This window comes from Micromonospora sp. DT44, assembly GCF_049841635.1.
GTDB lineage: Bacteria > Actinomycetota > Actinomycetes > Mycobacteriales > Micromonosporaceae > Micromonospora.
Genome location: NZ_JBNCKS010000039.1, coordinates 1 through 56339, shown reverse-complemented (window position 1 = coordinate 56339; position 56339 = coordinate 1). Strand labels below are relative to the sequence as shown.

The 56339-nt window shown below is 70.2% G+C and carries 54 protein-coding genes, 1 other RNA gene and 4 pseudogenes (1 of these 59 running past the window's edge); 17 read left to right on the top strand and 42 right to left on the bottom strand.

Annotated features, from left to right (window positions below; genetic code table 11):
- Positions 1-832, bottom strand: the 5' portion of a protein-coding gene (locus tag ACLQ25_RS22135) for a histone (RefSeq protein WP_425732705.1). The gene continues 80 nt to the left of window position 1, outside the view; only the first 832 of its 912 coding nucleotides appear in the window; the start codon lies at positions 830-832; its stop codon lies beyond the left edge, outside the window.
- Between the two features lie 82 nt (positions 833-914).
- The gene (locus tag ACLQ25_RS22130; RefSeq protein ID WP_425732704.1) at positions 915-1118 is read right to left on the bottom strand and encodes a hypothetical protein; all 204 of its coding nucleotides are present in this window, start codon (positions 1116-1118) and stop codon (positions 915-917) included.
- A gap of 201 nt (positions 1119-1319) precedes the next feature.
- Here ACLQ25_RS22130 and ACLQ25_RS22125 point away from each other — a divergent pair, with 201 nt between their 5' ends.
- Together ACLQ25_RS22125 and ACLQ25_RS22120 are read left to right on the top strand one after the other, a co-directional pair.
- Positions 1320-2594, top strand: coding sequence for a M48 family metallopeptidase (locus ACLQ25_RS22125; RefSeq protein ID WP_425732703.1), 1275 nt, complete (start codon positions 1320-1322; stop codon positions 2592-2594).
- Between the two features lie 59 nt (positions 2595-2653).
- Positions 2654-3151 (top strand): NUDIX hydrolase, encoded by a 498-nt coding sequence (locus ACLQ25_RS22120; protein ID WP_425732702.1) that lies wholly within the window; start codon positions 2654-2656, stop codon positions 3149-3151.
- A gap of 19 nt (positions 3152-3170) precedes the next feature.
- On the opposite strand, the gene ACLQ25_RS22115 is transcribed toward ACLQ25_RS22120, so the two are convergent.
- The 6 genes from ACLQ25_RS22115 to ACLQ25_RS22090 form a co-directional block, all read right to left on the bottom strand.
- Positions 3171-4037: an AraC family transcriptional regulator gene (locus tag ACLQ25_RS22115; protein WP_425732701.1), complete on the bottom strand. Its 867-nt coding sequence runs from the start codon at positions 4035-4037 to the stop codon at positions 3171-3173.
- An 87-nt stretch (positions 4038-4124) separates the two neighbouring features.
- On the bottom strand, positions 4125-4703 hold the full coding sequence (locus ACLQ25_RS22110) for a GNAT family N-acetyltransferase (RefSeq protein WP_425732721.1): 579 nt from the start codon (positions 4701-4703) through the stop codon (positions 4125-4127).
- 43 nt (positions 4704-4746) lie between these two features.
- A complete protein-coding gene (locus ACLQ25_RS22105; protein WP_425732700.1) occupies positions 4747-5700 on the bottom strand; it encodes a redoxin family protein in 954 nt (317 codons plus the stop codon).
- Positions 5701-6927 (bottom strand): epoxide hydrolase family protein, encoded by a 1227-nt coding sequence (locus ACLQ25_RS22100; protein WP_425732699.1) that lies wholly within the window; start codon positions 6925-6927, stop codon positions 5701-5703.
- A gap of 178 nt (positions 6928-7105) precedes the next feature.
- The gene (locus tag ACLQ25_RS22095; RefSeq protein WP_425732698.1) at positions 7106-7777 is read right to left on the bottom strand and encodes a haloacid dehalogenase-like hydrolase; all 672 of its coding nucleotides are present in this window, start codon (positions 7775-7777) and stop codon (positions 7106-7108) included.
- A gap of 1 nt (position 7778) precedes the next feature.
- The gene (locus ACLQ25_RS22090; RefSeq protein WP_425732697.1) at positions 7779-8177 is read right to left on the bottom strand and encodes a hypothetical protein; all 399 of its coding nucleotides are present in this window, start codon (positions 8175-8177) and stop codon (positions 7779-7781) included.
- A 587-nt stretch (positions 8178-8764) separates the two neighbouring features.
- Between ACLQ25_RS22090 and ACLQ25_RS22085 the strand changes: the two genes are divergently transcribed.
- Positions 8765-9316: an expansin EXLX1 family cellulose-binding protein gene (locus ACLQ25_RS22085; RefSeq protein WP_425732696.1), complete on the top strand. Its 552-nt coding sequence runs from the start codon at positions 8765-8767 to the stop codon at positions 9314-9316.
- A 263-nt stretch (positions 9317-9579) separates the two neighbouring features.
- A complete protein-coding gene (locus ACLQ25_RS22080; RefSeq protein WP_425732695.1) occupies positions 9580-12375 on the top strand; it encodes a TIM-barrel domain-containing protein in 2796 nt (931 codons plus the stop codon).
- Between the two features lie 97 nt (positions 12376-12472).
- On the opposite strand, the gene ACLQ25_RS22075 is transcribed toward ACLQ25_RS22080, so the two are convergent.
- The 4 genes from ACLQ25_RS22075 to ACLQ25_RS22060 all read right to left on the bottom strand — a co-directional run bounded on the left by ACLQ25_RS22075 (position 12473) and on the right by ACLQ25_RS22060 (position 15022).
- Complete coding sequence (locus ACLQ25_RS22075) at positions 12473-12967, bottom strand: hypothetical protein (protein ID WP_425732694.1); 495 nt, start codon at positions 12965-12967, stop codon at positions 12473-12475.
- A gap of 72 nt (positions 12968-13039) precedes the next feature.
- Complete coding sequence (locus ACLQ25_RS22070) at positions 13040-14488, bottom strand: hypothetical protein (RefSeq protein WP_425732693.1); 1449 nt, start codon at positions 14486-14488, stop codon at positions 13040-13042.
- Entirely contained in the window at positions 14475-14750 is a 276-nt protein-coding gene (locus ACLQ25_RS22065) for a hypothetical protein (RefSeq protein ID WP_425732692.1), read from the bottom strand. Before ACLQ25_RS22065 ends, ACLQ25_RS22070 begins: the two co-directional genes overlap by 14 nt.
- Complete coding sequence (locus tag ACLQ25_RS22060) at positions 14747-15022, bottom strand: hypothetical protein (protein ID WP_425732691.1); 276 nt, start codon at positions 15020-15022, stop codon at positions 14747-14749. The genes ACLQ25_RS22065 and ACLQ25_RS22060 overlap by 4 nt, the downstream gene beginning before the upstream one ends.
- Positions 15023-15263: 241 nt before the next feature.
- On the opposite strand from ACLQ25_RS22060, the gene ACLQ25_RS22055 reads away from it, so the two are divergent.
- From ACLQ25_RS22055 to ACLQ25_RS22045, 3 genes and pseudogenes are all read left to right on the top strand, one after another.
- Entirely contained in the window at positions 15264-16070 is an 807-nt protein-coding gene (locus ACLQ25_RS22055) for a helix-turn-helix domain-containing protein (RefSeq protein WP_425732690.1), read from the top strand.
- A complete protein-coding gene (locus ACLQ25_RS22050) occupies positions 16057-16245 on the top strand; it encodes a DUF397 domain-containing protein (RefSeq protein WP_425732689.1) in 189 nt (62 codons plus the stop codon). The genes ACLQ25_RS22055 and ACLQ25_RS22050 overlap by 14 nt, the downstream gene beginning before the upstream one ends.
- A 114-nt stretch (positions 16246-16359) precedes the next feature.
- Positions 16360-16545: pseudogene (locus ACLQ25_RS22045) on the top strand (DUF397 domain-containing protein); the annotation flags it as partial.
- A gap of 288 nt (positions 16546-16833) precedes the next feature.
- Here ACLQ25_RS22045 and ACLQ25_RS22040 read toward each other — a convergent pair.
- The 6 genes from ACLQ25_RS22040 to ACLQ25_RS22015 form a co-directional block, all read right to left on the bottom strand.
- On the bottom strand, positions 16834-17208 hold the full coding sequence (locus tag ACLQ25_RS22040) for a hypothetical protein (protein ID WP_425732688.1): 375 nt from the start codon (positions 17206-17208) through the stop codon (positions 16834-16836).
- A 187-nt stretch (positions 17209-17395) separates the two neighbouring features.
- A complete protein-coding gene (locus tag ACLQ25_RS22035) occupies positions 17396-20632 on the bottom strand; it encodes an NACHT domain-containing protein (RefSeq protein ID WP_425732687.1) in 3237 nt (1078 codons plus the stop codon).
- A 362-nt stretch (positions 20633-20994) separates the two neighbouring features.
- Positions 20995-21210: a hypothetical protein gene (locus ACLQ25_RS22030; protein ID WP_425732686.1), complete on the bottom strand. Its 216-nt coding sequence runs from the start codon at positions 21208-21210 to the stop codon at positions 20995-20997.
- Between the two features lie 414 nt (positions 21211-21624).
- Positions 21625-22041, bottom strand: an RNA gene (gene rnpB / locus ACLQ25_RS22025) — RNase P RNA component class A.
- A gap of 134 nt (positions 22042-22175) precedes the next feature.
- Positions 22176-23132: a threonine/serine dehydratase gene (locus ACLQ25_RS22020; RefSeq protein WP_425732685.1), complete on the bottom strand. Its 957-nt coding sequence runs from the start codon at positions 23130-23132 to the stop codon at positions 22176-22178.
- 56 nt (positions 23133-23188) lie between these two features.
- Positions 23189-23722, bottom strand: coding sequence for a hypothetical protein (locus tag ACLQ25_RS22015; protein WP_425732684.1), 534 nt, complete (start codon positions 23720-23722; stop codon positions 23189-23191).
- Positions 23723-23873: 151 nt separating this feature from the next.
- Between ACLQ25_RS22015 and ACLQ25_RS22010 the strand changes: the two genes are divergently transcribed.
- Positions 23874-24635, top strand: a complete 762-nt coding sequence (locus tag ACLQ25_RS22010; protein ID WP_425732683.1) for a sulfite exporter TauE/SafE family protein — start codon at positions 23874-23876, stop codon at positions 24633-24635.
- Between the two features lie 131 nt (positions 24636-24766).
- Here ACLQ25_RS22010 and ACLQ25_RS22005 read toward each other — a convergent pair whose 3' ends face one another.
- Entirely contained in the window at positions 24767-25999 is a 1233-nt protein-coding gene (locus ACLQ25_RS22005) for an MFS transporter (protein ID WP_425732682.1), read from the bottom strand.
- A 54-nt stretch (positions 26000-26053) separates the two neighbouring features.
- Between ACLQ25_RS22005 and ACLQ25_RS22000 the strand changes: the two genes are divergently transcribed.
- On the top strand, positions 26054-26512 hold the full coding sequence (locus ACLQ25_RS22000) for a MarR family winged helix-turn-helix transcriptional regulator (RefSeq protein ID WP_425732681.1): 459 nt from the start codon (positions 26054-26056) through the stop codon (positions 26510-26512).
- A 476-nt stretch (positions 26513-26988) separates the two neighbouring features.
- Here ACLQ25_RS22000 and mctP read toward each other — a convergent pair whose 3' ends face one another.
- The 7 genes from mctP to ACLQ25_RS21965 all read right to left on the bottom strand — a co-directional run bounded on the left by mctP (position 26989) and on the right by ACLQ25_RS21965 (position 33758).
- Positions 26989-28638 (bottom strand): monocarboxylate uptake permease MctP, encoded by a 1650-nt coding sequence (gene mctP / locus ACLQ25_RS21995; protein ID WP_425732680.1) that lies wholly within the window; start codon positions 28636-28638, stop codon positions 26989-26991.
- Positions 28638-28880 carry a DUF3311 domain-containing protein gene (locus ACLQ25_RS21990; protein ID WP_425732679.1) on the bottom strand — a complete coding sequence of 81 codons (243 nt, stop codon included), beginning with the start codon at positions 28878-28880 and terminating at the stop codon, positions 28638-28640. Before ACLQ25_RS21990 ends, mctP begins: the two co-directional genes overlap by 1 nt.
- Before the next feature lie 139 nt (positions 28881-29019).
- On the bottom strand, positions 29020-30177 hold the full coding sequence (locus ACLQ25_RS21985) for a bifunctional RNase H/acid phosphatase (RefSeq protein WP_425732678.1): 1158 nt from the start codon (positions 30175-30177) through the stop codon (positions 29020-29022).
- Between the two features lie 3 nt (positions 30178-30180).
- The gene (locus tag ACLQ25_RS21980) at positions 30181-30918 is read right to left on the bottom strand and encodes a zinc ribbon domain-containing protein (RefSeq protein WP_425732677.1); all 738 of its coding nucleotides are present in this window, start codon (positions 30916-30918) and stop codon (positions 30181-30183) included.
- A complete protein-coding gene (locus tag ACLQ25_RS21975) occupies positions 30908-31744 on the bottom strand; it encodes a Nif3-like dinuclear metal center hexameric protein (RefSeq protein ID WP_425732720.1) in 837 nt (278 codons plus the stop codon). The genes ACLQ25_RS21980 and ACLQ25_RS21975 overlap by 11 nt, the downstream gene beginning before the upstream one ends.
- A gap of 195 nt (positions 31745-31939) precedes the next feature.
- Entirely contained in the window at positions 31940-32515 is a 576-nt protein-coding gene (locus ACLQ25_RS21970; RefSeq protein ID WP_425732676.1) for a flavoprotein, read from the bottom strand.
- Between the two features lie 13 nt (positions 32516-32528).
- On the bottom strand, positions 32529-33758 hold the full coding sequence (locus tag ACLQ25_RS21965; RefSeq protein ID WP_355051441.1) for a helix-turn-helix domain-containing protein: 1230 nt from the start codon (positions 33756-33758) through the stop codon (positions 32529-32531).
- Positions 33759-34003: 245 nt separating this feature from the next.
- On the opposite strand from ACLQ25_RS21965, the gene ACLQ25_RS21960 reads away from it, so the two are divergent.
- A complete protein-coding gene (locus tag ACLQ25_RS21960; protein WP_425732675.1) occupies positions 34004-34675 on the top strand; it encodes a bifunctional DNA primase/polymerase in 672 nt (223 codons plus the stop codon).
- Between the two features lie 389 nt (positions 34676-35064).
- Here the strand turns inward: ACLQ25_RS21960 and ACLQ25_RS21955 are convergent, their stop codons facing one another.
- From ACLQ25_RS21955 to ACLQ25_RS21935, 5 genes are all read right to left on the bottom strand, one after another.
- A complete protein-coding gene (locus ACLQ25_RS21955) occupies positions 35065-35787 on the bottom strand; it encodes an FAD:protein FMN transferase (protein ID WP_425732719.1) in 723 nt (240 codons plus the stop codon).
- Between the two features lie 49 nt (positions 35788-35836).
- Positions 35837-36436 carry an FMN-binding protein gene (locus ACLQ25_RS21950; protein WP_425732674.1) on the bottom strand — a complete coding sequence of 200 codons (600 nt, stop codon included), beginning with the start codon at positions 36434-36436 and terminating at the stop codon, positions 35837-35839.
- An 11-nt stretch (positions 36437-36447) separates the two neighbouring features.
- Positions 36448-37788: a ferredoxin reductase family protein gene (locus ACLQ25_RS21945; RefSeq protein WP_425732673.1), complete on the bottom strand. Its 1341-nt coding sequence runs from the start codon at positions 37786-37788 to the stop codon at positions 36448-36450.
- 74 nt (positions 37789-37862) lie between these two features.
- Positions 37863-39245, bottom strand: a complete 1383-nt coding sequence (locus tag ACLQ25_RS21940; RefSeq protein ID WP_357132616.1) for a DUF1501 domain-containing protein — start codon at positions 39243-39245, stop codon at positions 37863-37865.
- An 8-nt stretch (positions 39246-39253) separates the two neighbouring features.
- Positions 39254-41377, bottom strand: coding sequence for a DUF1800 domain-containing protein (locus ACLQ25_RS21935; RefSeq protein ID WP_425732672.1), 2124 nt, complete (start codon positions 41375-41377; stop codon positions 39254-39256).
- Between the two features lie 429 nt (positions 41378-41806).
- On the opposite strand from ACLQ25_RS21935, the gene ACLQ25_RS21930 reads away from it, so the two are divergent.
- Positions 41807-42064, top strand: a complete 258-nt coding sequence (locus ACLQ25_RS21930) for a DUF3040 domain-containing protein (protein WP_234586377.1) — start codon at positions 41807-41809, stop codon at positions 42062-42064.
- 4 nt (positions 42065-42068) lie between these two features.
- On the opposite strand, the gene ACLQ25_RS21925 is transcribed toward ACLQ25_RS21930, so the two are convergent.
- The 4 genes and pseudogenes from ACLQ25_RS21925 to ACLQ25_RS21910 all read right to left on the bottom strand — a co-directional run bounded on the left by ACLQ25_RS21925 (position 42069) and on the right by ACLQ25_RS21910 (position 46719).
- On the bottom strand, positions 42069-42956 hold the full coding sequence (locus ACLQ25_RS21925; RefSeq protein WP_425732671.1) for an SWIM zinc finger family protein: 888 nt from the start codon (positions 42954-42956) through the stop codon (positions 42069-42071).
- Positions 42953-45091: pseudogene (locus ACLQ25_RS21920) on the bottom strand (DEAD/DEAH box helicase); the annotation flags it as partial. The gene ACLQ25_RS21925 and the pseudogene ACLQ25_RS21920, both read right to left, overlap by 4 nt.
- 74 nt (positions 45092-45165) lie before the next feature.
- Positions 45166-46048 (bottom strand): annotated as a pseudogene (locus ACLQ25_RS21915) (ATP-dependent helicase); the annotation flags it as partial.
- A 149-nt stretch (positions 46049-46197) separates the two neighbouring features.
- Positions 46198-46719, bottom strand: coding sequence for a DinB family protein (locus ACLQ25_RS21910; protein ID WP_425732670.1), 522 nt, complete (start codon positions 46717-46719; stop codon positions 46198-46200).
- Positions 46720-46801: 82 nt separating this feature from the next.
- Between ACLQ25_RS21910 and ACLQ25_RS21905 the strand changes: the two genes are divergently transcribed.
- Positions 46802-47008, top strand: coding sequence for a hypothetical protein (locus ACLQ25_RS21905; protein ID WP_355051431.1), 207 nt, complete (start codon positions 46802-46804; stop codon positions 47006-47008).
- 7 nt (positions 47009-47015) lie between these two features.
- Here ACLQ25_RS21905 and ACLQ25_RS21900 read toward each other — a convergent pair whose 3' ends face one another.
- Entirely contained in the window at positions 47016-48158 is a 1143-nt protein-coding gene (locus ACLQ25_RS21900) for a polysaccharide pyruvyl transferase family protein (protein ID WP_357132596.1), read from the bottom strand.
- Between the two features lie 63 nt (positions 48159-48221).
- Positions 48222-48701, bottom strand: coding sequence for a GNAT family N-acetyltransferase (locus ACLQ25_RS21895; RefSeq protein WP_425732669.1), 480 nt, complete (start codon positions 48699-48701; stop codon positions 48222-48224).
- 120 nt (positions 48702-48821) lie between these two features.
- On the opposite strand from ACLQ25_RS21895, the gene ACLQ25_RS21890 reads away from it, so the two are divergent.
- The gene (locus ACLQ25_RS21890; RefSeq protein WP_425732668.1) at positions 48822-49757 is read left to right on the top strand and encodes a phosphotransferase; all 936 of its coding nucleotides are present in this window, start codon (positions 48822-48824) and stop codon (positions 49755-49757) included.
- A gap of 11 nt (positions 49758-49768) precedes the next feature.
- Here the strand turns inward: ACLQ25_RS21890 and ACLQ25_RS21885 are convergent, their stop codons facing one another.
- The 3 genes from ACLQ25_RS21885 to ACLQ25_RS21875 are packed head-to-tail and all read right to left on the bottom strand — an operon-like array spanning position 49769 to position 51569.
- Positions 49769-50398, bottom strand: a complete 630-nt coding sequence (locus ACLQ25_RS21885; protein ID WP_425732667.1) for an HAD-IA family hydrolase — start codon at positions 50396-50398, stop codon at positions 49769-49771.
- Positions 50399-50440: 42 nt separating this feature from the next.
- Positions 50441-50989, bottom strand: coding sequence for a hypothetical protein (locus ACLQ25_RS21880; protein ID WP_425732666.1), 549 nt, complete (start codon positions 50987-50989; stop codon positions 50441-50443).
- Positions 50990-51017: 28 nt separating this feature from the next.
- Positions 51018-51569 carry a DinB family protein gene (locus tag ACLQ25_RS21875; RefSeq protein ID WP_425732665.1) on the bottom strand — a complete coding sequence of 184 codons (552 nt, stop codon included), beginning with the start codon at positions 51567-51569 and terminating at the stop codon, positions 51018-51020.
- A gap of 441 nt (positions 51570-52010) precedes the next feature.
- Between ACLQ25_RS21875 and ACLQ25_RS21870 the strand changes: the two genes are divergently transcribed.
- From ACLQ25_RS21870 to ACLQ25_RS21860, 3 genes are all read left to right on the top strand, one after another.
- Positions 52011-52883 (top strand): class I SAM-dependent methyltransferase, encoded by an 873-nt coding sequence (locus tag ACLQ25_RS21870; protein WP_425732664.1) that lies wholly within the window; start codon positions 52011-52013, stop codon positions 52881-52883.
- A gap of 71 nt (positions 52884-52954) precedes the next feature.
- On the top strand, positions 52955-53257 hold the full coding sequence (locus ACLQ25_RS21865) for a hypothetical protein (protein ID WP_425732663.1): 303 nt from the start codon (positions 52955-52957) through the stop codon (positions 53255-53257).
- A gap of 48 nt (positions 53258-53305) precedes the next feature.
- Entirely contained in the window at positions 53306-54751 is a 1446-nt protein-coding gene (locus tag ACLQ25_RS21860; protein ID WP_425732662.1) for an RICIN domain-containing protein, read from the top strand.
- Between the two features lie 162 nt (positions 54752-54913).
- On the opposite strand, the gene ACLQ25_RS21855 is transcribed toward ACLQ25_RS21860, so the two are convergent.
- Positions 54914-55087: a hypothetical protein gene (locus ACLQ25_RS21855; protein WP_425732661.1), complete on the bottom strand. Its 174-nt coding sequence runs from the start codon at positions 55085-55087 to the stop codon at positions 54914-54916.
- On the bottom strand, positions 55084-55302 hold the full coding sequence (locus tag ACLQ25_RS21850; protein WP_425732660.1) for a hypothetical protein: 219 nt from the start codon (positions 55300-55302) through the stop codon (positions 55084-55086). The genes ACLQ25_RS21855 and ACLQ25_RS21850 overlap by 4 nt, the downstream gene beginning before the upstream one ends.
- A 580-nt stretch (positions 55303-55882) precedes the next feature.
- On the opposite strand from ACLQ25_RS21850, the pseudogene ACLQ25_RS21845 reads away from it, so the two are divergent.
- Positions 55883-56266: pseudogene (locus ACLQ25_RS21845) on the top strand (helix-turn-helix domain-containing protein); the annotation flags it as partial.
- Positions 56267-56339: the final 73 nt, after the last annotated feature.

Here is a 56339-nt window from a genome sequence, read left to right as displayed (position 1 = left end):
TGCGGGCGGTCACCTTGCGGGCCGGCGCCTTGGCGGCGGTGGTCTTCTTCGCCGGGGCCTTCTTCGCCGCCGCCTTACGGGCGGTCGTCGACGACGTGCCGGTCACCTTCGAGGCCGGGGCCTTCTTTGCCGCCGCCTTGCGGGCGCCCCCGGCCGGACGGGTCGCCGTCTTCTTCGCCGCCGTGGTCTTCTTCGCGGGAGCCTTCTTGGCGGGAGCCTTCTTCGCGGCCGTCTTTTTCACCGCCGACGCCTTGGTCGCGACCTTGCGGGCGGGCGCCTTCGTCACGGCCGTGGTCCTCTTCGCCGCCGAGGCGGTGGTCTTCTTCGCCGCGCTGGTCGTCTTCTTCGCCGCGCCGGTCGTCTTCTTCGCCGCGCCGGTCGTCTTCTTCGCCGCGCTGGCCGTCTTGGTCGCGGTGGCGCTCTTGCGCGCCGTGGATGCCGGGCTCCGCTTCGCGGCGGTGGTCGTCCCGCGGGCGGAAGCGGTCTTCGCGGGCGCCTTCTTCGCCGCCGCCGTGGTCCTGGCCGCCGTGGTCCTGGCCGTGGTCGCGGTCTTCTTCGCGGGCGCCTTCTTGGCCGCCGCCGTGGTCTTCGTCGTCTTCGTCGCCGTGGCCTTCTTGGCGGGGGCCTTCTTCGCCGCCGTGGTCGTCTTCGTCGCCGGGGCACGCCCCGCGCCGCCGGCCGCCTTGCGGGCCGGCGCCTTCGCCGCGCCCGTGGTGGACTTGCGCACGGGGGTGGTCCGGCTCGCCGACGTGCCACGCTCCGCCGCGGCGGTCTTCTTCGCGGTGGTCTTGCGGGCGGCCGGGCGGGTGGTGGCCTGCTGTGTAACGGCCATCGTGGTTCCCTCCTTGGGGACGTGCTCTCGCGTGCGTCCTCGCGGAGCACGAACTACCGCGACGCGGGCCGTCCCGCGCCGTCTACCTGTCCTCCCCGGCCCAACGCGCGTCCTCGGCCTCCCACGCCTCGTTCCGCTCCTGCACTCGCTGCAGGGCGTTCTCCGCGTCGGCCGCCGAGTCGTACGGGCCGAGAACGTGCTTCGCCGGACACACGTCGGCGTCCGTCTCGACCCGGTGGTGTCGGGTGCACCAGTAGAACTGCCCACTACGTCCGCTGTCGCTCATGGGAAACACTGTGCACCGCGAACCGGTCGCCCGCCACCGGATCACGCAAGTCGCCTAGCCCTCTCCACAGTAGAGACGCTTGCCGCACCGCGGGCGAAAACGCCGAAAGAAGTGCAGGTGGCGGGCACTGGGAGGCGCGGGAACACCGGTGGCCGAACGGTCGATTCCCCGGCACGACGGTCCGGGGCAGGATTCGTGGCCGTGATCAACACGGTGACGGGCACGGGGGCGTGCCCGCGATGCGGAACGACCACCGCTTCGCTGAGGGACGCGGCGCCGTGGTGCCCCGGCTGCGAGTGGAACCTGGACGCGTACGACCCCGGGCGGCGCGAGCGTGAGTTCGGCTGGACCTGGATCGACCGGTGGACCCACCGGTTGGCGTTCCGGGCGACCGGGCAGCAGTTCCGCCATTTGCTCGGCCGTCCGCTCGGCGATGGCGGGTCGAGTGCGGCACGGACGCTGACCGCGGTGGTGTCCCTGCTGCTGGTCGCGGCCGTGCTCGCCCTCGCGGTCGTCGGCGGTTGGCTGATCGTGGCGTTTCCCTTTCCCAACCTGGCGATCGTGCTGGGTGTGGCGATGGTCGCCCTGGCGGTCGCTCTCCGGCCCCGCTTCGGCCGGGTCGACCCGGATCTGGACGTGCTGTCCCGCGATCGGGCGCCGGAGCTGTTCGGGCTGATCGACGAGGTGGCCACGGCGATCGGCGCGCCGGTGCCGGACGTGGTCGGCGTCGACGGCGCCATCAACGCGTACGCGGGCGCGGTCGGGCTTCGACGCCGCCGGGTGTTGGCGCTCGGGCTGCCACTGTGGGGCTCGCTTCCCGCCGGCGAACGGGTGGCGCTGCTCGGGCACGAACTCGGCCACTTCGTCAACGGCGACCCGCGTCGGGGTCTGCTCACGCAACCCGCGTTCACCATGCTCGCGTCGGCGGCCGACCTGTTCCGGCCGGTACGGACCACCGTCGGGGCCGGGCTGGTGGAGATGGTGGGTGACGCGCTGGGCCGCGCGTTCCAGTGGGTCATGTCCCGGGTGTTGTTCGGCGCGCACCTCGTGCTGGTGAGCGTGGCGCTGCGGGACAGCCAGCGCGCCGAGTATCTCGCCGACGACCTCGCCGCCCGGGTCGCCGGCACGACGGCCGCCACCGACCTGCTCGACGCCCTGCTCGCCGCCGAGTCGGTGAAGTTGGCGGTACGCGTCCAGACCCGGGCGGGGCATGGCCCGGACCGTTGGCGGTCGGCGTTCGCCGAGGCCCGGGCGGCGAGCGGTGACCGGCTGCCGCTGCTGCGCCAACTGTCGGTCCGTGACGAGGCCTCGCTCTTCGCCGCCCACCCGCCGCTCGGGCTTCGTCGCCAACTGCTCGCCGGACGCCCGTGGCAGGACCCGTCGGTGGTGCTCACCCCCGCCCGGCTGGAGCGCATCGACGCCGAGCTGGCCGGGGAGTACGCGCGCTTTCGTCGTACCGTCGAATGGTCGGGCTGAGCACGACGCGACCTCGACGGGACGGCGGCGGCCGCCGAGACGCGGCCTATGATCGCCCGATGGCGGTACCGGACTACATCGTGCGGATGCGCAAGCACGTCGGCCACGACCTGCTGTGGCTGCCCAGCGTCAGCGCGGTCATCCGCAACGACGCCGGTGAGCTGCTGCCCGGTCAACGCTCGGACGACGGGCGGTGGTCGGTGATCAGCGGCTTCGTCGAGCCGGGCGAGCAGCCGGCCACCGCGCTGGTCCGCGAGGTGCGGGAGGAGACCGGCCTGGACGTGACGCCGCTGCGCCTGACCAGTGCCGTCTCCCACCCGCACACCTATCCCAACGGCGACCGCTGCGAGTACCTCAACCTGGGCTTCGTCTGCAAGGTGGTGTCCGGCACCGCACGGGTCAACGACGACGAGTCGCTGGATGTGCGGTGGTTTGCGCTGGACCGGCTGCCCGAGTTGGACCGGCACGCGCTGCTGGTCATCGCGTACGCGTTGCGCGACAACCCGTCCGCCGGGCACCTGCCCCCGGGCACCACCTGGGACGACGTACCGGACTGAACCTCAGGACGCGACGTCCTCAGACCGCGACCCGTTCGACGGGGATCCACAGCTCCGCGTCCGCCGTGGTCCCGTCCGCGGACACCCGCACCCGGGAGATCTCCGGTCCGGGCCGGCTGCGGTACGGGTTGGACGGGAACCACTGGGTGAACACGTCCCGCCACAGGAACTGCACCGCCTGCGGGAACTCGCCGGAGGTGGTGAACACCGCCCACGACCCGGCCGGTACGGGCAGCGCGTCCAGGTCGTCCGGTGGCGTGGCACCGGTGACGGCCCCGTGCCAGTAGTCCAGCTCGCTGCCCTCGGCCCGGGTGTCGGCCAGGTTGTCGCTGACGTTGACGATCCCGGCCGGCTCCTGGTCGGAGAGCGCCTCGATCCGGGCGGTCGTCTCCTTGTCGATGCTCCTGATGAACGCGACGATCGACGGGTTCATCCCCTCGTGCACCAGCGGAACCCGGGCCTTGCGCCCCACCAGCGCGAACGCGTCCTTGGTGACGATTCGGTACTCCATGCTGCCGCTCCCTTCCACGGTGAGTCGGAAGGACATCCGGGGCTGGGAACGCAACGCCGCCCCCGTACGCCGGGCTTCTCCGGGCCTCACGCCGTGCACGGCGTGGAACGCACGGGCGAACGCCTCGGCCGAGCCGTAGCCGTAGCGCACCGCGATGTCGAGCAGCGTCCGCTCCCCCGCCAGCACGTCCGCGCCGGCGACGGTGAGCCGACGGCGGCGGACGTACTCCGACAGCGGCATGCCGGCCAGCGCGGAGAACAGCCGCCGGAAGTGGTACTCCGACGTGAGCCCGATCCGCGCCAGGTCGGCCACCTCGATCTGCTGGTCGAGGCGCCGCTCGATGTGCGCCATGGCCTCGTTGAGCCGTTCCAGCACCCGGGCCTCCTTCCCTTACGAGCAGCAACGCTAGGTGGCGGGGCGGGCGGCCCACCCGACATCCGATGCCCGCGATGATCGGGTGCCTCAGCGGGGCGGTTGCCGCATGAACCAGGTGGGGACCGGTTCCGCCAGGGAGCCGATCACCTCCCAGCCGGCACGGCGGTACAGCTCGACGTTGCCCGGGTTGCTGGTCTCCAGGATCGCCGGCAGGCCGTCGGCGGCCGCGCGGGCCAGTCCGGCCCGCATGACCGCGCGGCCCCAGCCGCGTCCGGCGCTGTCCGGGTGGGTGCCCAGGACACCGAGATACCAGAAGGGGTACGTCGGAAGGGCCGCGTGTACGGCGTCGTCGTAGCCCTGGACACGGCCCAGCACGTCGGCGGGGTACGCGGGAGCGGCACCGCCCTCCGGCGACGGGTGCCCGGCGGCGTGCGGCTCGGCCGGTGGGTCCCACAGGGCGACCGAGGCGCCTCCACCGATCGTCCAGATCGACGAACGGTGCACCCGCTTGTCGAAGAGGTCCCCGAAGAAGGTCGCGGCGTGCCGCGGATAGGTCTCGTCGTCGGGGAACAGGTGCCGCAGGACGGGGTCCTTGACGAAGGCGGCGACCAGCGTGCCGACGACGGCGTCCCGATTGGCGGGGGTGGCGATGGTGATGTCAGGCATGGTCACAGCGGTCGACACTATCGCCGTTGGGGTGCCCCCTGACCTACCCGAACGTGAAGGCGTACGCCTCGGCGCCGGGCGCCTCGAACCTGATTTCCACGGTCCGCTCGCGGATCGCGCCGTCCTGCCGGACGAGCTGGTACAGACGCCCGTCCTGAAGGACGCCGTTGCCGCCAGCGTCGACGTCCACGCCGTGCGACGGGCCGGGAGGCATGCCGTCGAGGAGCACCCGGTACGGGATCGGCCCCTGCCCGCCGGGCGACAGCACGAGGTGCGCGTCGCGGGCGTGGAAGCGGAAGGCGACGCTCCCGCCGGCCTGTGCGAGCACCGCCTTCTCGGGGCCGATCGTCCACTCTCCGGCGAGGGCCCACTGGTTGAGGCCCAGGCGCTCCGGGAGGTCGTAGCCGCGGCGTTCGTCGAGGGCGGCGCCGTCCGGCGACGCGAAGTGCCCGCCGCGACCGAAGCCGAGGTACGTCTCGGGCGTGCGCAACTGATCCCAGTCGGCCGCCGCCTCGATGCCGACCCCCTCGACGGGTACGAGGGCCCGCTCGATACCGAGCAGCCGCTGGATGACCCGTTCGGACTGCTCGTAGCGGCCCTCACCGAAGTGCTCGTCGCTGATCACGCCGTCGGCGTCGATGAAGTAGAGCGCCGGCCAGTACTGGTTGGCGAACGCGCCCCAGATCGCGTAGTCGCTGTCGACCGCGACCGGGTAGTCGATGTCGCGGGCCGCGACGGCGGCGCGTACCCAGTCGATCTGGTGCTCGAAGCCGAACTCCGGCGTGTGCACCCCGACGACGACCAGCCCGTCGTCCCGGTACGCCCGCGACCAGGCCCGCACGTACGGCTCCTGGCGCAGCCAATTGATGCAGGTCAGGGTCCAGAAGTTCACGAGTACGACGCGTCCGCGCAGCTCGGCGGGGCCGAGCGGCTCAGAGTTGAGCCACTCGACCGCCCCGCCGAGCGGCGGCAGGTGCACCCGACCGAACGCGGCCATCTACCGCAGCGACCGGAAGGCCGTCCGCAGCTCCTCGGAGAAGATCTTCGGCTGCTCCCAGGCCGCGAAGTGCCCACCGACGTCGAGCTTGTTGAAGTAGATGAGGTTCGGGTACGCCTGCTCCGCCCAGCTCTGCGGGGCCTCGTACAGCTCGTCGGGGAAGACGCTCACGGCGACCGGGACGTTGACGCCCTTGGTGGCGAAGAACGAGAGCTTGTTCTCCGCGTAGAGGCGGGACGCGGAGATCGCCGTGTTCGTGAACCAGTAGAGCGAGATGTTGTCCAGGATGTCGTCGCGGGTCAGGCCCGCCTGCGCCCCGTCGAAGACCTTCGCGATCAGGGCGAGGCTCTTCGCGTCGTGGTCGAGCAGGAACGACGCCAGGCCGACCGGGGAGTCCGCCAGCGCGGTCAGCGTCTGCGGGCGGGTCGCCATCATCAGGGCGTACGCGACGTGCTTCCAGACGTAGTCCAGCTCGGTGGCCGCGCGCATCTCGTCGTCGGACAGGCCCGAGGGCAGCGACCCCATGGCGTTGTTCGCTCCGGTGGTGTCGCCCTGGAACAGCAGGTCGATCTCGGGCGGGACCGCGCCGGGCATGTTGGTGTGGATGCCGAGCAGCTCCGGCGGGGCCTGCACGCCCATCTGGTCCACGACGACCGCTCCCCAGTCGCCGCCCTGGGCGACGAACCGGTCGTACCCGAGGCGCTTCATCAGCTCGGTCCAGGCGGTCGCGATCTTCTGCGGGTTCCAACCCGTCGCGGTGGGCTTACCCGAGAAGCCGTGCCCGGGCAGGGACGGGATCACCAGGTGGAAGGCGTCCGACGCGCTCGCGCCGTGCGCCGTCGGGTCGGTCAGCGGCTCGATGATCTTCATCTGCTCGATCACCGACCCGGGCCACCCGTGCGTGACGATGAGCGGGAGCGCGTCCTCGTGCTTGGAGCGCACGTGGATGAAGTGGATGTCCACTCCGTCGATGGTGGTCATGAACTGCGGTAGGGCATTCAGCCGTGACTCGACCTTGCGCCAGTCGTACTCGTTTTCCCAGTAACGCGCGACGGCCTGGATGGTCGCGAGTGGCACACCCTGCGACTGGTCGTCGACGATTTCCTTTTCCGGCCACCGCGTGGCGGCGATCCGCCGTTTCAGGTCGTCGAGGTCCGCCTGGGGGATTTCCACCGTGAACGGCCGGATCTCCGCGGTGCCGGGCCGCGTCTTCGTCTTGACCGCCATGCCTTCTTCCTCTCTGTCACCAGTTCGCGCCTCGCGAGGGGAATCATGGGGTGAGGGCACTGCCCGGATGTGTGCGCCAATTCGAGAAAGGCACGCCGCCGCCCTATCTCGGAGCCTAGAACGCGGCACCTCGCGGTCGTGGCGATACGAGCAGTTACGCGGTCCGGCGCGGTTTTCGCTAGTAGCTGCCCGTCCAGGTCACGGTGGTCAGCCGGGCACCGAGCATTCGCCGTGCCCGGGCGACCTGACGGGCGTTCGCGTTGACCAGCACCGCCTGCTCCGCGGCGGCGAGAATGGGGAGATCCGACAGCGAGTCGCTGTAGGCCACCCGCCAGGGTGGCGTCACCCTGTGGGCGGCCAGTTGCGCAATCTTCGTCGGGCCGTAGTTGTGCACGATCAGCTTCGGACCACGGATCTGCGACGCCACCAGGTCGACCTCGGCGAGGCCGATGGCGTCGAGCAACGCGCGTGCCAGGGTGTGCTCGCACGCGGTCACCACGACGACACGGTCCCCCGCCGCCAGGTGGGCACGGATCATCCGCAGCCCCGGTGCGATGAGCCGACCTGGCTCGGCGGCGAGGTCGGCGCCGAAACGCCTCAGCTCGGCCTGCAACCGATCCGCGTTCCGGCCCCACAGGCCGATCCGACTCATCCACCGCGCCGCCCGCACGCGGTGGGCGGGAACGACGATCATGGGCGCGAGGAGGACGAGCAGTCCGACGGCCAGCGGCAGCCGGGCACCCACGAAGACGACGCGCCGCATGAAGAGCCCGAACGCGTCCCCGCGCAGCAGCACACCGTCGAGATCGAAGACGACGGTTGGGGCGGTCTCCTCGCGGTCCTGCCCCATCTCAGGTGGCGTTGGACGGTCGAGCTGGCCTGGGGGCGACGGCACTGGCGACCAGGAGCACGGCCGCCGGCAGGAACGCGGCGCCGATGCCCAGCCCGAGCAGCAGGCCCCACCCGCCGATGACCAGCGCGGCCACCAGGTCGACGACGCCGGCCAGCCGACTGAACCGCTGCCCGAGAACCGGCAGTACCGCGGCGACGACCGGAACGCCGAGCAGGTAGCTGGCCGCGGCGCCGGAATCGTCCACGGTGAAGGGCGTCAGCGCGGCCGCCACCAGCACGGTGATCGCCAGGGCCGACCACCGCAGGACCCGCCGGGCGTCGACCGGCTTGCGGACCACGACCAGGACACCGACGAGCAGTACGCCCACGACCGCGCCGACCGTCACCAGATCAATCATCTGTACCTCCCTCTACAACACGGTACGGACGCGGGGCAACGCGGTGAGCGATGATCCACTCGCCTTCCGCGAAACCGGCCTATCCCAGGCCCCCGGACACCGCCGTTTCCGCGAAGTCGAGTGGATCTAGCGCGCGCGACGGACCGCGCCCGTCGATCCGGCGCGTGACGGGATGCTTACGGGCTTTGCGCTGGCTGCAGATCATGCGGCTACATCAGGCGGTGTGACGGCACCAGGCACGGAACCCGCAAGCGAGAGCCCGGCCAGTGCACCTCGGTCGAGTCGGCGGGTCCGACGCTGGATGGCCGGCACCGGAATCGCCGCTCTGGCCGCCGTCCTCGGCGTCACCCTCGCCGTACGCGGCGGTGCCACCCCGGCCTGCGCCGCGCCGCCCAGCGGCAGCACCGTCCACAGGGGAGCGGCCAGCTTCTACGACGGGGGCCGCTCGGGCGGCACCTGCTCCTTCCCGGGCCCGCCGGCCGACCGGCTCTACGTGGCTGTCGGCTCGTCGCGGTACGCCAACGCGGCGGCCTGCGGCAGCTACCTGGGACGTCACCGGCCCCAGGGGCACGGTCCGGGTGCTGGTCATGGACCAGTGCGGCGGCTGCGGAAGCAGCAAGATCGACCTGTCCGAGGAAGCGTTCGCCCGGATCGCCGACCGCTCGCAGGGCATCGCCTCCGTGACGTACCGGGCGGTCGTCGATCCGCCGCTCGACGGCGGCCTCACCTTCCGGATCAAGGGCGGCGCGTCGCAGTGGTGGTTCGCGGTGCAGGTCGGCAACCACGGCAACCCGCTGCGCTCGGTCGAGGCCAAGGGCCCGAGCGGCGGCTTCCGCAAAGCGGCCCGCCAGGTCGACAACTACTGGTCCGTCGACGACGGGATCGGCACCGGCCCGTACACGATCCGGGTCACCGACGTGTACGGCCACCAGAGCACCGCCACCGGCATCGGCATGACACCGAGGAAGGTCCAGCGCAGCACGGCGTCCCTCGTCGCCGCCCCGCCTCCGCCACCGCCGAGCCCGTCGCCTTCGCCGTCGCTCTCACCCTCGCCGACGCCGCCAGCGGAATCGGCCGCTCCGGCGACGACGGTCGAGGCCCTGGCCGGCGCAGCTCCGCTGGCCGTCGCACGCTGCTGACGCCGCGCGGGGGCGCCTGCGGCGTGCGGGTCCGTACGGTGTGATCAGGTGCCCATCCCCGCGCGCGCCGGCGGCGGCAAACCGGTCCGGGGTGCCGACCCGACGTCAGCCGCAGCCGACGCGTGCGCACAGGTGCAGGCCGGCGCTCGCCCGGGGCCCGCGAAGGAGAGAAGACAGACTCTCCCAGCCCGTTGACAGACGTTTCAGGCTAGTGACAGCGTTGTCATCAACTTATTTCCTCCATATGAGACGAGGAGCGCATCTTGCTCTATCGGAACTCACCCCGCCGCCGGGCGACAGCAGCCGCCGCGGTCGGCATTCTCGTCACGGGCCTGGCGCTCGCCCCCTCCGCGCCCGCCCAGGCCAAACCTCACGGTGCGCAGGACGACGCCGTACGCTCGGGCAACGCCCGTTTCGAGGTGCTGTCCCCGACGCTGATCCGCACCGAGTACCAGAAGGACGGCCGCTTCACCGACGCCGCCACGTTCAACGCCATCGGGCGCGACGACTTCGCCCGTACGCGTTTCACCAAGCGCGTCGAGCACGGCTGGCTCACCATCGACACCGGCGCGATGACGCTGCGCTACCAGGTCGGCTCCGGCGCGTTCACCGCCGACAACCTCACCGTGCGGCTCAAGGCCGGCAAGCAGGTCGTGCAGGGCCAGCCCTGGGCCGGCCACACCGCCCCGGCCTGCGCGTTCGGCGCGCTCTGCGAGGCCGAGTCGTTGCAGCTCAACGGCCCCGGCGTGGCCACCGACCACCGGGGATTCACCGGACGCGGCTTCGCGGCCGGATTCTCCGCGTCCGGCGACTCGATCACGTTCGCGCTCGCCGCGCCCGAAGGCGGCACCAAGCAGCTCACCGCCCGCTATGCCAACAGCACCGGCGGCGACGGCCAGAACGTGGACCGCACCCTGACGGTCAAGGTCGACGGCGACGCCGGCCGCACGCTCACGCTGCCGCCCACCGCGAACTGGGACACCTGGGGCACGGCCACCGTGCCGGTCGACCTCACCGCGGGCCGACACGAGATCAGCATCGTGCGGGGTGCCAGCGACAGCGGCAACGTGAACGTCGACAGCCTCGCGGTGGTCAACCCGGGTGACTCGTTCCCCGCGCCGACCCCACCCCAGCCGCAGCCCCTGCGGTTCGGCACCCTGGGAGAGGCCGAGACCGGCGCGCTCGCCGGTGGCGCGCGGCCCGCGAACGACCACAACGGCGCTTCGGGTACGGGTTTCCTGGCCGGCCTGGAGAACACCAGCGCCGCCGTGGCGCTCACCGTGACGGACGTACCCGCCGAGGGTGACTACCAGGTGCAGATCCGCTACGCCAACGGCCAGGCCGGCGCTCAGCCGAGCCAGACGCGCACCATGTCGGTGACGGCGGGCTCGGCGGCACCGGTCACGGCGACCCTGCCGCCGACCAGCGGGTGGGACTACTGGAACACCGTCGCCGTCCCGGTCCACCTCGACCGTGGCACCACCACCGTGACGCTGGGCTGCCCCACCGACGCCAGCTGCAACGTCAACGTCGACACGGTCGCCGTTACGGGCAAGCCCTCTCCCCTGCTCGCCCCGCACGCGCCGCTCGGCGGCTACCGCCGGGGCTTGGACGGCGTCACCGGCTCCGCGCTCACCGCCCCGGGCCTGCTCTACCAGGACGGCTGGTACCTGCTCGACGACTCGGCCTCGGCCCTGCGCACCACCAAGCCCCGGCCCTCCCCCGAGCAGGACGGCTACGTCTTCGCGTACGGGCAGGACTTCACGCGTGGCCTCAAGGACCTGTCGACCCTGACCGGCCCCACGAAGCTGCTACCCCAGTGGGCGTACGGGGTGTGGTACTCCGAGTACTACGACCGCACCGCCACCGAATTCCAGAACCTGGTGGCCCGGGCGAAGGCTGAGGGCGTACCCCTGGATGTTCTTGTCCTCGACACCGACATCAAGGCGCCGGACAGGTGGAACGGCTGGAGTATCGACCCGACCCGCATCCCCGACCCGAAGGCGTTCTTCGAGTGGGCCAAGAAGCAGGGCCTGCACACCGGCATCAACATCCACCCGAGCATCCTCGGTTCGGACCCGAAGTTCGCCCAGGCGCAGGCCACCGCGAAGGGCAAGCTCCAGCGCGTGGGCTGCAACGGCGGACCCGACTGCTACACGTTCGACTTCGGGGACCCGGACCAGCTCAAGGCCTATATGCAGCTGCACGACGGGATGATCCCGAACGGCAGCAAGGGCCCCGACCTGTGGTGGCTGGACTGGTGCTGCGACAACACCAGGTCCTCGCTCGCTGGCGTAACCGGTGACGCGTGGATTAACCAGCAGTACGCCGACAAGACCGGCTTCGCCTTCTCCCGGGCGTACGGGTCGTTGCAGGCCGGCGGCTACGGCAGCCCCACCCCCGTGGCCACCGGACCGTGGGCCGACAAGCGCACCACGCTGCACTTCACCGGCGACACCACCAGCGACTGGTCGACGCTCCAGATGGAGGTCGGCTACACGCCGGGCGAGTCGGCCGCGACCGGGCTGGCCGCCGTCAGCCACGACATCGGCGGGCACACCGGCGGCCTCCAGGAGCCGGGCAGCGAACCGGGCAGCACCAAGCTCCCCGACGACCTGTACGCCCGGTGGGTGCAGTTCGGCACGTTCCAGCCCATCGACCGGCTGCACTCCAACCACAGCGACCGGCTGCCCTGGCAGTACGGCCCGGCAGCGAACGCGTCGGCCAAGAAGTTCCTCAACCTGCGCAAGGAACTACAGCCCTACACGTACGCCGCCGCCAAGGAGGCCACCCGCACGGGTACGCCCATCGTCCGCTCGATGTACCTGGCGTACCCGAACGAGCAGGCCGCGTACGCCACCGCCGGCTCGGAGTACCTCTACGGCCCGGACTACCTGGTGGCACCCGTGACGACGCCCGGCACCACCGCCACCACGTCGGTGTGGTTCCCGCCGGGCGACAACTGGACGGACATCTTCACCGGGAAGACGTACCGGGGCGGCACCACGCAGAACATCACCACCACGCTGGACACCATGCCGGTGTTCAAGAGGCACTGACGTTTCAGGGATCAAGACGCCGGCCGGGTGGGGTGACCCACCCGGCCGGTTCGTCAACTGGATCCAGCATCGACGTGACCGGCCGAAGCGCACACTCTCAAGCCGCCGGATCGGCGGCTGCCGTGCGGCGCAGGATGGTCCGTGCCAGCGCGGCGAGCTGGGTTCGCAGGTCGTCGTCAGCCCGTCCGCCCAGGTCGTCCTCAAGGCGGCTGGCCAGGGCGGTGACGGCCGGGAGCAGGTCGTTCAGCCGGCTCCCCTCGTACCCCACCACGTAGAGACCGTGGGTTCCCACCTCGGCGGGAATGCTCCGGTCGAGGATCCGCTCGGACGTGTCGGCCGCGATCAGCGCCACCGCGGTCGGCAGGTCCAGCTCCGGAAGCCCGAGCTCGGCGATGATCGCCGCCAGGTGCCGGTCCGCGTCATGCGTCGGCAGTGTCCGAGCTGACTCCGCCGCGAGTGCCACGACGGCCTCGCCGTCGACGCCAGCCACCAACAGGTCGCACGCCAGCCTCACCGCGTGGTGCGGGTCGGCGTGGTCGAGCAGCACTCGGGCCTGTTCGACCCGGAGCCGGCGAAGAAGTCCGTCATCCACGAGAACGGAGGCTAGGTGATGGCCCAACGGCCCGGCCACGCCGTTCTTGCTTCGGCACGCGCTCGGGTGTGGTCACCCGCGGATCGCTCGGGCTGCGATCGTCAGGAGCGCGTCGAGGAGTCCCAGCGTGCGGTAGAGCGCGTAGAGGATCCACACGCCGAACAGGCAGATGGCGACGATGAACAGGACAGGCCCGACAACTGCCGAGTTCTCGCCCGCCCAACCGCCCCCGGTCGCGACGGTGGCCACGACGCCGAGGAGCACGACCGCACGTCCCAGCCCCTTCAACGCTTGCCAGAGGGCAATCGCGGAGGCGGGCCGGGCCTCTGACGAGAACGCGGTGGGCAACGCCTCGGGTGCCCGCAGCGCCAACTCCTGGAGCTGCCGCCCAGCGGCCCGGTCCCGTTCGTGCGGAGAGACACGCAGGGCCGCCTCCAACGCGCTGAGGTCGTCCCGGCGGCGTAGCCGTCCGGTGCGCGGATCGCTGAGCAGCAGGATGGCCGCCGGACGTCCCTTGTGTCCCGGCCGAGTGAGCAGCCACGCCTTGCCGTAGCCCTTCAGCGAGCCCGGTCGCAGGATGTCGACGATTCCGGAATGCAAACTCATCGGGTAGCTCGGGGTATCAATGCCGATCACGAGATTCGTTCCGTCGATCATCGCCGACTCGTTCGCGAGGTCCCGGCAATCGCCGAAGATTCGCCAGATCGTGCGGGTGGCGATGACGATCGCCGCCAGGCACGCGACCAGCACGATGACGCCGAGCAGCTCGTCGCGCTGCGACACCACGCCGATGACCAGCAGCGAAGGGACAAGGACAAGCAGGTACCAGCCAGCGAACAGCAGGGCCTTCCGCCGATCCAGCCACCGCATCAACCGGAAATGATCGGGCTCGTCGGAAAAACGCCGCAGCGGGATCGCTCCGGCTGGCCGGGTCAGCTGTTGGCAGAGGTTGTGGAAGCGGTCGCCCGCCAGCGCGGCCACGTCGCGCAGGAGCAGTTCGTCCGCGTAGTCCACCTCGCTGAGCTGGAACAGTTCCACGGCAGCCTGGCCGCCCAACCCGGTCTCCTCGGTGAGCGGAACTCCCAGGTTCACCCCGGCCGCCGGCACCAGGAGCAACCGCGGAGCCGCCACCGGGCTGCCCGGACGAGCCGATGCGGGGGCGTCGGCGAGCACGACCGCCGTGACCTCGTCCCAACGCAGGTCCCGACTGAGCTTCGGTGTCCGCACCGACCAGCCTCGCGCGTCGACATCGACGCGGAACGGCAGCACCGCGTGCCGCAGCATCGCAACAGCGATCACCAAGCCGAACAGCACAACCGCCCCGCAGAAGAGCAGGCCGATCCAGCCGACGTCTTCCGTCACCGCCGCATAGGCGACCGAGGCTGCTCCCCCGAGCATCACCAACCCGAACAGGAAGGGGTTCAGGCGGTCGATGTACGGGCGCCGCAACTTCACCAGGTCATCATCGAAGGCCGAGTCAAAGCGCCAGTCGCGCTGATACAGGACTTCAAGCCCGACCAAACCGGCGAGGCCGTCGGGCCAGGGACAACCACCCGAGGAACCTGGCGTGCATTGCCGACGGGTCCGGACGCAACCCGAGGCCGTACGCGTCGTCGATCGCGTCGTGCATCGACGCGGCCAGGTAGAACGCCAGGGCGATGGAGTGGCCGGAGAACTCGGCGGCGAGCGCGAGTTGGGCCGGGCCGCACGGCCAGGGCGCGGCGCAGTTGCGGCAGAGCCACGCCGGACGCATCGGCAGGTGCGGACGGGGTCGCGCGTTCATCCGATCCGCACCCGACCTCGCCGGTGTCTGGCCGGCAGGGCCTGCGCCCGCACACCCGCCCGACGCACGTACAGCTCGCGCCGCGCGACCGCGTCGCCCGCCGCGTTGAGCTGGTAACCCTCGACCCAGACCCAACCGTCGTACGTGTGCCGCTCGGGCAACTCGCGGATGACGCGTACGACGATCGGACGCAGGAACTGCACGCTCGCGGCGGTGGTCAGGTGGATGACGTCGCCGGCCTTCATCAGCTGGTCTGACTCGACGGTGGGCACGGGTCCCCCTCGTTGGCGTGGAGAAGGGGCCGCTCCCGTGAGTGCTCGCCCGCCGGAAGCGACCCCGTTACGAACGCGACCGCCGGTCTCGTGGTCCCTACCAGCCGCGCCGCCTGGTGACACTCTGCTGTGGAGGCCACTACGCTCGGAAGGTGTCCGCGCGGTCCGGGCCTGAGCTGGCAGGACAGGTGCCAGGTGTGTAGCGCCCCGGGCAGTCGATCTCCGATCTGAGGAGCGTTGCATGGCTGACGTGCCGAGTCCGCTGGCGGACTTCATCGTGGGCGAGATCCGCCGTGCTCGCGGAGCGTCCGGGATGACGCAGGAGTCGTTCGGTCGAGCGGCGGGCTTCAGCGCCTCCCACGTGAGCGCCGTGGAGAGCGGCACCCGCGCACTGACGATGGACTTCATCAAGGGCGCGGATCGGGCCTTCAGCAACGACGGGCTGTTCGGACGCCTCGTGATGAAGCTCGGCGCGCCGTCGTGGTTCCTGCCGTGGCTGGACGCCGAACGCGGCGCGCGACAACTTCGCCTCTTCGAACCACTCCTGATCCCGGGGCTACTCCAGACCGAGAACTACGCCCGCGTCGTGATGCGCTTGAACGACCTCATGTCCGCCACGGAGGTGGACCACCAGGTCAGTGCCCGCATGAGTCGGCACAAGATCCTCACCAGCGACGCTCCGCCGCAGGTGGTGGCCGTCCTGGACGAGTCCGCGCTCCACCGCGGCGGCGACGAGTACGCCGGCATCATGGCCGAGCAGATCGCCCACCTCATCGCAGTCGCCGAGCTGCCGCACGTTCACGTACACGTGATCCCGGCGGGTGCCGGCCTCCACATCGGGTTGTCCGGGCCGTTCGCATTGGCGCGGGCCAGCGACGGGGCGTGGGTCGGGCACCTTGAGAATCAGCTAGGCGGGATCGTGGTCAACACGGAAGATGGGCTGGATACTCTCCAGGCGAGGTGGGAGAACGTTCGTAACGAAGCACTCCCGCGCCGACAGTCCAACGAGCTGATGAAGGAAGTGCACAGCCATCATGGACCTCACTAACGCCATCTGGCGCAAGTCCCGGCGCAGCGGATCGTCGGGCGGCAACTGCGTCGAGGTCGCGGACAACCTGCCCGGTCTCGTTGGTGTCCGGGACAGCAAGGACCCTGCCGGCCCAGCACTGACCTTCGGTCCCTCGGCTTGGCGGGCGTTCGTCAGACAGTTGAACGCGCGGTAGTGACCGACGCACAAGGGCAACTTGCACCGAGCCAAAGCGCCGTATTCCAGCGTCCTCAACGGGCTGTACCGCACTGGCAGTCCTTCGACCTGCTGAAGGAAGTTGAGAGCCATCATGGACCTCAGTAACGCCCGGTGGCGCAAGTCCACCCGCAGCGGCGCGAGCGGCGGCAACTGCGTCGAGGTTGCGGACAACCTGCCCGGTCTCGTTGGTGTCCGGGACAGCAAGGACCCTGCCGGTCCAGCACTGACCTTCGGTCCGGCGGCTTGGCGGGCGTTCGTCGCTCAGGTCGCCACGCGGCCGCAACCGCGACCAGATGCAGGTCGTGCGCTTTTGGCGAATGCGGGCACTGCACCGGCTGCCGTTTCGAGATGCCGTGCGACTCTCAACAGGTTGAACGCCCGGTAATAGGCCCGCGGGTCATCGCGCCACGTATCGGGTCGTGTCTGCTGCCGAAGGGCTTCGACAGTTGCGCTCAACATCTCTCGTTGAGCGGGTAGCAGTGAGCCGCCTGCGGCCAGGGACGCGGTGACGCAGGCGTCCACGTCCAACGTGGTCGAATCCGGCTCTGCCAGCAGCGCAGGTGCCTCATGCCGACGCCAGTAACGTACGGCGTGCAGCCGCCTGTTTGGGAGCGCCGTACCAGCACCGCAGGAAGCCGTTCGGGTTCGGATCGGTCGGGCGAGGGCCTCGCTGGCCACGGCGCTTGGCGAGCCTCCGTTCGGCGGCGTAGTCGCGCAGATCGACATGCCAGCCTGCACGACTCGCCGCGAGAGCATCCAACGCGCGCAGCAACGCCGCCTCGTCGCGTTGCAACGGCCCCGCGATCTCCGCGAGAAAACTCAGCGTGGCGTGGAACCCGATCGGCCGGTACATCTGCACACAGGACCTCAGCGCCGACACCCGGCGCCGGTAAGGCAGCTCGGGGTTGCGCACGTGGCGGGCGTAGGTGCCGAAACTCACCTACCGCAGGCTAGTCCTATCACCTATCGGCTAGCCTAGCTTAACGGCAGCAGCGGCGGGCAGAAGCCACTTGCGCGCCGGGGCAGCCAAAGATCCATACTCCACCCAGGCAAGCTTTGCTGGCGGGGCAAGGCAAACAGTCGCGCCGCACGTTTCCTTCGAATTCCAGATTACCAAGCGGTAGCGTTTATGCCCAACGCCCGATACGATGGCACCTCAGAATAATCGACGTGCAGCTTCGCTCGAAGATCGAAGAGAGCCGGCGCGTCAATATGCCACGACAGCCCGGGCATAAACACCTCACATAGAGATTCAATGCGGGCGACTGGTGAAATATCAAATATCTCTGGGCAGTCCATATGAACAGCTTTTTCAGCTTTTGCAGAGCCGCAAGAGGCGACAAATCATTAATTTTGAGCCAGGCTAGCGTTAAAGTATCTAGTTCCTGAAACTTCCACATCCCCTTTAGGCCGCTCTTCAGCTCAGCATTGTACAAAGTTAGAGAATAAAGCTGAGGATGAAATTCCGCAATAGTGAAGAAGCTATCACTTAACCTGGTGTTCTCGAGCTGAAGGTAATGAAGTCTCGAACCCAAACCGTCAGCCGAGAACAGCATCGAGTCTCTTAATTCTAAACTGACTAGCTGCTTCATTCCGGCGATCGGCGTAAGACCCGAAACTTCCGGAGCACCGGAAAGTCCGAGCGACTCCAACCCTGGCCACTCTTCGAGAAAGTCGAGACTGTCTAGTTGCATCTTGCTGAAGAAATGTAAATCGGCAAGATGCTTCAGGCGGGATAAAGGCCCTAGGTCAACAGACTCCGCTGCTGAGTCTAAGCTGAGATAACGAAGGGAAGACGCATGCTCTTCCAATGGTCGTAAATCGTAAAAGCTGCCAGCAGCGGTGACGGTCGACAGATGCGGCAATCCCTCAATTAGAGACAAGTCGGTGATATTGTGCAGGGCCAACCGCAAATTAGCTAGACCGGAGAGGTTCTTCGCGAATGGAAGATGACGTTCGTCGGAAATGGTGATCTCACCGTTAAGAAGTGGCGCGTCGGCCAAAACCGTACGTGAGTACTCCTCAGGATCAAAATAAGCCCAGGCGCGAATTAGCTGAAGCTGAACACGGTCTCTTGGATCACGAGAATTCCGCCCTAAGTAATCTAACGCCTGCCGACCATTGATAAGAGCAACAGTCCGAATAACTGCCGCCGCTTGCGCCTCACTTAGGTCTGAGAGATTCTGTGGCAGTTGATTTAATAACGGAGTGCCGATAAGCGCAAGCGATTGGGCTTCCTTGAGACCTCTAGGAGGAATTAATTCTGCGATTGACGAATCTCGGAACTCAAGCATCTGTGGTGGCGGCGCAGGGACGGCTTCGAAGCATGAAGCGACTACCACGCGCAGCTGACGAGCATGCCTAGGCTCGGCTTCAACCCTACGCCGAATATGACTCAATAGCTCAATGCGGAACGGGTTATTGCCGCATCCAACGGCCATGATGACAATGTCTCGCCACTGATCAAGATGCGCCTTTTCCGCAAGTAGCTCGATATCCCCCTGTTCTGCAGACTCTAGAGCGGTCAAATACTCTTGAAAGGTTCGGTGAACAAAATCGATTCGCCCTAAACTGGGCGACCTTAACACGCCACTACGCTGGACAAGCTGAGCAACAACATCAGAGGGCGATTCCTTAATCTGCATGGCTGCCAATTTCTCAGCCACGCGATGCTCCGCCTGAGATTGGTCCTCTTCCGCTCGCCCATTAACCGACATGCGCCACGCGAGGTGCCGCAGCAGATGTAGCTTCTGAGCTGTTTCCAGCGGTAGGTCACTATAGCTAGGAATCTCTCTCATAACCTCCCTGCGCTCTATCAAGAGGTCGAGCGCTGCATTGTATACCCCTAGCCGATCACGTGGAAGTTGCGATCTCTTATCCAGGTTAAGCGCACAGAGCATCGCGCACAAAAGTGGCGTGGTTGCGAGGACAGCAAGATGAGGGTCTGCATCGAAGCGACTGAGCAGAGATCTTTCGTAATGAGGAAGTTCGCGCTCCTCACATGGAAACCCGCCAGCGCTGCGTATAGCGTCATGCCAGTGAGCAATGAACCGCTTGACCTCCGCAGGGCCCATTTTCTCCAAGTCAGCTGCGACAAATCCTTCAGCCTCCAACCATGTAGAAGTGGCTGCGGCTGGCCGAGAGGTAACTATGACCCGAAGTTTCGGATATGCAACGACCAAGCGCCGGAGCCAATCACGGACTTTGGGACGGTCCTTAACCGACAGCTCGTCTACACCGTCAATCAATAACAGCGCCTTGCCTGCATTTAGCTGCCGATGCACCCACCTATCGGGCATGATGTCAGTAAGCACATCCGCGACATTATCCAGAAATTGGCTTGGTTTGGGCAAGTCTCTGCCGGCATAACTTCTAAGCTTAACAAGAAAGGGAACGGAACCTCGCCAATCGATTAATTCACTAGTCCAGTGGCCTCGCGCCGCAGTGACCGCGAGCCAACGCAGCAACGTAGACTTTCCGGACCCCGCTTCACCTCTAACAATGACCCTAGACGCAGCAGCCAGGGCTTCTTCAACCGAGACCAGCCCGGATGGCTTGTCACTGTTAATTCCTCGGCTGAAGGCGCCCGGCTCGAAAGTGCGGCGGCTCCGATAGCGGGTCGGCCCTGCACCGCTGGTTGTGACGGATAGGCTCACATAAGCAATACTGACAGCAGTAGTGGGTCGGAAATTTCTAACGTCGATCCCAAATAACTCGATTGCATCGAGCTGCTCGCTTAAGAAACCAAGATAGCGATGGAGAAACTCATTGTCGAAGTCATCACCGGCTGGGCTGTCCAAAGTTCGCCTCGGCACTCGATCTAAAATGTCGCGCAGAGTTGAGGACAGCCCTGTTACCCGCGATAGCAATTCCGAGATAGCTCGCGACTGAAAAGGCGCCAGTTGCTGAACCAGTCGTATATAGCACGTGCAGCACTCTGAGAGCAGCACTTCATACAGCCGCTCTCCCTTGTCGCTTAACAGCCGCTTAGCAGGAGATTCCTGCATAGCGTTTTTCATTTTTCGCGCGAGCGCATCCGGCTGCATGTCGCTTGCAAAAATTGCTTCATCGGTTAAGTCAGAGAGGGTGAAGGTGTTTGCGACGGCGTTTATTGCGGCCAGTTTTTCGGCTTTAGCCAAGCCGGAAAACTCGACCTCAATTAGCGGCGTTAACCTTTCCTCCACCACGTCACAAAGGGCCGCTACCTCGCGTGTGATCTCGCGCTTGCGAAAGTTGTCGCTCAGTTTTACATCTATCAAATCCCGTAAAGGCAGAGTGCGTTCTTTCTTTTTCTGGCGATCTGCCAGCCACCAGCGAACAGCAGGCGTCACAACGGCGGATGCCAGCCGAAAAAGCGTTTCCACTTTTCCTCAATTCCTGTGGAGGGATTAACGCTTCGCTAACGGAATTCGCACTCGAGTCTAACCATATGGTTTCGTCTACCGCGTAATCTGTTCCTAACAACACAAACCTAAATGGGGCTAGCGACCACGAGCGCCAACTGTCCAATATCAGTCAGTAGATGGCCAAGGCCGCTCGGCAGTGGCAGGGCAAGCAGGCGGGCAAGCAAGGCAAGTGTTGCTGAATTGTTCTTTTCTAGATCAAGGCACCGCGCTCCGCGCGGTGCGGGGCGGCAAGCCCGGCCGGCGGCAAGCCGCCCCGGCCGCCTACGGCGCCGGGGCGGTGAGCCACCGACAGCCACCGGGACACCGCACCACAGCGGATCTCAGCTCAGCGCGAGTTCACCCGGGAAGCGGTCGTGAAGCGCGGCAACCGCATGCTTTAGGCAGTAGTCGAGGCCGTTGCCGTCGACCCTGATCGACGCGCCGTCGAGCCGCTGACCCGAGATCACCACGGTCCAGGGCTTGCGCTCCCGCTCCCCGTCAATCTTGACGAGCGCGACCAGGCCCATCTCCCCCAGGTGCTCCAGCAGCTCCGGCACGCACTCGTCCCACCTCACCCACGAATGAAATCACCGAAGCCCGCGACGGAAGCCAGCGGGTCGGCCTGGTCGTGCGTCAGGGCTTCCGGCTGCCGCGCCAGTCCAACCCCGGGACTGGCTTGCCACCGGGTCACCGGGTAGCGGCACCAGCTCCACCGCCAGGAGGTGCCCGCCCCTCCCCCACAGCCACCGGCCCGACTCCGGGATCACTGAGCGCCGGCCCGGAGAGGCCCCACAGCGGCACAGCCTGACCGACCCGAGACGAGACCAACTGAGCCGGCGCTCAGGGCTTCTCCAGGGCGTCAGGCGTCGTCAGGGCGTCAAACGCCGGCCAAAGTTGACCAACGACGACCATCGACGCCCGGATATAGAACCAGCTCAGAGCCATGATCACGGCTCTGAGCTAGTGGGCGACGGACGAGTCGACCTGTACGCCGGATTCTGTGCGCGGCGCGTACCCCGAGGGGTTTCGCGCCGCCGGCGGCCATCCATCTCGGCCTGCCGTTGCCGGCAGGCTCTAGCGGCCTACCCGCAGACATCGGGCGGGCAACCCTCAAGCGTCTGCGCCGGGTCGTCATCTTGCGGTGACGGCCCTTGCTTGGCCTTGCTCCGGGTGGGGTTTACCGAGCCACCCCGGTCACCCGGGGTGCTGGTGGGCTCTTACCCCACCGTTTCACCCTTACCGTCCCCATTGGGGTCGGCGGTCTGTTTTCTGTGGCACTGTCCCGCGGGTCGCCCCGGGTTGCCGTTAACAACCACCCTGCCCTGTGGAGTCCGGACGTTCCTCGGCGGCGGGCCGAAGCCCGCCGACGCGACCGCCCGGTCGACTCGTCCGTCGCGCCTCCATCCTAACGGCGGGCTGGGGACGCCTCTTCCGCCCACCTCGGCCCGACCGATGACGATGACGTACCGGCCCGCCCCGGACAACGAGGGCGAGCAGCCGAAACGGGATTACCCGAGGGCGCTCAGGCCCCTAGGCGCGCCGTCCACGACGTCACGTCGGCGACCGTCGAGTTGCCGCCGCAGAGCACGAGTCCCAGCCGGGCGTCGTCACCCACCCGTTCCCGTACGCGGCGGGCGGCCGGCAGCAGGCATCCGGCGGCCGGCTCGGCCCAGACCTTCGCGTGCTCGGCCAACTCCACCGTCCCCCGTACCGCCTCGGCGTCGGAGACCACGAGCACGTCGCTGACCAGGGCGGTCACGTGGTCGTAGGTGAGCTGCGAGACGGTCGGCGCGCTGAGCGTGGTGACGATCGACGACAGCGGCACCTCGACCGGCCCGCCCTTGGCCAGGGCCAGCGACATCGCCTGCGCTCCCTCGGTCTCCACGCCCCAGACCCGTACTCCCGGCCGTCGTGCCCGCAGCGCGGCGGCCACCCCGGAGATCAGCGCCCCGCCACCGACGCTGACCAGCACGTCGGTCAACTCACCGGCGTCGTCGGCGAACTCCAGTCCGACCGTGCCCTGCCCGGCGAGCACCACCGGGTCGTCGAAGGGGTGCAGCAGGGTCAGTCCGTCCTCCCGCAGCCGGGACATGAGCGCGAACGCGGCGGACATGCCGTCGGTCAGATGGACGTCGGCACCGGCCGCGCGGGCCACCTCGATGGCACGCGCCGGTGCCGTCCGGGGCATCACGACGGTCGCCGCCACGCCCAGGGCGCCGGCCATCACCGCGACCGCGATGCCGTGGTTGCCGCCACTGACCGCCAGCACACCCGCCGCCCGCTCGGCGTCGTCCAGGACGAGCAGCTTCGCCGCCGCGCCGCGCGCCTTGAACGACCCGGTACGTTGCAGCAGCTCCAGCTTGGCGGTGACGGGCACGCCGAGCAGCTCGGACAGGCCAGGGCTGGGCACTGTGGGTGTGTGGACCACATGGCCGGCGATCCGGCCGGCGGCCGCCTCAATGTCGGCGAGCTCGATCATCGCTGAAGCGTGCCACAGCGGCGGCACGGGTCAGCCCGCGGATCAGGAGCAGACGATCAGCGGTACCGGGTGAGCAGTTCCGCCCGAAGGTCGACGCCTGTGGCGGTGGACACGTCATGGACGTCCCCGAGCCGCAGCGCGGGGAGGTCTTCCCGCTGGTACTCGGAGATCAACGAGAACATGACCTTGCCATCCGGTATCCAATACTGTTCGAGGGAGGCCACCTGCTCCCGCCTGACGTGAAAGATCTCCACGCCCGCGCTGACGAGCCGGTCGGCCACCTCCTCGAACGGCACCCGGGGCGGGAAGCTCCCGTACCGGCTGAGGATCGCCTCGGGGACGAAGTCATCGAACCGATGCAACTGCCAGGGGTTCACTTTGACGGAATCACAGACCCACTCGCCCGACCCGTCATGGAAGTTGGCGTCGACGAACCCGAACTGCCGCACCAGGTGACGATCGGTCCACGAGGCCTCATGGAAGTCGGAGCCCAGTACGCCCGGCCAGTCGTCCGGACGGGAGCCGAGACCGACGCCGAGGACCGTGCCGGTGACCGCGACGTGAGCGAGGAAATCCAGATGCGAGGGCATCTGCCTAGTCCACACCCCGCTTCCGGAGCCGACCGAGCCACCCCGGCCGACCTGCCGGACGAGGGCTTCGCCGACGTTCGGTGTCGGCGAGCGGGCGGTTAGCCGGCCGATTGTGCGGGGGTTCAGTCGGCCGGGCTAGCCTCGTGGGGCTATGGATCTCTCCCACGCCGCGCTGCTGCTCGCCGCCGGTCTCGCCGCGGGCACTGTCAACGCGGTGGCCGGTGGTGGTTCGTTGATCACTTTTCCGGCGATGATCGCGATCGGGTTGCCGCCCGTGCCGGCGAATGTGAGCAACTCCGTCGCCGTCTTCCCCGGGTACGTCGCCAGTGTGGCGGGCAGCCGTCAGGACCTGCCGCGCCCCCGCGCGCTCGCCACGTTGGTGCCGACCACGATCATTGGCACGATCGTCGGGGCGCTGCTGTTGCTGGCGACTCCGGCCCGCGCGTTCGAGCTGGTCGTACCCTTTCTGGTTCTCGGCGCGACCGCGGTCCTGGCCTTCCAGGACCCGCTGCGCCGGCTGGTCGGTCACCCCCGGGACCTGTCGCCACGCCAGCGGACGGTCGCGGTCCAGACGATGGTCGCGCTCGGTGCGGTGTACGGCGGGTACTTCGGCGCGGCGCTCGGGGTGATGCTGATCGCCGGCCTGGCTCTGGTGCTCGACGCGACCCTGGCGCGGGTGAGCGCGATCAAGAATCTGCTCTCGGCCGTGGTGGGGTTGACCACGCTCGTGATCTTCGCCCTGTTCGGCCCGCTGAACTGGGCGGTGGTCGCGGTGGTCGCGCCCGCCACGCTCCTTGGGGGGTACGCCGGCGCCCGGCTGGTCCGCCGGCTGCCGCCGGTGGTGCTCAAGACGCTGATCGTGGTGTTCGGTACGACGATCGGCCTCTACCTGCTCTACCGCGCCCTGCGCTGACGCGCTCCGCCACTCAAGATCCGCGCAACTACGGGGAAGCTGCCGCCTCGGACGGCGCTGAGACAGCAGCTTCCCCGATAGTGCGCGGATCTTGGCTTGAGCCTCCGCTGCGAGCCCTCCCAGCGAGGCCCTCAGTACGCCTCGCCCACCGGCTCCTCGGGAGCGTGCTCGGTGTCGGCGGCGGCGTGGTTCCACCGGGACCACAGGACCCGTTCGCCGTAGCCGGCGGCCATCACGTGCGCGAACGCCAGGTACACCAGCACCCCGACGGCGAGCACCCCGAACCCGACCCAGAACGGCAACGCCAGGGACTGCTCGGCGAGCTTGCCGGAGATGATCGGAGCGGGAGCGGCGGCACCCCAGCGGACCAGGTTGAACGCGCCGGTGGCCAGCCGGCGGTCGCTGGAGCCGAGGCCCAGCGCCAGGTCGGTGAGGTTGGCGTTGGCGAGGCCCATGCACAGGCCGGCGAGGACCAGCACGACGAGCGCCTCGGCAGTGCTGGTGGACGTGGCGAACAGAACCATGCAGACCAGCAGGCCGGCGATGGCCACGCCGACGGTCTGGACCGCGCCGATCCGGTGGGCGAGCCGGTGGCCGATCACCAGGATGCCGGTGGCAAGGCCGAGGCCCCAGCCGGTGAAGGCGAGCCCCAGCGGGACGACGTCCAGGCCGAGGAACAGCGGCGTGTAGCCGAGCACGACGAAGAACACGAAGTTGTACGCGGCGGTGACCACGCAGAGCGCGATGAACGCCGGCCGGCGGTAGGTGGCGAAGATCTGGCCGACGCGTACCGGGGCCTGACGGTTGGTGGGCTCGCGCAGCTTGCCGGCGGCCACCCCGAGGGCGAGGACCATGAACACGCCGCAGACGAAGAACGGCAGCCGCCAGGAGACCTGGCCGAGCAGGCCACCGATCAGCGGGCCGACGGCGAAGCCAAGGCCGAGGGCGGTCTCGAAGAGGCCGACCACCCACTCCCGGTCGACGGCCAGGTTGACCAGCACCACCATTGCGGTGGCGAAGAACATCGCGTTGCCGAGGCCCCAGACGCCGCGCAGCACCGAGAGCTGCACGATGTTGCCGCTGAACGAGGCGAGGATGGCGGCCAGGCCGACCACCGAGACACCGGCGACCAGCACCGGCTTGAACCCGAACCGGCCGCTGGCGAGCGTCGCCGGGATCATGCCGAGGGCCATGACCGCGATGTATGCGGTGAACAGCAACTCGACCTGCCAGGCGGTGACCCCGATCGCCTCGCCGATGGCGGGCAGGATCGGGTCGACGACCGCGATGCCGGCGATGGCGAGGAAGGCCACCAGCGTGGTGGCGTAGATGGCACTGCGGTTTGGTTCGGATGACCGATCCACTCCGACTCCCCAATTAGCTGTATCGTACAGGTATTCACCCTGTATCCTACAGCTATGAGCGACGACGACGAGAGCACCCTCGGACTGATCGAGACCGAGGTGGCCCTGCTGATGCGCTTCGGCGAAGCCACCCGGCGGGCCACCGGGTCCGCCGAGCACCGGGTGCTCGACCGCGCGGCGTACGTCATCCTGCGGCACCTCGACGCCGCCGGCCCGCAGAACGTCTCCGCGCTCGCCGCGCGCCTCAACCTGGACGGCTCGACGGTGACCCGGCAGGTCTCCGCCCTGCAACGCGACGGCCTGATCACCCGCACCCCCGACCCGACGGACGGGCGCGGCACGGTCATCTCCCCCACGACCGCCGGCCTCCAACGGATGGCCGCCGTGCAGGGCGCCCGCACCCGCCTCTACGGCGACATGCTGTCCGACTGGAGCCCCGAGGACCGGGAAACCCTGGCGCGACTGCTGAACCGCCTCAACCAGGCCCTGGTAAACCGCAACCGCCCCCGCTGACCGCCAAGATCCGCGCAACTTCACCGATGTTGCTGTCTCCGGCGCACCCGAAGCAGCAACATCCCCGAAGTTGCGCCCACCCACCCCAGCCCAGTCGATCATGGACTTGTGGTGGGGCACAGATAGGGGCAGTTAGCCATCATCCGGGCACCACAACTCCATGATCGACGCGGGAGGTCAGCGCGCGCCCCCCTTCCACCGCCACCACCCGTGCTTCCGGGCGCTGGGCCGCACCCGTTCGCCGCCAAGATCGCGCAACATCCTGGATTTAGTGGCATCCCCGCCGCCCGACACCACTACAACAAGGATCGAGCACGATCTTGATGGGTGGGTGATGCGCGACGGTCAAGTGCGACTCGCGACGGGCGGCTCGCAAGGGTGCCGACGTGCGGCGGGACTGCCGAGCGCCCCCGGGCGCCGGCCTCGCGGCGGGCGCCCGGGGGATCGGGGGATCGGGAACAGCAAAGGGAACGGGGTCAGGCGACCGGTTCGCGGGCTGAGTCGGCGTCGCGTTCGGCGCCGGGGGTGACGCGGGGGTCGCCCTCGTCGGCGAAGTAGTCGTTTGGCTCGGTGCCGTCGACTCCCTCGGGCGTCTTCAGAGCCCGCAACGCCAGCGTCACCAGCGCCGCGACGGCCAGGTTGACCGCCACCGCCACGATGCCGACGTAGATCGTCTTGGTGGTGTCGAAGCCGAACTCGGACAGCGGGAACGCCGAGCCCCCGAAGTGCTTCCGGGTGGGGCTGGCGACCTGGTACAGCATCCACATGCCAAGGCCCATGCCGGCGACCCAGCCGGCGATCAGGGCGGTGCGGTGGAACCAGCGGGTGTAGAGACCCAGGGCCACCGCCGGCAGCGTCTGGAGGATGATGACGCCGCCGATGAGCTGGAGGTCGATCGAGAACTGCGGGTCGAGGAAGACGATGCAGGCGACCGCGCCGACCTTGACCACCAGGGAGGTGATCTTCGAGACGTTCGCTTCCTGGGCCGGGGAGGCGTCCTTCTTCAGGTACTCCTTGTAGATGTTGCGGGTGAACAGGTTCGCCGCCGCGATCGACATGATGGCCGCTGGCACCAGCGCGCCGATGCCGATGGCCGCGTACGCGACGCCGGCGAACCAGTCCGGGAACTGCTGGTCGAACAGCAGCGGCACGATCGTGTTGTTGTCCACGCTGCCGGCCGAAGCCCCCGGCAGCGGCTTCACGCCGGCCGCGATGGCCATGTAGCCGAGCAGCGCGATCAACCCGAGCAGCAGGCTGTACGCGGGCAGCGCCGACATGTTGCGCTTGATCACGTCACGGTTCCGGCTGGCCAGGACGCCGGTGATGCTGTGCGGGTAGAGGAACAGGGCCAGCGCCGAGCCGAACGCCAGTGTGACGTACTGCAACTGGTTGTTGCTGTTGAGCAGGATGCCGTCGTTCGGGTTGGGTGAGGCCTGGAACTTCGCGTCCGCCGCGTCGAAGATGTCGCCCCAACCGCCGAGCTTGTACGGCAGGTAGATGACCGCCACGAGGATCACGATGTAGATCAGGCTGTCCTTGACGAACGCGATCAGCGCGGGCGCGCGCAGCCCCGACTGGTAGGTGTACGCGGCGAGGATGGCGAACGCGATGATGATCGGCAGGTGCCGGGCCAGGGTGCTGTCACCCGTCACGCCCATCGTCTTGAGTACGGCCTCGATGCCCACCAGTTGCAGCGCGATGTACGGCATGGTGGCGACGATCCCGGTGATGGCGATCAGCAGCGCCAGTACGGGCGAGTCGAACCGCCGGCGGACGAAGTCGGCCGGGGTGACGAAGCCGTGCCGGTGCGAGACCGACCAGAGGCGGATGAGCACCAGGAAGACCAGCGGGTAGATGACGATCGTGTACGGCACGGCGAAGAACCCGGCCGCCCCGGCTCCGAACATCAGGGCCGGCACCGCCACGAAGGTGTACGCCGTGTAGAGATCGCCGCCGACCAGGAACCAGGTGATCCAGCCGCCGAAGCTGCGCCCGCCCAGGCCCCACTCGTCGAGGTGCGCCATGTCTTTCGGCGCGCGCCAGCGGGCGGCCACGAAGCCCATCGCGCTGACCAGCAGGAACAGCAGCGAGAAAACGATGATCTCGGTGAGATGGTCGCGCCACATCAGCGGGTCCCCCGCTTCTTGGTCATCTGGTACACCAACGTCGTGGTGGCGACGCCGAGCAGGATCCAGGCCAGTTGCAGCCAGTAGTAGCGCGGGAATCCGAAGATCCGGGGCGCGTCACTGTTGAAGAACGCCGGGATCAGCGGCACCACGATGGGGATCAGGAGCAACCAGTTCCAGGGGCTGTGGTCCTTCGCCCTGGATGGCGCCGTGGTAGGCGCCTCCGGTTCGGGTGCAGCCATCTGACACACCTCCGGGGAGTCGAGGCACTCGATGTAACGGCCGGAGGCTACGACTCTGTGACCGCCGTCACTATCAGGGCGCGGACGGCTCTGCGCCGAACGGCGCATCGGCTGCGCCGAACGGCGGGGGGCGCGCTGGTCAGGCGGCGGGTAGGTGCGCGGTGTCGTTGACCGTGCGGACGGCGATGCCGCCGTCGGGCCACAGGTCGAGCACCGAGATGCCGGCCGCGTCCAGGAAGAGCCGGTGCAGGAAGCCGTCGGTGGCGGCGAGGGCGTCGCGCAGCGCCAGCTTGATCGGCGAGACGTGCGAGACGACCACCACGGTCTCTCCGGGGTACGCCTTCGGCAGCGCGTTGACGACCCGGTGAACCCGTTCGGCGACGTGGGTGAACGACTCGCCGCCCGGCGGGGCGATCCGCGGCGACGCGAGCCAGGCGTCCATCTCCCCCGGCCACTGCTGGCGTACCTCGGCGAAGGTGCGCCCCTCCCACTGCCCGAAGTCGCACTCGATCAAGTCGGCCTCGGTGCGGACCGGCACGTCGCCGATCGCGTCGGCGATCGCCGCCGCGGTGGCCGTACACCGGGAAAGGGGTGAGCTGAGCACGGCCGCGACGGACGGGGCCAGCGCGGCCACGCGCGTGCCCGTGGCGGCGGCCTGGGCCCGGCCGCGCTCGGAGAGCGGCACGTCGCCGCGGCCGGAGTAGCGGCCCTGCTCGGTGTACGCGGTCTCGCCGTGCCGCACGAGGATCAGCCGGGTGGCCGTGAAGCTCGGACGCGGCTCCCAGGAGGCCGGCGCGGTCGCCGGATCGCTGCCGGTCGACGCGCCGGCGGCCGGCGCGCTGGCCGACGCCGGTGCGCTCGGGGACGCCGTTGGGGTGGGTCGGCCGGCGGCGGCGTCCATCGCGGCGTTGGCGAGCGCGTCGGCGTGCCGGTTCTCCTCGCGCGGGATCCAGGTGAAGCGGACCGCGCCGAAGCGGCCCACCAGCGCGGCCGCCTGCGCGGCGAGCGGGCGCAGGCCGGGGTGCTTGATCTGCCACCGGCCGCACATCTGCTCGACCACCAGCTTGGAGTCCATCCGGACGTCCACCTCGGAGGCGTCCAGCTCGGCGGCGGCCCGCAGACCGGCGATCAGTCCCTGGTACTCGGCGACGTTGTTGGTCGCCGTACCCAACGACTCGGCGCGCTCGGCGAGCACCTCGCCGGTCTCCGCATCACGTACCACCGCGCCGTAGCCGGCCGGTCCGGGGTTGCCCCGGGACCCGCCGTCGGCCTCGACGACGACCACGCGCGGCGCCACGACCTACAGGCCCGACTCGTTGGTACGGACCATGATCCGCCGGCAGTCCTCGCAGCGGACCACCTCGTCCGGGGCGGTCTTGCGGATGCGGGCCAGGTCGGCGCCGGAGAGTTCCAGCCGGCAGCCGCCGCAGCGGCCGGCGGTGAGCAGTGCCGCGCCCAGCCCGGTGTCCTCGCGGATCTTGTCGTAGAGGGTGACCAGCTCGGCGGGGAGGTCGGCCGCGAGCGGCTGCCGGGCACCCCGCTTGAACTCCTCGTCCTTGGCGATCTCGGCCAGCGCGTCGTCCCGGCGCTGCTCGGTGGCGGCCCGCTTCTCCCGGGCGTCGGCCAACCGCTGCTCCACGCCGTCGAGGACGCCCTGGGCGGTCTCCCGCTGCTCCATCAACTCCAGCTCGGCGTCCTCCAGGTCACCCTGACGCCGGTTCAGTGAGGCCAGCTCGTGCTGGAGCGCCTCCAACTCCCGGGCCGGGCCGGTGCCGGCGGCGAGCCGGTTCTGGTCCTTCTCCTTGCGGGCGCGGACCTGCTCGACGTCCTTCTCCAGGCGGGCGATGTCCCGGTCCAGGTCGTCGACCGCCACCTGGGCGCGTACCCGCTCGTCCTCAAGCGACGACAGCTCCCGGGCCAGCGCCTCCAGTTCGGCCCGCTCCGGCAGCGACCGGCGGCGGTGCGCGAGCTGAGCGAGGTTGGTGTCGAGCGCCTGAAGGTCGAGCAGGCGGCGCTGGACCTGGGGGTCAGCCTTCACGGTCGGGCTCCTTGTCGTCCACAACGGGTGCGGCGGCGTGCACGGTCCACGGGTCGGTGTCCAGGTCGGACACCAGCGTCTCGACGCCCGGCGCCTCCCGCAGGAAGGCGGCCAGGTCGTCCAGCCACGGTCGTTCGGTCGCCCAGTGGGCGGCGTCGATCAGGGCGGGACCATCGGCGGCGACGTGCTCGCCGGCCGGGTGGTGCCGCAGGTCGGAGGTGAGAAACGCGTCCACCCCGGCGGCGGTCGCGGCGCCGAGGAAGCTGTCTCCCGACCCGCCGCTGACGGCGAGGATACGAACCATACGCCGGGGATCGCCTGCGGCGCGAACTCCCCAGGACGTGACGGGAAGCACGGCGGCGGCGTGCCGGGTCAGCTCGGCGAGGGTCATCGGGTGGGGCAGGTCGCCGATCCGGCCGAATCCACGGTCGTCACCGTGGGCGAGAGAGCCGGACGCGGGCCGTTGCAGCGGGCGCAGCCCGGTCAGGCCGAACCGGGCGGCGAGAGCGTCGGAGACGCCCGGGGAGGCCACGTCGGCGTTGGTGTGCGCCGCGTAGAGCGCCACGCCGGCCCGGATCAGGTCGTGGACGATCCGCCCCTTGACGGTCGTCGGCGCGACCGACGAAACCCCGCGCAGCAGCAGCGGATGGTGCGCGACGATCATGTCGGCCTCGACGGCGAGCGCCTCGGCGACCGTCTCGGGCACCACGTCGACCACGCACAGCACCCGGCGGACCGGGGCGGTCGGCTCACCGAGCACCAGGCCGACACGATCCCACTCTTGCGCCCAGACGGGCGGATAGCGGCGCTCCATCTCGGCCACCACGTCGCTCACGGTGGGGGCGGATCGGCTTGTGCTCACGGCGGGCCAGCTTACCGGCGCGGAGGCCCGCAGGCGGTGACACCCGGCCCCGGCCGCGCCGGCCGACGGTCCGGCCGGCCTTCGGCGGCCGCGAACTGGCGACGCCGTGCGGCCGCCGGTGCGGCAGCGCCGCCGACGCGCCGGGGCCGGCGGGCAGGCTCAGGCGGCGCGGTACGCGACGGTGCGCAGGGCGGCCAGCGGCATCGCCCACGGGAAGGCGTGCATGTGCTGCTCCCCCGTGCCGGGTGGGTGCAGGGCCACCACGTGGTCACCGAAGAGCACGGTGATCCCCCAGTCCGCCAGCCGGGCCACGCCGGCCCGGAACGCCGGGTGGGCGGCCATCGCGACGTTGGTGTACGGCACGGCGACGATCGGGATGCCCTTGCCCTGCGCCTCGACGAGGAGGCCGAGCGCGAGGGTGTCGGCGATGCCGGCGGCCCACTTGTTGACCGTGTTCACGGTCGCCGGGCAGACGACCATGGCGTCGGCGGGCGGCAGCACGTCCGGGTCGCCGGGGTTCTTGTAGTGCGTCCGTACCGGGTGGCCGGTCTGTCGGTGAAGGGCCGTCTGGTCGACGAACTTCGCGCCGTCCGGCGTGGTGATCACGCAGACGTCCCAGTCGTCGGCCTGGGCCAACTCGACCAGGCGGCCGACGTGACGGGCCAACGGCGAACCGCAGGCGATGACGTAGAGCACCGCACGGTGCTCGCTGGTGTGTGGTTGGCCGGTCGTCACACCGGCTCCGCGCTCATACCCCAACTCCCATCTGCTCAGCCAACTCCGCTACCGGAGAAGGTGGCGCACCCCGTGTGCGACGAAGGACGTCGGACATCACCTCGTGGGCGATCGGTCGGCAGCGGATCTCCGACGGCGCGAGCCGGTCACCGAGCAGCAGCATCTCGCCGGCGTTGGCCACGTCGCCGATCTGGGCGTACCCGCGGGCGATGTCGAGCAGGTGGTGGGCCCGGCGTTCGGGCAGCAGCGCGTTGAAGTCGGGCTCGGCGATGCGCAGTTGGTGGACCTCCACCGCGCGGCCCCCGTCGCCCAGCTCGACGGCGGCGGCGGCCCGGTGCAGCTCGACGTTCGTCGGGCCGAACGACGTCCAGTAGTGGTTGTGGTCGCCGCCGAGCAGGGTGGCGGCCTCCTGCGCGCAGTTGATCAGATCGTCGACGCTGGCCGAGTCGCCGATCCGGGACGCCGCCATGGCCCCCTGCAACAGCAGCATCCCGTAGACGGACAGCCGGGCCGGTGAGACGTCGTTGCCGCCGCCCGGGGCCAGCCGGTTGGCGATCTGCACGTTCAGCTCCAGCGCCGGCCGGGCCCGGCCCATGGCGACCAGGGCGTTGCAGACCCGCGTGGTGGCGATGCCGGCCAGCAGCGGGTCGTCGGCGCGCTGAGCCACCGCCATCGACCGGTCGGCGGCCAGCCAGGCCAGCTCGAACTCGCCGAGCTTGCGCAGCACCGAGGAGGCGATCTGGTAGACCTGCCCGAGCAGGTGCGCCGCCTCCGGCGCCTGCGCCCCGCTGTAGGCGGCGTCGGCGGCCTGCGCGTCGCGCAGCAGCTTGGGCAGCGCGCGGGTGAGCATCCCGTAGCGGCCGTACTGGTAGGTGAGCCAGGCGTGGTTGACGGCCTTGCGCATGTCGTCCAACGGGGGCGGGTACGGCACGGCGTCGAAGTACGCGCTCATCGAGTCGTATCGCTCCAGGGCGGCCCGGATCTCCTGCACCTCGATCTGGTCGATGCAGTTCAAGGCGTCCGTACGCCGCTCCGGGTCGCGGCCCATCAGCAGCTGCACGTCCATCTGGAGGATGTCGGCGATCTCGTAGAGGACCGAGAACTTGTCCAGCCGGCGGACGCCCCGCTCGACCTTGTCGACCCAGCTCTTCGACTTGCCCAGGCGGTCCGCGAAGACCTGCTGCGACATTTTGCGCCGCCCCCGCCAGTAGGCCACTCGCCGGCCAATGGGTAGCTCGTCCATCTCCCCATCCCTCCCCTGCCACCGCCGAAGGGCGGGGCGCTGTCCGCGGGTGCGGCGATCAGTCGTTCGTCTTGCAGTTTTCGCTGGTCGCACAGCCTGTACGTCAGCCGGAAAGCCAGTCCTCGTACTTTTCGTCCAAGTTGCACGAGCCGTTCGTCAACCTCAACGATCGTGGGTTACGGCAGTGACGGCGTTCGAACTGCGACCTGGCGTCCGCCGGGCCCGACCGAGAGGAGATGGCACACATGTGGGGGAACGTCGGACCACGGGTCGTCGAACTGTCGCCGCTGGAACGCGTCCGGCTGCGCCGGGTCGCCATCCGGTACGCCGCACACGGGTGGGAGGTGACGCCCGGCGCCTGTCTCGCCCGCAGCAGGTTCGTGTGCGGTCGGGCCGGCTGCCCCACCGTGGGTTGCCACCCCGCGCTGGAGAACTGGGAGCTGGCCGCCACCACCGACCCGGCCCGGGTGGCCACCTGGTGGCGTACCCGCCCACACGGTGTGCTGCTGCCCACCGGGCGGACCTTCGACGTGCTGGAGGTGCCGGCGCACCTCGGCCGGCACGTGCTCGACGCCGTGCAGACCCACCCGGCCGGCACCGGCGTACGCGGGCCCGTGCTGGTCACCCCCACCGGCCGGTGGATGTTCCTGGTGCGTCCCGGTGACCCGCTGCGGCCCGAGTTGGAGCACTGCTTCCACGTGGTGCGGCACGGGCCGGGCTCGTGGATTCCCGCGCCGCCGACCCGGCTGCCGGAGGGGACCGTCCGCTGGGCGGTCGCGCCGGAGCAGGCCCGTTGGCAGCTCCCCGACTCGTACCTGGTGCAGAACACCCTGATCGAGGCGCTGCGCGCCAGCGGGGTGACGCTCACCCACGACCTGCTCCCCGGGCACCTGCCGCTGCCCCGCCGGGGAAGGTGAGCCGGGGCCGGCCGACGATCCGATCCGGTGACCGACAGCGTCGCCGGGCCACCGGTCCTCGTTGAGCAGGTGACCGCGCGAACGCGCGCCACGAACGGGGGAACGATGTCCACACACGACCGGTCGCCGTATCCCGGCGGCACCGAGCCGCCCCGGCGCGGCCAACGAGGGCACCGCTGGGCCGGCACCCGCCCAACCGGCTCGCGCCCAGGCCGCCCCCGCCCCACCGGCACCCGCCCCGCCACCACCCACCGCCCCCTCCGCTAGACCCGCCCCCGTCACCCCACCGACCACCTCGTCGATCTTGCACTTTGTGTCGCGGCATTCCCCCTCACAAGGGGCGGATCGGCAACCGAAACCGCAAGATCGCGGAAGAAGGGGCGGGGCGGTCAGGCCGTTTGCGGGAGGGCGGCGGAGTGGAACTGGCGGGCGTCGTCGGTGACTACCGCGTAGGTGTGGTCGGTCAGCCGGTCCAGCCAGCCGATTCCCGCCGCGCCCATGGCCAGGGCGGCGGTGGCGTAGGCGTCGGCGACACCCAGGTCGCTGCCGACCACCGTCACCGAGCGCAGTCCGGTGGCCGGCGCGCCCCGGCGAGGGTCCTGCACGTGCCGGCCCCGCTCGTAGACGCCGGAGGTGGCCACCGCCAGGTCGGTGCCGGCGAGCACCAGGCAGGTCGCCATCTCGTCCCACGGGTGCCGGATGCCGATGCGCCACGGCTCGCCGGTGGGCGAGAAGCCGCGTACGCGGACGTCGCCGCCGGCGTTGACGCAGTGGTTCGCCGCCCCGGCGGCGAGGAGCCGGTCGGAGGCGACCTGCGCCGCCCAGCCCTTCACGTAGCCGGACGGGTCGAGCCGGCCGGTGGCGTACGCGTCGAAGAACCCGTCGGTGACGCCCCACAGGTCGGCGCAGGCCTCCAGCACGAAGCGCAGGTCCGCCGACGCCTCGGAGAGCAGCACCTCGCCCCGGTCGAACCGGCACACCTCGCTGTCCGGCCGGTACGTGCTGAACCGGGCGTCCACCTCGTGCATCCAGGCGAAGACGTCGTCGGCCAGCTCCCGCAGACGCGCTGGGGGCAGGTCGTCGGCGAGGTCCAGGGTGATCGTCGTACCCATGATGTGCTCGACCCGGCACAACCCGGGCCGGGTCATCGCGGCCGGCACGTCAGAACGCCTGCTCGATGGCGGCCCGCAGGGAGGTCTTGTACGCGTTGCTGGTGGCGGTGGCGCCGGAGACGGTGTTGAGGTTGGCGCTCTGCTTCTTCACCACCTCGCCGCCGCTGCCGTTGTAGGCGCTGCGGACGTCGCCGCTGTGAATGTCGGACTCGCCGCCGCTGGGCAGCGACAGGGTTGTCGCGTCGACGATCTTGTTGCCGGAGACGACGATCTGCACCTGCACGTACCCGTAGTCCTCCGCCGTGTCCACCTCCGGCCCGGTGATCCGGCGGGTGGTCGACTGGGGCGGCTTGGTGGTCTTCGGCGCGGTCGGCGCCTTCGCGGTGGTCTTCGTGCCGGACGGCCGGGTGGTGGTCTTGCCGGGCTTGGGCGACACCGACGCGTCGGCGGTCTCCGACGGCTTCGGCGCCGCACCCGAGGGGTCGGCGGCCGGGGCGACGCTCGGGTCGACGCCCGGTCCGCTGGGGTTGACCGGTTGCGCTGTCGGCAGGTTCTGGGCGACCTGGGTGGTGCCCGGCGAGCCCTTGAGCACCACCAGGGCGGTGGTGCTGGCGGCCAGGCCGGTGATCGCGAGCAACGCGCGACGCATGCGATGCCTTCCTACAGTTCGAAGGTGGCCAGGTGGATCTGCCGGCGGGGCACGCCGGCGCGGCGTAGCGCGCGCACCGACTGCTCGACGAGCCCGGACGGTCCGCACAGGTAGACGTCCCGTCGTGCCACGTCGGGTACCAGTTGGCGCAGCCCGTCGGGGCTCATGAGCTGGCGGGGGCCGGGGTCGTCGCGGGAGCCGATGACGTACCAGATCGACGTGTCGCGTTCCTGGGCCAGCCAGTCCAGCTCGCGGCTGAGCAGCACGTCGGCGGGGGTGCGGGCCCGGTAGATCAGGGCCGCGCCCGGCGGCAGCTCCTCGAGCATGGCCCGGATGGGCGTGATGCCGCTGCCACCGGCGATCAGCAGCGCCCGTTCGCGCACCCGGTGCGCGGCGGTGAAGGTGCCCGACGGGCCCTGCGCCCACACCCGGGTGCCCGGTTCGAGGTCGCGCAGGTCGGCGGTGTGCCGGCCGACGACCTTGACGGTGAGCCGCAGCCAGCGACCGTTCGCGGCGGCGGAGACGGAGAACGGGTGCGACTGCCACCAGCAACCGGGGCTGAGGAAACGCCAGCGGAAGTACTGCCCGCCGAGCATCGCGAGCCGGCCCAGCCGCTCGCCCGTCAGGTAGACGGAGATCGTGTCGGGGCTCTCGGCGACCACGTCGGCGACGCGCAGCTTGTAGCGCAGGTTGAACGCCAGCGGCGCGATCACCCGCCCCCAGAGCAGCGCGGCGACCACCAGCAGGTAGAGCGCGATCCAGCCGGTGCGTACCGGGCCGGGCTTGTAGAGCTGCGCGCCGTGGCTGAACTGGTGCCCGTAGCCGAGCAGCAGCACCAGGTAGCTCGACCGGTGCAGCAGGTGCCACAGCTCGTAGGGCAGCGCCCGACGGATGGCCCGGACGCTGCTGAACCCGATAACCATCATGATGCCGGTGGCGACGAAGGCCGAGAGCATGTCCTCGTAGCTGCCGAGCAGCGTGCCCACCTCGGCGAACACCGAGTGGTTCCGCAGGTCGGCGTACCCGACGAGGATCAACGACAGGTGCGCCAGCACGGTGACCAGCAGCGTCGCGCCGATGTCACGGTGCCAGCGGCCGATCTGCTCGCCGCCGATCCACCGTTCCAGCACCGGCAGACGACTCATCATCAGCACCTGCACGAGCAGCAGGTAACCGGCGATCAGGCCGGTGATCCGGCCGCCGGCGGTGAGGGTCGCGGCGGTGCTGCGCAGCGACCCGGCGGGGGTGCCCAGCCACCACGGCAGCACGCTGGCCAGCAGCCCGACCAGCAGCAGCACGGCCAGCAAGCGCCGGCCGCCGGGTCCGCGCCGGTCCGGGACCTGCGGGGGCACGGGAGCAGCCGACCGGCCGCCGTGCCGGGACGAGGTCCCGGTGCGGCGGCCGGCGGCGTGTGTGCCCGGGTACGTCACGCGTACAGCTTCATGGGGGCGTACTTCATGCGCGGGAACACCTTCTGCACCTCGGCGTTGGTGAGCCCGAAGCGGCCCTGCGCGAGGGAGCCGTAGACGTTGAACATGTTGTTGTATTCCGGCACGTCGCCGGAGTCCAACTTGCTGAGCCCGTTCCAGGTGCCGAGCAGCGAACCGGCCAGCTTCTTGCCGGACAGGACGGTGACCACGCCGCCGTGGCCGTGGTCGGTGCCGCCGGTGTTCGAGCCGACCCGGCGGCCGAACTCGCTGGACACCATGATCGTCACGTCGGCGGCCTGCGGGCCGAGGTCGGTGAAGAACGCCGCCATGGCGCTGGCCAGCTCGTTCAGCCGGCGGTGCAGCTGACCACCGCTCTGGGTGCCCTGGTTCTCGTGGGTGTCGTAGCCGCCCATGCCGACGGTGGCGACCCGGACGTTGGCGCCGCCCTTGATGAGCTGGGCGAGCTGCTGGAACGCGTTGCCGACGCCCTCGTACTTGACGCCCGCGGCGGGCTGGTACGGCTTGGCGGCGAGCTTCTGGGCGGTGGCGAGCGCGCCCATGCCCTCCTGCACGGCCTCCTCCACCGGGTGGTTGATCCCGGTGAAGAGCCCCTTGATGGCCTTCTCGGTGGCGGCCCGGAACTTGTCGTCGCCGTTGAGGCGCAGCGAGCCGACGCTGTTGAGCGAGAGCGCGCCGTTGTTGCCGACCAGCGAGCGGGGCAGCGTGCTGCCGATGCCGACGCTGCGGAACGCGGTGCCCTTGCCGAGGTTGTCGACCAGGCCGTCGAGCCAGCCCCGGCCGCCGGTCTCGTTGGGCAGGCCGCCCAGGTTGCAGGCGTCGGCGGCCTGGAAGTGGCTGCGGGACAGCCGCTCGTCGGAGACCGCCGGGATGAAGCCGAGCTGACCGGCCTTGAGGAAGCTCTCCAGCGGCTTGAACGCGCTGGTCAGCTTGAAGCCGCGGCTCAGGGCCAGCGAGTCGTTGCCGAGCAGCAGGTCGGGCCGGGCCTTGGCGAGCACCGCGTCGCCGTCCGGCGCGACGAGGCTCAGCCCGTCGAGACCGCCGTAGAGGAAGACGTGGATCAGCGTGCCGGTCTTGGTGGCCGCGAACGACGCCGAGGTGGTGACGAACTGGGAGGTGGCCAGCGCGGTGGCGGTGGCCGCGGCACCGGCGACGAACGTCCGTCGGGTGACGCCGCGCCCGTCCTGCTGGGCCTCCTCCAGGTCCTCCAGCCGGCGGTAGCGGTCGGCCTCGGCCGCGTTCTCGGCGGCCACGAGGTCGGCCTCGGCGCGCAGCAGCGCCTCGGCCGGGTTGTCGGCCAGCCGTCGCACGTCGGGGCATTCGGGGTGCAGGGGGAAAGAGTTGTACACAGTCTTCTCCATCGGGTGCCTCACCGGAGGTGGTGCTGGGGGGAAGCGAGGACCGCCCGCGCGACGGCGGTGACGGCCCCGTTGAACGTGGCGTCGACCTTGGCGGTCGCCGCCACACCGGCCACGCCGAGGATCAGGTTCTTCTCCCGGGTGCTCAGCTTCTGGCCCACGAGCCGCAGGGACAGCGCGTCCACGTACGCCCCGGCGGTGGCCGGCGCCTTGACCAGCTTGTCCGGCGCGGTGTACGTGAAGACGGTGCGGTAACCGGCCACGATCTCGCCGGCCTCGTTCCAGCCGTTGACCATCGTGCCCGCCGAAGTCCACGCGACGTAGACGTCGGGGTAGCCGTCCGGGGTGGGCTGACCCATCGGGTACTGGCCCAGCTCGCGCAGCTTGTCGTGGATCTGCCGCAGGCCCCGGGCGAACGGGGTGCGCTTGTTGTCGCCGTTGTTGTTCTTCGCCGACGCCTCGGGCAAGACGCCCAGCGTGCGGTACGTGGCGACCAGGTACTCCATGGGCCGGCGGACCTTCTGACCCACGGCCGCCCAGAACTCCGACGAGCTGAAGAGCGTCATCAGCACCGGCTTGATCATGCCGTTGTTGCTGCTGTACGTCTTGGCCAGCCGGTCCACGAGGGACTTCGGCGGGGTGTCCGAGACGAACCGGGTCGCCAGGCTCTGCGCCACGTACTTCGCGGTCGAGGGGTGCAGCGCGATGTAGGTGATGTACTTGTCGATCGCCGCGTCGACGGCGGCGATCTCCTTGGCCGTCGGGTTGTTGACGTCCTTGATGCTGAACGTGTTGGCGTGGGTGAAGCCGAGGATCTTCACCTTGCCCATGTAGTGCTGGTTGACGCGCAGGACGTACTGGCCCTTGTCGTCGACGGCACGGCCGGTCTGGAGCATGGCGGCCTGCCGGACGTCACCCTCCTTGTAGCCGCCGTCGACGCCGACCGAGTACAGCTCGAGGTTCTCCCGGGCGAGGTTCTCGTTGATGGCGTCCTTGCGGGAGTCCTTCTGGTTCAGGTAGATCAGCAGCGCGGGGTGCTTGTTCGCCGCGACCAGCATCTCGGGGTAGCTGCCCAGCGCGTGCTTGCGCACGACGTCCTTGTCGAACGAGGTCCGGTAGACCTCCCCACCGTCGAAGTCGGCGGCGACGTGCAGGAAGTCGTTCCAGAAGTCGACCATCACCTCGAAGAGCTGACGCTTCGACCAGATCTGCCGGGCCAGGGTGGCGTCGACCACCTCCCGCTCCGGCTGGGCGCCCTGGTCGTTGAGCTTGTCCCGCTGGTCACGGAGCTGCTGCACGGAGAGCGACTGGGTGGGCAGCTCGGCGAGCTTCAGCTCGGCCTTGCTCGGCTCGATCTTGTCCGGGTCGAGCTGCGTGCGGATCCACGCGTCGATGCCCTGCTTCTTGATGTCGGCGACGACGGCGGGCGTCGCCCCGAAGGTGGCCCGCCGGGCCAGGTGCAGGATCGGGTCCTTGGCGAGCACCGTCTTGACGGTCACCTCGGTCGCCGCGGCGGCCGCGGCCGGGCCGGAGAAGGTACGGCCACCGCTGGGCGCGTTCTTCTTCAGCGCCTCACCGGCGCGCGAGCCCATGTAGCTCTCGTTCTGCTCGGTGTAGGTACGCACCGTGCTGGGCTGCTGGCCGCTGGGGCGCGCCGCGGTCCCGTCGGTCACCGTGCTGCCGGTCGCGTCGGCCGCCGCCTCGTCACCGAAGAGGTCACGGAACTGCGGGGTCATGGCGAGCGCCGCGCCACCGGCCACGACGGCGGCGGTGCCACCGAGCGCGGCCATGGCCTTACGCCGGCCGACCTTGCGGCTCGGCTCGTTGTCGTCGTCCAGAGTGGGCAGTCCGACGCCGGCCGGGCCGGACGGGGCGGGACGACCGAGGCCCTCCGGGCCGACCCACTGCGGCCCACGCGGGGCGGGGGCGGGCTGTGCGTTGTACGCGTACCCGTCGACGTACTGCTCGCGCGGGTCGCCCTGCGCCGGGTAGCCGCCCTGGTAGGGGTGGGGCGAGTCGTATCCGTACGACGCGGACGCGGTGGGGTCGCCGTACGTGTCCGAAGTGTGGTGCTGGCGTCCGTCCCAGCCGCGGTCGTCCCGCGGTCGACGTGGTGGCACATTCTGGTCGGCCATGTACCAATCCCGATTTCTGATGAGCGCCGGAAGCTGCGACCGGGCAGGTGCGGCAGGTGCGGCGACTGTTGCCTGAGGGGGTTGCTACGGCAAGGTAACCAAGCGCTCAGGTGCCTTCAAGGCGGGCCGAACACGCCCGTGAGGGCACTTAAGACAGCGCTCACCACGGCATTCAAGGTCGACGGGTCGGCGCGGGCGGGTTCCAACCTTCCCAGCAGGGCGGACGCGCGCCAGCCGGGTACGGATCGGACCACGCGGCCCTACGCGCCACGTTCACCGCTGTTCACCACCACAGGCAAACTTAAGGTTCGGATAAGCCGGACGTGAGGTGCTCTCACGCTGGGGAAAAGTAGGAGGAGCAGGAGCGTGAGCCGCCGTCGCAGCGGGTATGCCGCCGAACCGCTGAACGCGTGAGGGGAAGGCAGCGCCATGCTCAGCAAAGAGGATCAGCGCAGGTTCGACCAGATCACCCGTCAGCTCCGGGAGAGCGACCCGGCGTTCTTCGCCCGGCTCGACCATCGGGTCCGGGCCCGTCGGGGCCGTTATCTGATGTTGTTGACCATCGTGCTGTGGGCGTCGCTCCCGGCGATGGCCGTGTTCGCCGGCCGGCTGGCCGGCGCGATCTGCGCGGTGGTGCTGGTCGCCAACGCGGCGATCATGTGGCGGTTCCGCCGCCGCTGGACGTGACGGCTCAACCCGGGCCGAAGGCCCGGTACGCGCGGCGCAGCCGCTCCAGCAGGCCCGGCCCACCGATGGCCGGCGCCGGCGGACCGAGCTGGCGCAGCAGGAGGTCCGGCCCGGTCGCCAGTCGGGGTGGCCGGTCGGGCAGCGGCACGGGCGCCGTCCAGAAACGGTCCACCGCCTCCGCGACGGGCGTGGCGGCCAACCCGGCGAGTGCCCGGGACGCGCCCGCCGGTGGCAGCACGTCGACCGCCGACGGGCCCGGGTCCACGATGGAGGATGGCGCGGGCGACGCCGGTGCGCCGGTCGCCTCGGCGCGGCGGGCGCGCAGCCGGTCCAGCAGGTCCGCCCGGGATCGGCCACGCCAGTGCAGCAACTCGAACGGGTCCGCGTCGAACGCCTCGGCGAGCAGGTAGAACGTGGCGGCCAGGTGCTTGCACGGCACCGCGAAGTCGGGGCAGTTGCAGCGCTGCGTCAGCTCGTCGACGGCGGCGGGAAAAAGCGGGGCGCCCGCCGCGGCGAACAGCTCCTCCAACTCGTCGGGCAGGTCCCCGGCGAGCAGGCGGGCGCTGAAAAAGGCCTGACCGGCCAGTTCGTCCTCGATCCGGGACCAGAGCGCCTCCGGGAACGCCGCCAGCGCGATGGAGACCTCGTACGGGCGGGGCCGGGAGCCCTGCACCTGGGCGGTGACCCGGCCGGGCGTGACGTCGAGCCGGAGCACCTGACCGGCCCGCGCGTACGACCGGCCCCGGGTCAGCCGGGTGCCGAGCGCGAACGACTCCAGCACCTCCAGGAAGCGCCGGGACCACCAGGACCGTCCGATCGCGCCCCGGGTGCTGCGCGCCTTCAGCCCTCCGTCGACCTTGCGGGGCCGGCCATAGTCAGCGAACTCGCTCACTCCACCACCGCCCCGGCCTCCAGGGCGAACAGGTCCCGGAGCTGACCCGTGGACAGCTCGGTGATCCACTGCTCGCCGGTGCCGACCACCCGCTCGGCGAGGCTGCGCTTGTCGGCGATCAGCGCGGCCACCTTCTCCTCGACCGTGCCCGCGCACACGAACTTGCGGACCTGCACGCGTCGCCGCTGCCCGATCCGGAACGCCCGGTCGGTCGCCTGGTCCTCCACCGCCGGGTTCCACCACCGGTCCACGTGCACCACGTGGTTGGCGGCGGTCAGGGTGAGGCCGGTGCCACCGGCCTTGAGGGACAGCACGAACAGCGGCGGACCGTCGGCGGACTGGAAACGCTGCACCAGGGCGTCCCGCTCGGCCTTGCCGAGCCCACCGTGCAGGAACAGCACCTCCCGGCCGAACCGCGCCGACAGGTGACCGCGCAGCATCGCCCCGAACTCGGCGTACTGGGTGAACAGCAGCGCCCGCTCCCCCGCCGCCAACACCTCCTCCAGGATCTCGGTGAGCCGGGCCAGCTTGCCCGAGCGCCCATCCAGCGGGGAGCCGTCGCGCAGCAACTGGGCCGGATGGTTGCAGACCTGCTTGAGTCGGGTCATGGTGGCCAGCACCAGCCCGCGTCGCTCGATGCCGTCGCTGGTCTCGATCCGGGCGAGCATGTCGTCGACCACCACCTGGTAGAGGGCCGCCTGCTCCGCGGTGAGGTTGCAGACCACCTCCATCTCCAGCTTCTCCGGCAGGTCCGAGATGATCGACGAGTCGGTCTTGAGCCGGCGCAGCACGAACGGGCCGGTGATCCGGCGCAGCCGCTCGGCGGCCTCGGCGTCGCCGTTGCGCTCGATCGGCTCGGCGAACCGCTTGCGGAACGTCGCGGCCGGACCGAGCAGCCCCGGATTGGCGAACTGCATGATCGACCAGAGGTCGGCGAGGCGGTTCTCCACCGGCGTACCCGTCACCGCCACCCGCTGCCGGGCGGGCAGCGCGCGGACCGCCTCGGCCTGCCGGGTGGAGGCGTTCTTGATCGCCTGCGCCTCGTCCACGACCACCCGGTGCCAGTCGATGCCGGCCAGGTCGACGGCGTCGCGGGCGGCCACCGAGTAGGTGGTGAGGACCAGGTCCGCGCCGTGCGCGGCCGTCGTGAACTCCGCTCCCCGCGCGCGCTCCGCGCCATGGTGTACGTGCACGCGCAGCCCCGGCGTGAACTTCGCCGCCTCCCGCTGCCAGTTGCCGACCAGCGACATCGGACAGACCAGCAGCGTCGGCCCGGCGTCCGGCGGGTCTCCGGCGAGCAGCGCGAGCATCTGCACGGTCTTGCCCAGCCCCATGTCGTCGGCCAGCACCCCGCCGAGCCCCAGCGACCGCAGGAAAGCCAGCCAGGCCAGCCCTCGCTGCTGGTACGGCCGCAGCGTCCCGGCGAATCCCGGCGGCGGGTCGAGCGGGGTGAGCCGGTGTTCGACCGCCCCGGCCAGCAGGTCGCCCAGCGCGCCGTCGGCGCTCACCTCAAGCACCGGCAGCGCGCCGGTGTCCTCGCCGTCGGTGAGCCCCAGGCGCAGCAGGTCGGCGACGGTCAGCTCGCCGGCCGAGCGGAGCAGCCGCAGACCGGCGGCGAGCCGTCCCGGGTCCAGCTCCACCCACCGGCCGCGCAGCCGTACCAGCGGGGTCTTCAGCTCGGTCAGCGCCGCCAACTCCTCGGCCGACAGCGGCTGGTCGCCCAGCGCGATCTCCCAGCGGTAGTCGACGAGCGCGTCCAACCCGACGCCGGCCTCGGTGCCGGCGACCGTGCCGGGCGCGGTACGGCTGCGGGCGCGCAGCCGAGCGCCGAGCCGCGCCGACCGGCGCTGCCACCATGAGGGCAGCAGCACCCCGAAGCCGGCGGCGTGCAGCACCGGCGCGCCTTCACTGAGGAACCGGTGCGCGCCCTCGACGTCCAACTCCATCGCCTCGGGGGCGGCGGTGCGCAGCGCGGCGTCCAGGTCGGGCCAGAGCCTGCTGGCCCGGCCCAACTCGGCCAGCAGGGTCTCCTGCGGGCTGCCCGTACGGCCGGTCGGGTGCGCCCGCCAGACCTCGGCGGCGTCGACGTGCAGGCCCGGCTCGTCGGCGGCCTGCAACCCGAACTCCAACCGCCACCGCGCGCTCTCGGTCGGGGTGACGGGCGTGCTGTCGCCGGACGGGCGGGTCGCCAGGATCGGTTCGGTGACCTCGTCGGGGGCCGGCTCGACCAGTCGGAAGCTGGCCCGCACGGCCCCGCCGGCCGCGTCGCGCTGCCAGTCGTCCAGCTCGGTACGCAGCACGTCCAGCGCCGCCTCGTCGACGGTGAAGTCGCGGCGGGGCCCGGCGAGCGCGGACAGCCAGGCCGGCGCGGGCCCAGCCGGGCGCACTCCCCGGGCCAGGGTGGTGTTCGCGAGAGCGGCCCGGGCGGCGGCGTCGGTGAGCCCGTCGAGCGCGTCCGCCACCAGGTCGGCGGCGGTCAGCTCGCCATCGCCGCCCTCGGTGTCGACGGCGGCGGCGCGGGCGGCCGGCGGTAGGGCCAGCGCCAGCGAGCGGGCCCAGCCGGCGTCGGTGCCGGTCAGCAGCGGACGCCACACCGCCCAGGCGACCACCCGGGCGGTCGTGTCGATCGGGGTGCTGACGCCGGGCAGGACGCGGCCCCGGGCCACCAGGTCGGCGGCGAAGTCGGCCAGCTCGCCGAGGTGCCGCAGGGTCGCCCCGCACACCACGGGCAGGTCGTCCAGGGCGCGGAGCAGGGGCAGGGCGTCGTCTGGGGCGTACACCAGGGTGGGCACCCGCCACGCGGCGAGGGCGAGCCGGCCGCGGGCCGGGGGTGCGACGGTGGTCCGGATCAGCTCGGGCGAGTCGGTCGGCGTGCCCGCCCGGGTGGGCAGGGTGAGCAGCGCGGTGTCTGGGCGGGCCGGCTCGGCGGCGTCGGCGAGGGCCGTGACCAGGTCGGCGTGCCCGGCGGCGAACGGGTGCGGGCGCTCCCGGGGAGGGCGGCCGGAGCGCGCGACGGGTACCGGCGCGGCGCTGTCCTCGGCCCACACGGCGAGCCCGGAGCCGGGCAGCCACAGCCCGTGGATGACCAGCACGTACTCCCCCTCGTCGCCGCCCGCGCCCAGGATAGGCGGCCCCACGCGGAAAGCTCGCACCGATCTTGCGGTTTCGGTCGCCGACCTGAGTGGTAATGCCCGTTACGTCGGGACAGAAAGTGCAAGATCGACGAGTCGAGGGCTCGGGCTCAGAGCGCTCCGGTCGACCCGTCGGTGAGTTCGCGCAGGATGTCGGCGTGGCCGGCGTGCCGGGCGGTCTCCTCGATGAGGTGAACCAGGATCCAGCGCACCGACACCTCACCGAGCTGCAGGTGCGGCACCACGTGGTCCAGGTCGAAACGCGCGACGACCGCGCGGGACCGGTCACAGGCCCGCTCGTACGCCTCGACGAGCCCGTCGACCGTGTCCCGCTCGTCGAGGGTGAAGCTCGCTTTCGCGTCCTGGGCCGAGTGAAGGTAGACGTCGCCGGGCTCGGGGGCCAGCAGCACCGGGAACCAGTTCCGCTCGACCAGGGTCAGGTGCTTGACCAGCCCGGCGAGCGTCGTCGCGGAGGGCACCAGCCGGCGGGCGGCCTCGTCGTCGGACAGACCCCGCACCTTGCGCACCACCATCGAGCGGTGGAAGTCGAGGAACGACTCCAGGACGGCGCGCTCGTCGCCGACGCGGGCGAGCACCGGGCCGAGCGTCGGATCGATGGTCTGCTCTGCCATCCGCCGACACTAACGACCCGGCCGGCTCGGCGCTGCCCCGCATCCCGCTGCGAGGTGGCCGCACGACGGGCAGGATGGGCGCATGGCCTCATCCGTGCAGATTCTTCTCGTCGGCGGCGCGGCGGACGGGCAGACCGTGACCGTCGAGCTGGACACCAACGGCCGCCCGCCGCTCACCCACCACCACCTCGGGTCCGGTGGGCTGGCCGAGGCGCAGATCTACGAGTTGGAATCCGCCCGCGAGGAGGCCCGCGAGTGGCGCTACCGCTGGACCGGCCCGGCGGTGTGAGCGCCGATCAGGCCCGGGTGAGGGTCTGGCTGCGCAGCTGGTCCAGCACCCCACGGGTGACCTCGGAGGTGCCCCGGGCCTGCTCGCAGACCTCCGCGACCCGACGGGCGGTGGCCTCGGCGCGCTGCTCGCGTTCGTCCCACAGGCGGTCGACCTCGGCCAGCAGCGGCCCCTCCACCTCCCGTTCCACGCCGCGCAGCGCCGGCACACCGAGCCGCTGCGCCAGGTCGAAGACCTTTCCGGCGTACGGCAGCGGCAGGAACGGCGTACCCACCATCGCCGCGAAGATCAGGAAGTGCAGGCGCATGCCGACGGCCAGGTCGAAGTGGCGCATCAGGCCGAGCACCTGCTCCGGCGAGTAGGTGCCGTGCAGGATCCGCCCCCGATCCGCGGCGACCATGTGCGACAGCACCCCGTGCGAGTGCCGGATGTCGTCGCGTTCCATCGGCACGAACAGCACGTACGCGTCGATGCGGTGCACCAGGAAGTCACCGATCTGGGCCAGCAGCCGGTGGTAGCCGTCGACGTCGAGGCGTTCGGCGGCCCGTCCCGGCTCCCGGACGCTGATCCCGACCAGCCTCTTGCCGACCGGCACCCCCTCCTCGCTGAGCAGGTGCGCGGGGAAGTCGGCCGGCTGCAACAGGAACGCCGGGTCGGCGGTGACCGTGATCGGGTTGAGCAGTCCGGCCTCCTCCAGGACCATCCGGGACTCCTGGTCCCGGACGGTCACCTGGGTGGCGCCGGCCAACGTCTCGCGGACCATGCCGGTGTCGACCGCGTCGCTGAGTGGTCCGACCCCCACCGCGTACGTGATCAGCGGCAGGCCGCGTTCCTGGGCGACCCGGACGACCCGCAGGTAGCGGCGGGCCTCCCGGTCGTAGAGGATCCCGCCGCCGCCCAGGATCAGCAGGTCGAGCTGGGCCAGCACCAACGCCGAGTCGGTACGGCTGACGCCCTCCCACGGCACCGCCTCGACGTCCGGGTGCGCGGCCCGGGTGTGCTCCGGGTGGCGGGAAAAGACGATGATCCGGGCGTTCGGCTCCTGCGTGCGCAGATCGGTGAGCAGGCCGGTGAGGATCGCCTCGTCGCCGAGGTTCCGGCCACCGTACGAGCCGAGCACACCGATGGTCAGTCCGGCGCCGTGCGTCATCCGTCGCTCCTCCCCAGGTGCGGTCCGCGCGGGTTTCCCGCTGGGCAGGTGAACAGTCCCGGTTCAGCTCGGTGGGTCGATCCGCTTCGTCATCTGCTGGGCGGTGACCTCGAAGCCCAGGCTCCGGTAGAGGCCGATCGCCACGGTGTTCGTGCCGAAGACGTTCAACCCCAGCTCGGGTACGCCCAGTTCAGCCAGTTCGGCCTCGATGAGCTGGATCATCCGTCGTGCGTGTCCGCGTCCCCGGTGCGCCGGATTTACCTCGATGTTGTAGATCCAGGCCTGTCGGGTCTCGGCGCTCGCCGGCAGGCCCACCCAGATCCAGCCGACCTCGGTGTCGTCGACCCGCCCCACCCGCAACAGCGCCCGCTCGGTGGCCGCGCCCGCCGGCAGCAACTCGCGGAGCTGCTCGGCCGACCGCTCCCGGGCCGCCTGCGGGGTCAGGCCGCGATGCGCGCCGAGGTCCTCGGCGTACTCGACCTCCAGGGGTTCCCATCGCTGGGACAGTTCCGGCTCGGTCATCGGCGTCAGAGTCAACTCCACCGCGGCCTCCTTCTTCTCGATCAATCGCGGCGACAAGTCCACCATGGCCACCCCGGCCGCGCCTCGTTCCGGCGGCGGAATTGAGTTGTTCGCCGCGATGGGCGGGTGCACCGTGGCGGGATGGCACAGGTGGCGGCGAGGCGGATCGGCTGGGGTGATCTGCCGGCAACGGTACGGTCCGCGGTCGAGGAGATCATCGGCGACCGGGTGGTCGAGGCGGTCTCCCAGTCGGGTGGTTACTCGCCGGGCACCGCCGACCGGGTCCGTACCGCGACCGGCCGGCGGGCCTTCGTGAAGGCGGTCAACCCGGCGTTGAACCCGGACAGTCCGGTCATGCACCGCGCCGAAGCCCGCATCGCCGGCGCGCTCCCGGCGACCGCGCCGACGCCCCGCCTGCTGGGTTGCCACGACGACGGCGACTGGGTGGCGTTGGTCTTCTCCGACGTGGCCGGACACCACCCGCGCACCCCGTGGCGGTCCGACGAGCTGACCCTGGTCATGGACGCCCTGGAGGCGATGGCCGTCGCGCTCACCCCGAGCCCCGTCGCGCACGTGCCGACCGCCGCCGAACTGCTGGCGGAGGACTTCGCGGGCTGGCACCGGGTCGCCGCCGACCCGCCGCCACAACTCGATCGGTGGGCCCGCGCGCACCTGGACGAGCTGCGCGCGGCCGCCGACGAGGGCGTCGCCGCGCTCGCCGGGGACACGCTCTGCCACGTCGACGTACGGGCCGACAACCTGCTGTTCGACGCCGCGGGAACGGTGACCGTGGTCGACTGGCCGTGGGCCTGCCGGGGGCCCGCCTGGCTGGACACGGCGCTGCTGCTGGTGAACGTCCGGCTGCACGGCGGGCACGACACCGAGGCGATGCTGCGCCGGCTGCCGCTCACCGCCGACGTCGACCCGGCCGCGATCACCGGCGTGTACGCCGGGCTGGCCGGCTTCCTGACCGACCGCGCCCGCCGCCCGCCGCCGCCCGGCATCCCCGCCCTACGGGCGTTCCAGCAGGCTCAGGCCGACGCCCTGCTGCCCTGGCTGGCAGCCCGCCTCGGCTGACGCCCGATCGGTCAGCTCCCGGTGGTCGCCGCCTCGAACTGGCGGGCCAACTGCTCCAGGTCGTCCAGGCGTACGTCGCCGTCGAGGCCCTTGAGCGCGGCCGTCACCGCGCCGGCCGCGCGCCCGGCCCGCAACCCGACCTCGGCGTCCTCGACGACCAGGCAGCGCGCCGGTGGCACGTCGAGCAGCGCGGCGGCGCGGAGGTAACCCTCCGGCGCCGGCTTGCCCTCGCGGACGTCCTCCACCGTCACCAACACCGGTGGCGCGATGCCGGCGGCACCGAGCCGGGCCTCGGCCAACCGCACGTCGGCGCTGGTCACCACCGCCCACGGCACCCCCGACCGGGCCAACGTCGACAGCAGCTCATGGGCGCCCGGGGTGGCGGTCACGTCGGACAGGTCGTCGTACTGCAACGCCAACTGCCGTGCCGCCGCCACGGCGACCGCCGCGTCGTCGAGCCCGGGAAGGAGCCGACGGATCGTCTGGTCGGCGGGTCTGCCGTGCGCGATCGCGAGTGCCGCCGCCGGTTCGACGGCGTACTCGGACGCCCATCGCTCCCAGGCCCGCTCGACGGCGGCGTCGGAGTCCACCAGCGTGCCGTCCATGTCGAAGAGCACCGCGCCGATGCCGGACAGATCCATTTGATCACCCCCTGTTTCCGCCCGAGCATAGGGGGCACGCGGTCAGCCCTCGCGGTCGACGGCGGGACGCGCGACGTCGACGAACGCGACGCGGCGGTCCGTGCGTACCTCGATGGCCGCGAGCCACCGCTCCCGGTGCCGGTCGCACAGCGCCGCCGCCGCGTCGCCCGGCTCGGCGGCGAGCCGACGCTGCTCGGCGTACTCCGTCGTCAGGCTGGCCACCACCGACCGGCCCGCCGCCGCGACGTCCGCCGGGCCCTGGAGCAACACCAGGTTGTACGCCTCGTCCACGGCGCGCATCGCCGCGTACGTTTCGTCGTAGCCGGGCGTCGCCGCGTCCGCGCCCGGCTCGACCCATCGCCGGTCCAGCCGCCGGTACGCCGCGTCACAGGCGCCGAGGAACCCGACGTACGCGTCGCGCCGCAACTCCTCGCGCCGGGTCGCGGCCCGGCCGGCGCTCTCCTCGCGGGCGATGGTGAGCTGGTGGGCGAGCTGCCGGCGGGTGCTACGGGCGGCGATCAGCCCGGTCAGGGCGGCGGCGGTCAGCGTGGACAGTGACGTGATCAGCGCGACGGCGACGGTGTCCTGCACGCGCCCATTCTGGCGGCTCCCGTGGCGCTCAGCGGGGCGGGTCCTCGCCGGTGAGCCCGTCCACCGACTCGCGGATCAGGTCGGCGTGCCCGGCGTGCCGCGCGTACTCCTCGATGAGATCGACCAGGACCCGCCGCAGGCTGGGCACCTGGCCGTCGGGCCACTCGCCCCGGGCCAACTGCTCCGGGCCGCCGTCGGCCAGCAACTCGGCCACGGTGGCCCGGGAGCGCGCCACGGCTCCCCGCCACAGCGTGTAGAGCTGCTCCGGGGTGTCCTCGGCGGCCGAACGCCACTCCCAGCCCGGGTTGGCGTCCCAGTCGACGGTCTCCCACGGCGGTCCCGGTGAGCGCCCGGCCAACTTCAAGGAGAAGTAGAGGTCCTCGACCAGGGCCAGGTGCTTGAGCAGCCCGCCCAGAGTGATCGACGACGGGCCGAGCGTCGCCCGCAGGCCGGCCGCGTCGAGCCCACCGGTCTTCCAGGCGAGGGTGGCGCGCTGCCGGTCGAGGGAGCCGAGCAGGGTGGCGGTCTCGTCGCCCGCGATCGGCGGTTCGGGGTGACCGTGCTCGTCGCCGCTGGTCATGGGGACCGAGGCTAACGGCGGACGGGTACGTGCGCCACCCGTGGCGATGCCCAACGGCACCAGTTATCGCTTCGGCGCCATTCGAGGCGGCCTTGATACAACAGCGGCGCGTCCTCGTCTCGCTCGACGTACAGCACGTCGTCCTCGACCCACCAGACGTCGCCGACGCGCAGGAAGACCGGAACGTCCAACGTCAGAGCGAGGAGACAGAAAGCTGACCCACCGTATGACCAGGAGTCAGCGTCGGTTGCGCTTGCGGAGTACGGCCCAGACTCCGCCGGCGACTGCGGCCGTGAACGGAAGCAGACAACAGAGGCTCAGGACCGCAAGGTGCCATGGTTTGATCGCGCCCATAGGCGCGAAGGCTATCGGGTGCGGTCAAATGGCTCCGCGCGGCGGCACGGTCCGCACGCGAAGCCGATACGGACAGGAGCGCGAGCGATGTCGAAGACGCCAGCCGCGAGCCGCACGGCGGTGCTCGTCTGCCAGGGCCGCGCGGCGGCGGATGGCCTGGTCGCTCCCGGCCGGTTCGCCGACCCGACAGCCATGCGCCTGCTCCGCGCCGACGAACGCGAGGCCGTCCAATGGGTACGCGACGATGCCGCGCCCCAGTCGTGGCGGCAACGGGTCGACTTCGAGACGGTACGGGCCTGCGCCGAGATGATCGTGCCGCGCACGGTGGCGATCGACGACGCCGTACGCGCCCACCGCAGCTCTCAGGTGGTGATCCTCGGAGCCGGGCTCGACGGTCGGGCCTGGCGGATGCCGGAGCTCGTGGGCAGGGCGGTCTTCGAGGTCGACCAACCGAGCAGCCAACGCGACAAACGCGAACGCGCCGAGGTGCTGCCCGGCACTCCCCCGACGTTCGTGGCGGTGGACTTCGGCCGTGACCTGCTCGCCGACGCGTTGGCAGCCGCCGGACATCGCCCCGACGAACCGACGACGTGGATCTGGGAGGGCGTCGTGCCGTACCTGACCACGACAGAGGTGGCCACGACGGTCGCCGCGCTCGCCGCCTGCTCGGCCCCGACGAGCCGCCTCGTCGTCAACTTTCAACTACCCGGGACGACCCTGACGCTGGGCCGGCTTGTCGCACGGGTGCTGATGGCGTCCACCGGCCGGCGCAGCTTCTGGGCGACCGAGCCGTGGCGCTCGACCTGGACACCGGCCGCCATGGCCGCGTTGCTCGCCCGACACGGCTTCACGGTCACCGGCGACCACGACTTGCTCGACACGGCGCGAGAGCTGTCCGTGCCGATCCGCAGGACCACGTCCCTGGCACACAGCCGGGTGATGGTCGCCGATCGCGCGTGACCGGTCGTCGCGCCACGACCCGGCTCAGTCGACCAGCCGACCCACTCCACCAGCGCGGCGAGCGTGTCGGGGTGTTCGTCGGTGACGAGGTGACCGGCGGCGGGGACGATGTCGACGCCGGCATGAAGCCGCTGTTCCGCCGCCGCGCGCAGGCGAGCCGGAGGCAGGAACACGTCGTGGTCGCCGCTCGCGACCAGGATGTCGGCGGCCACCATCCGGTACTGCCGCGCCAGGGCCGTGAGCAGCGGCAGGTAGGCCGCCGTGCTGAAGCGGTCACCAGCGACGAAGACGACCGTCACCGGGCCCGCGCCGGTGGTGAGCACGGAGGCACCGCGCCACCGGTGACCGTTCTCGACCTGCACCGAAAAAAATAGATGTACATTAATGAACGGTCGCCGCCCGCCCCCGGAAGGACGAACGTAGTGAGACGCAACAGACTGCTTCCATCCCTGGTGGCGGCGCTCACCCTGGTCGGAACGGCGATCGTCGCGGTCACCACCCTGGCCGCCGCCCCGGCCCAGGCCGCGCCGGTCACGATCCCCAACGGCACGCAGTTCACCGACACCGCCGGCAACCTGCTGCACGCCCACGGCGGTGGGGTTCTCAAGGTCGGCGACTACTACTACTGGTTCGGTGAGAACCGCGACGCCAACAACACGTTCCGGGCGGTCTCCGTCTACCGCTCCACCAACCTGCGCGACTGGGAGTTCCGCAACAACGTGCTGACCCAGTCGTCGGCGGCGGAACTGCAGTCGGCCAACATCGAGCGGCCGAAGGTCATCTACAACGCCAGCACCAACCGGTACGTGATGTGGATGCACAAGGAGAACGGCACCGACTACGGCGAGGCCAGGGCCGCCGTCGCCTCCTCGGCCACCGTGGACGGCACCTACACCTACCACGGCAGCTTCCGGCCGCTGGGCAACATGTCGCGGGACATCACGCTCTACAACGACGGCGGTACCGCCCACATGATCTCCGCTGGCGACGAGAACCGCGACCTGCTCATCTACCGCCTCAGCGCCGACTACCTCACCGCGGCCACGCTGGTCGGCAACTTCTGGAACGACGGCAACCGTGAGGCGCCGGCTCTGTTCAAGCGCGGTGGCACCTACTTCCTGCTCACCTCGGGCCTGACCGGTTGGAGCCCGAACCAGGCCAGGTACGCCACGGCGTCCAGCATTTCCGGTCCGTGGACCGGCATGACCAACGTCGGGGACTCGACCACCTTCCGCTCCCAGTCGGCCTTCGTGCTCCCCATCCAGGGCACGTCGACGACGAGCTACCTCTACCTCGGCGACCGCTGGGCCGGCGCCTGGGGCGGGCCGGTCAACGACTCCCAGTACGTGTGGTTGCCGATCGCCTTCCCCACCGCCACGACCATGAGCCTGACCTGGTATTCCACGATCACCATCGACGCCGCCGCGGGCACCGTCACTGGAGAGGCGCCGCTCTCCTACCGCATCATTAACCGCAACAGCGGCACGGTGGTCGACGTGCTGGACATGTCCGTCAGCGACAACGCCGAAGTCAGACAATGGTCCTGGAACGGAGGCGCGAACCAGAAGTGGGAGTTCCGCGACGCCGGTAGCGGCTACTTCCGGATCGTCAACCAGAACAGCGGCAAGTGCCTCGACGTCGCCAACGCCTCCACCGCCAACAGCGCCAACGTCGTCCAGTACACCTGTGGCACGGGCACCAACCAGCAGTGGCAGTGGGTCGCCACCGGCAGCTACTACCAACTGCGCGCCCGACACAGCGGCAAGTGCCTGGACGTGGTCAGCAGCGGCACGGCGGACGGCACCGACATCACCCAGTACACCTGCGGAACCGGCACCAACCAGCAGTGGACCCGCACCCAGTCCTGACATCGCCGTCACGTCAAGACGACCTTGACGCACGTAGGGACGCTGCGGGAACAGACTGAGTCGGCTCTCGTGTCGCGGCGGGGCCGCCTCAGGAATCCCGCTCGACCCTGGGCAAACAACGGGATCGAGGCTCGGCTGGCCGATTGCGGCACTTCGCTGCCGTCAGACGAGGCGCTGGATGCGGACCTTGGGGCGCTCGTTCCGGAGGTGGCCGTGCTTGTGTTGGCGGACCTGTTCGTCCCAGACCTTTCGGTCGTAGTCCGGGTCCGGTGGGATCCACTTGTGCGAGCCGTCGCTGTAGTGGAACTTCTCGTCGCCGGGCCGCAGGATGCTCATCGGGTCCACCCGAGGAAGCGGTAGTGCAGGCGGCCGGCGGGAACGTGGGCCAGGTCCTGGGTAGCCTGCACCAGTTGGGCACCTAGGTAGAGAGCCAGGGAGATCGGAGCGTCGTCGAATTCGGCGCGCAGTTCGCGCTGCCGGGTGCGGCAGGGCCAGGGCGCATCGCAGCCACCGCAGCTCCAGATCGGCAGTACCGGGCCGTGGGTGGTCATGCGCGCCCCCCGCGCAGCGCCGCCGCCAGGGACCGCGCCCTCCGGCCGATTACCCAATCCATCTGCCGGAATGGGTACGACGTGAGCCGCGACCACCACACCCGGCAGCCGTTGCGCAGGCCGTCTTTCTGAGGTAGACGTACGACCAGGAGTTGCCGCTCCACCTCGTTACTCACTGCTCCTCCTCGATGGGCCAGTGCCCCCGGTTGATCGGAATGCGGTGCCTAATACGGCAGGGCAGGTCGGCCCCACATCGACAGATCCACCTCCACTCCGGCCAAGACCAGGCTGGCCGGTGGCGTCGCGCCAGCGTCATCGCGACAGCGGACAGGTACTCGTCGTAGGTCACTCGTCGCCCTGGTGATGTCCTATCTCGCATCGCTGGCTTCCTCCGCCGGGCAGCACTTCACGGCCGACCCCGCACCACGGGACCGGATCTGGAACATTCGGTAACTACGACGCTACGATCACGACGGCGTCGGTTGGACTCACCCGCAGTACGACTGAACAGGCGAGATGGGCTGCCGCAGCCTTCGTTTCACGGCGGAACGTCGACCACGAGTCAACGTAGGGATGGCGCATGAGGGGTAGCGGACGATCAGCGCCAGATCGCGGCGGAGTGACTGGCTACCTGTTGAAGCTGATCCGGGAATCCATCCCGCTCACGCAGGAGCAGCTTGCCGTGCACCTAGAGGTCGATCGCGTGACGGTGCAGAGCTGGGAGTCCGGGCGTCGACCATTCACCGCGGTACCGCTCGGGCAGGCGATCGCCGTCCGAGGCAAACTCGGACGGCTGGGCGCGAACACGCTCCTGCTCGCCGCACTCGACGACGCCGCCGAGGCGGATCTCATCCTCGCCGCAGTCCTCACCGAACAAGTGGACCGGCGCGACACCGCCGAACAGCCGCTGGGCTGGTCCGTACTCACCCACCGTCTGACCGACTTGATTCTCTGGGCTGTCCTAGATGATCGATTCCAAGGGATGTGGGACCGCAAGTAGACGCGAGGGCGTCCATGATCGGCGTTGTCTAGGCAAC

Coding starts and splice junctions, on each gene's coding strand:
- ACLQ25_RS22130 (WP_425732704.1), bottom strand. CDS start 1,118: ATGAGCGACAGCGGACGTAGTGGGCAGTTCTACTGGTGCACCCGACAC.
- ACLQ25_RS22120 (WP_425732702.1), top strand. CDS start 2,654: ATGGCGGTACCGGACTACATCGTGCGGATGCGCAAGCACGTCGGCCAC.
- ACLQ25_RS22110 (WP_425732721.1), bottom strand. CDS start 4,703: ATGCCTGACATCACCATCGCCACCCCCGCCAATCGGGACGCCGTCGTC.
- ACLQ25_RS22105 (WP_425732700.1), bottom strand. CDS start 5,700: ATGGCCGCGTTCGGTCGGGTGCACCTGCCGCCGCTCGGCGGGGCGGTC.
- ACLQ25_RS22100 (WP_425732699.1), bottom strand. CDS start 6,927: ATGGCGGTCAAGACGAAGACGCGGCCCGGCACCGCGGAGATCCGGCCG.
- ACLQ25_RS22095 (WP_425732698.1), bottom strand. CDS start 7,777: ATGGGGCAGGACCGCGAGGAGACCGCCCCAACCGTCGTCTTCGATCTC.
- ACLQ25_RS22090 (WP_425732697.1), bottom strand. CDS start 8,177: ATGATTGATCTGGTGACGGTCGGCGCGGTCGTGGGCGTACTGCTCGTC.
- ACLQ25_RS22085 (WP_425732696.1), top strand. CDS start 8,765: ATGGACCAGTGCGGCGGCTGCGGAAGCAGCAAGATCGACCTGTCCGAG.
- ACLQ25_RS22065 (WP_425732692.1), bottom strand. CDS start 14,750: ATGAACGCGCGACCCCGTCCGCACCTGCCGATGCGTCCGGCGTGGCTC.
- ACLQ25_RS22055 (WP_425732690.1), top strand. CDS start 15,264: ATGGCTGACGTGCCGAGTCCGCTGGCGGACTTCATCGTGGGCGAGATC.
- ACLQ25_RS22050 (WP_425732689.1), top strand. CDS start 16,057: ATGGACCTCACTAACGCCATCTGGCGCAAGTCCCGGCGCAGCGGATCG.
- ACLQ25_RS22020 (WP_425732685.1), bottom strand. CDS start 23,132: ATGATCGAGCTCGCCGACATTGAGGCGGCCGCCGGCCGGATCGCCGGC.
- ACLQ25_RS22015 (WP_425732684.1), bottom strand. CDS start 23,722: ATGCCCTCGCATCTGGATTTCCTCGCTCACGTCGCGGTCACCGGCACG.
- ACLQ25_RS22010 (WP_425732683.1), top strand. CDS start 23,874: ATGGATCTCTCCCACGCCGCGCTGCTGCTCGCCGCCGGTCTCGCCGCG.
- ACLQ25_RS22000 (WP_425732681.1), top strand. CDS start 26,054: ATGAGCGACGACGACGAGAGCACCCTCGGACTGATCGAGACCGAGGTG.
- mctP (WP_425732680.1), bottom strand. CDS start 28,638: ATGTGGCGCGACCATCTCACCGAGATCATCGTTTTCTCGCTGCTGTTC.
- ACLQ25_RS21990 (WP_425732679.1), bottom strand. CDS start 28,880: ATGGCTGCACCCGAACCGGAGGCGCCTACCACGGCGCCATCCAGGGCG.
- ACLQ25_RS21965 (WP_355051441.1), bottom strand. CDS start 33,758: ATGGACGAGCTACCCATTGGCCGGCGAGTGGCCTACTGGCGGGGGCGG.
- ACLQ25_RS21960 (WP_425732675.1), top strand. CDS start 34,004: ATGTGGGGGAACGTCGGACCACGGGTCGTCGAACTGTCGCCGCTGGAA.
- ACLQ25_RS21955 (WP_425732719.1), bottom strand. CDS start 35,787: ATGGGTACGACGATCACCCTGGACCTCGCCGACGACCTGCCCCCAGCG.
- ACLQ25_RS21950 (WP_425732674.1), bottom strand. CDS start 36,436: ATGCGTCGCGCGTTGCTCGCGATCACCGGCCTGGCCGCCAGCACCACC.
- ACLQ25_RS21940 (WP_357132616.1), bottom strand. CDS start 39,245: ATGGAGAAGACTGTGTACAACTCTTTCCCCCTGCACCCCGAATGCCCC.
- ACLQ25_RS21935 (WP_425732672.1), bottom strand. CDS start 41,377: ATGGCCGACCAGAATGTGCCACCACGTCGACCGCGGGACGACCGCGGC.
- ACLQ25_RS21930 (WP_234586377.1), top strand. CDS start 41,807: ATGCTCAGCAAAGAGGATCAGCGCAGGTTCGACCAGATCACCCGTCAG.
- ACLQ25_RS21910 (WP_425732670.1), bottom strand. CDS start 46,719: ATGGCAGAGCAGACCATCGATCCGACGCTCGGCCCGGTGCTCGCCCGC.
- ACLQ25_RS21905 (WP_355051431.1), top strand. CDS start 46,802: ATGGCCTCATCCGTGCAGATTCTTCTCGTCGGCGGCGCGGCGGACGGG.
- ACLQ25_RS21900 (WP_357132596.1), bottom strand. CDS start 48,158: ATGACGCACGGCGCCGGACTGACCATCGGTGTGCTCGGCTCGTACGGT.
- ACLQ25_RS21890 (WP_425732668.1), top strand. CDS start 48,822: ATGGCACAGGTGGCGGCGAGGCGGATCGGCTGGGGTGATCTGCCGGCA.
- ACLQ25_RS21885 (WP_425732667.1), bottom strand. CDS start 50,398: ATGGATCTGTCCGGCATCGGCGCGGTGCTCTTCGACATGGACGGCACG.
- ACLQ25_RS21875 (WP_425732665.1), bottom strand. CDS start 51,569: ATGACCAGCGGCGACGAGCACGGTCACCCCGAACCGCCGATCGCGGGC.
- ACLQ25_RS21870 (WP_425732664.1), top strand. CDS start 52,011: ATGTCGAAGACGCCAGCCGCGAGCCGCACGGCGGTGCTCGTCTGCCAG.
- ACLQ25_RS21855 (WP_425732661.1), bottom strand. CDS start 55,087: ATGAGCATCCTGCGGCCCGGCGACGAGAAGTTCCACTACAGCGACGGC.
- ACLQ25_RS21850 (WP_425732660.1), bottom strand. CDS start 55,302: ATGACCACCCACGGCCCGGTACTGCCGATCTGGAGCTGCGGTGGCTGC.